The 56834-nt window shown below is 56.0% G+C and carries 54 protein-coding genes (1 of these 54 running past the window's edge); 26 read left to right on the plus strand and 28 right to left on the minus strand.

Going from position 1 to position 56834, the window contains the following annotated elements:
- The first annotated feature begins 516 nt into the window (after positions 1–516).
- The 7 genes from NI000_RS30780 (at position 517) to NI000_RS30810 (ending at position 8816) form a co-directional block, all read left to right on the plus strand.
- A complete protein-coding gene (locus NI000_RS30780) occupies positions 517–1782 on the plus strand; it encodes an APC family permease (protein ID WP_253415180.1) in 1266 nt (421 codons plus the stop codon).
- Positions 1783–2043: 261 nt separating this feature from the next.
- A complete protein-coding gene (gene nirB, locus NI000_RS30785) occupies positions 2044–4476 on the plus strand; it encodes a nitrite reductase large subunit NirB (protein WP_253415181.1) in 2433 nt (810 codons plus the stop codon).
- Between the two features lie 33 nt (positions 4477–4509).
- Positions 4510–4848: a nitrite reductase small subunit NirD gene (gene nirD / locus NI000_RS30790; RefSeq protein ID WP_253415182.1), complete on the plus strand. Its 339-nt coding sequence runs from the start codon at positions 4510–4512 to the stop codon at positions 4846–4848.
- A 60-nt stretch (positions 4849–4908) separates the two neighbouring features.
- Positions 4909–5691: a formate/nitrite transporter family protein gene (locus NI000_RS30795; RefSeq protein WP_253415183.1), complete on the plus strand. Its 783-nt coding sequence runs from the start codon at positions 4909–4911 to the stop codon at positions 5689–5691.
- An 86-nt stretch (positions 5692–5777) separates the two neighbouring features.
- Positions 5778–6524, plus strand: a complete 747-nt coding sequence (locus tag NI000_RS30800; protein ID WP_253415184.1) for an ABC transporter ATP-binding protein — start codon at positions 5778–5780, stop codon at positions 6522–6524.
- Complete coding sequence (locus NI000_RS30805) at positions 6524–7768, plus strand: ABC transporter permease (RefSeq protein WP_253415248.1); 1245 nt, start codon at positions 6524–6526, stop codon at positions 7766–7768. The genes NI000_RS30800 and NI000_RS30805 overlap by 1 nt, the downstream gene beginning before the upstream one ends.
- A 133-nt stretch (positions 7769–7901) precedes the next feature.
- Complete coding sequence (locus NI000_RS30810; RefSeq protein ID WP_253415185.1) at positions 7902–8816, plus strand: alpha/beta hydrolase; 915 nt, start codon at positions 7902–7904, stop codon at positions 8814–8816.
- Positions 8817–8874: 58 nt separating this feature from the next.
- On the opposite strand, the gene NI000_RS30815 is transcribed toward NI000_RS30810, so the two are convergent.
- Positions 8875–9897 carry a Gfo/Idh/MocA family protein gene (locus tag NI000_RS30815; RefSeq protein WP_253415186.1) on the minus strand — a complete coding sequence of 341 codons (1023 nt, stop codon included), beginning with the start codon at positions 9895–9897 and terminating at the stop codon, positions 8875–8877.
- Positions 9898–10022: 125 nt separating this feature from the next.
- Between NI000_RS30815 and NI000_RS30820 the strand changes: the two genes are divergently transcribed.
- On the plus strand, positions 10023–10856 hold the full coding sequence (locus NI000_RS30820; RefSeq protein ID WP_253415187.1) for a helix-turn-helix domain-containing protein: 834 nt from the start codon (positions 10023–10025) through the stop codon (positions 10854–10856).
- 26 nt (positions 10857–10882) lie between these two features.
- On the opposite strand, the gene NI000_RS30825 is transcribed toward NI000_RS30820, so the two are convergent.
- The 3 genes from NI000_RS30825 to NI000_RS30835 form a co-directional block, all read right to left on the minus strand.
- Positions 10883–11317, minus strand: coding sequence for a thiol-disulfide oxidoreductase DCC family protein (locus NI000_RS30825; protein WP_253415188.1), 435 nt, complete (start codon positions 11315–11317; stop codon positions 10883–10885).
- A 143-nt stretch (positions 11318–11460) separates the two neighbouring features.
- Complete coding sequence (locus NI000_RS30830) at positions 11461–12684, minus strand: FAD-dependent monooxygenase (RefSeq protein ID WP_253415189.1); 1224 nt, start codon at positions 12682–12684, stop codon at positions 11461–11463.
- Positions 12685–12800: 116 nt separating this feature from the next.
- Positions 12801–13583 (minus strand): helix-turn-helix transcriptional regulator, encoded by a 783-nt coding sequence (locus NI000_RS30835; protein WP_253415190.1) that lies wholly within the window; start codon positions 13581–13583, stop codon positions 12801–12803.
- A 179-nt stretch (positions 13584–13762) separates the two neighbouring features.
- On the opposite strand from NI000_RS30835, the gene pyk reads away from it, so the two are divergent.
- Entirely contained in the window at positions 13763–15190 is a 1428-nt protein-coding gene (gene pyk / locus NI000_RS30840) for a pyruvate kinase (RefSeq protein WP_253415191.1), read from the plus strand.
- Between the two features lie 82 nt (positions 15191–15272).
- Here pyk and NI000_RS30845 read toward each other — a convergent pair whose 3' ends face one another.
- Complete coding sequence (locus NI000_RS30845; RefSeq protein WP_253415192.1) at positions 15273–16064, minus strand: alpha/beta fold hydrolase; 792 nt, start codon at positions 16062–16064, stop codon at positions 15273–15275.
- 194 nt (positions 16065–16258) lie between these two features.
- Positions 16259–17203 (minus strand): protease complex subunit PrcB family protein, encoded by a 945-nt coding sequence (locus tag NI000_RS30850; RefSeq protein WP_253415193.1) that lies wholly within the window; start codon positions 17201–17203, stop codon positions 16259–16261.
- A gap of 165 nt (positions 17204–17368) precedes the next feature.
- Between NI000_RS30850 and NI000_RS30855 the strand changes: the two genes are divergently transcribed.
- The 4 genes from NI000_RS30855 to NI000_RS30870 all read left to right on the plus strand — a co-directional run bounded on the left by NI000_RS30855 (position 17369) and on the right by NI000_RS30870 (position 21532).
- Complete coding sequence (locus NI000_RS30855; protein WP_253415194.1) at positions 17369–17524, plus strand: hypothetical protein; 156 nt, start codon at positions 17369–17371, stop codon at positions 17522–17524.
- A gap of 342 nt (positions 17525–17866) precedes the next feature.
- Complete coding sequence (locus NI000_RS30860; protein WP_253415195.1) at positions 17867–18961, plus strand: sugar ABC transporter substrate-binding protein; 1095 nt, start codon at positions 17867–17869, stop codon at positions 18959–18961.
- A 74-nt stretch (positions 18962–19035) separates the two neighbouring features.
- Positions 19036–20541: a sugar ABC transporter ATP-binding protein gene (locus tag NI000_RS30865; protein ID WP_253415249.1), complete on the plus strand. Its 1506-nt coding sequence runs from the start codon at positions 19036–19038 to the stop codon at positions 20539–20541.
- A 4-nt stretch (positions 20542–20545) separates the two neighbouring features.
- The gene (locus NI000_RS30870) at positions 20546–21532 is read left to right on the plus strand and encodes an ABC transporter permease (protein ID WP_054976036.1); all 987 of its coding nucleotides are present in this window, start codon (positions 20546–20548) and stop codon (positions 21530–21532) included.
- A gap of 130 nt (positions 21533–21662) precedes the next feature.
- Here NI000_RS30870 and NI000_RS30875 read toward each other — a convergent pair whose 3' ends face one another.
- On the minus strand, positions 21663–22073 hold the full coding sequence (locus NI000_RS30875; RefSeq protein ID WP_253415196.1) for a hypothetical protein: 411 nt from the start codon (positions 22071–22073) through the stop codon (positions 21663–21665).
- Between the two features lie 178 nt (positions 22074–22251).
- On the opposite strand from NI000_RS30875, the gene NI000_RS30880 reads away from it, so the two are divergent.
- Genes NI000_RS30880 through NI000_RS30895 form a run of 4 tightly spaced genes read left to right on the plus strand, consistent with a single transcriptional unit; the run spans position 22252 to position 24518 of the window.
- Positions 22252–22809 carry a helix-turn-helix domain-containing protein gene (locus NI000_RS30880; protein ID WP_253415197.1) on the plus strand — a complete coding sequence of 186 codons (558 nt, stop codon included), beginning with the start codon at positions 22252–22254 and terminating at the stop codon, positions 22807–22809.
- 5 nt (positions 22810–22814) lie between these two features.
- Positions 22815–23519, plus strand: coding sequence for a YhfC family glutamic-type intramembrane protease (locus tag NI000_RS30885; RefSeq protein ID WP_253415198.1), 705 nt, complete (start codon positions 22815–22817; stop codon positions 23517–23519).
- Positions 23520–23546: 27 nt separating this feature from the next.
- The gene (locus NI000_RS30890; protein WP_253415199.1) at positions 23547–24323 is read left to right on the plus strand and encodes a YhfC family intramembrane metalloprotease; all 777 of its coding nucleotides are present in this window, start codon (positions 23547–23549) and stop codon (positions 24321–24323) included.
- A gap of 57 nt (positions 24324–24380) precedes the next feature.
- On the plus strand, positions 24381–24518 hold the full coding sequence (locus NI000_RS30895) for a hypothetical protein (RefSeq protein ID WP_010495774.1): 138 nt from the start codon (positions 24381–24383) through the stop codon (positions 24516–24518).
- A 99-nt stretch (positions 24519–24617) separates the two neighbouring features.
- Here NI000_RS30895 and NI000_RS30900 read toward each other — a convergent pair whose 3' ends face one another.
- The 4 genes from NI000_RS30900 to NI000_RS30915 are packed head-to-tail and all read right to left on the minus strand — an operon-like array spanning position 24618 to position 27635.
- Positions 24618–25274 (minus strand): amino acid ABC transporter permease, encoded by a 657-nt coding sequence (locus NI000_RS30900; RefSeq protein ID WP_054976027.1) that lies wholly within the window; start codon positions 25272–25274, stop codon positions 24618–24620.
- Positions 25275–25301: 27 nt separating this feature from the next.
- Positions 25302–25961, minus strand: a complete 660-nt coding sequence (locus NI000_RS30905) for an amino acid ABC transporter permease (RefSeq protein ID WP_253415200.1) — start codon at positions 25959–25961, stop codon at positions 25302–25304.
- A 47-nt stretch (positions 25962–26008) separates the two neighbouring features.
- Complete coding sequence (locus NI000_RS30910; protein ID WP_253415250.1) at positions 26009–26860, minus strand: glutamate ABC transporter substrate-binding protein; 852 nt, start codon at positions 26858–26860, stop codon at positions 26009–26011.
- 46 nt (positions 26861–26906) lie between these two features.
- Positions 26907–27635, minus strand: coding sequence for an amino acid ABC transporter ATP-binding protein (locus tag NI000_RS30915; RefSeq protein WP_253415201.1), 729 nt, complete (start codon positions 27633–27635; stop codon positions 26907–26909).
- 271 nt (positions 27636–27906) lie between these two features.
- Here NI000_RS30915 and NI000_RS30920 point away from each other — a divergent pair, with 271 nt between their 5' ends.
- Positions 27907–29379 carry a CAP-associated domain-containing protein gene (locus NI000_RS30920; RefSeq protein ID WP_253415202.1) on the plus strand — a complete coding sequence of 491 codons (1473 nt, stop codon included), beginning with the start codon at positions 27907–27909 and terminating at the stop codon, positions 29377–29379.
- A gap of 78 nt (positions 29380–29457) precedes the next feature.
- On the opposite strand, the gene NI000_RS30925 is transcribed toward NI000_RS30920, so the two are convergent.
- The 6 genes from NI000_RS30925 to NI000_RS36860 form a co-directional block, all read right to left on the minus strand.
- Complete coding sequence (locus tag NI000_RS30925; RefSeq protein WP_253415203.1) at positions 29458–30342, minus strand: metal-dependent hydrolase; 885 nt, start codon at positions 30340–30342, stop codon at positions 29458–29460.
- A 39-nt stretch (positions 30343–30381) separates the two neighbouring features.
- Entirely contained in the window at positions 30382–31614 is a 1233-nt protein-coding gene (locus tag NI000_RS30930) for an MFS transporter (RefSeq protein ID WP_253415204.1), read from the minus strand.
- 139 nt (positions 31615–31753) lie between these two features.
- Entirely contained in the window at positions 31754–33640 is a 1887-nt protein-coding gene (locus NI000_RS30935; RefSeq protein WP_253415205.1) for an MHYT domain-containing protein, read from the minus strand.
- 106 nt (positions 33641–33746) lie between these two features.
- Positions 33747–34448, minus strand: coding sequence for an AIM24 family protein (locus NI000_RS30940; protein ID WP_253415206.1), 702 nt, complete (start codon positions 34446–34448; stop codon positions 33747–33749).
- On the minus strand, positions 34445–34954 hold the full coding sequence (locus NI000_RS30945) for a hypothetical protein (protein ID WP_253415207.1): 510 nt from the start codon (positions 34952–34954) through the stop codon (positions 34445–34447). The genes NI000_RS30940 and NI000_RS30945 overlap by 4 nt, the downstream gene beginning before the upstream one ends.
- Before the next feature lie 229 nt (positions 34955–35183).
- Positions 35184–35315, minus strand: coding sequence for a hypothetical protein (locus tag NI000_RS36860; protein ID WP_281940989.1), 132 nt, complete (start codon positions 35313–35315; stop codon positions 35184–35186).
- Positions 35316–35744: 429 nt separating this feature from the next.
- Here NI000_RS36860 and NI000_RS30950 point away from each other — a divergent pair, with 429 nt between their 5' ends.
- Positions 35745–36218 (plus strand): ribonuclease H-like YkuK family protein, encoded by a 474-nt coding sequence (locus NI000_RS30950; protein ID WP_054976035.1) that lies wholly within the window; start codon positions 35745–35747, stop codon positions 36216–36218.
- 274 nt (positions 36219–36492) lie between these two features.
- Here the strand turns inward: NI000_RS30950 and NI000_RS30955 are convergent, their stop codons facing one another.
- The 8 genes from NI000_RS30955 to NI000_RS30990 form a co-directional block, all read right to left on the minus strand.
- A complete protein-coding gene (locus tag NI000_RS30955; RefSeq protein ID WP_253415208.1) occupies positions 36493–37338 on the minus strand; it encodes a sugar phosphate isomerase/epimerase family protein in 846 nt (281 codons plus the stop codon).
- A 50-nt stretch (positions 37339–37388) separates the two neighbouring features.
- Positions 37389–38264, minus strand: a complete 876-nt coding sequence (locus tag NI000_RS30960; RefSeq protein ID WP_253415209.1) for a sugar phosphate isomerase/epimerase family protein — start codon at positions 38262–38264, stop codon at positions 37389–37391.
- A gap of 94 nt (positions 38265–38358) precedes the next feature.
- Positions 38359–39417 carry a Gfo/Idh/MocA family protein gene (locus NI000_RS30965; RefSeq protein WP_253415210.1) on the minus strand — a complete coding sequence of 353 codons (1059 nt, stop codon included), beginning with the start codon at positions 39415–39417 and terminating at the stop codon, positions 38359–38361.
- Positions 39418–39501: 84 nt separating this feature from the next.
- Positions 39502–40371, minus strand: a complete 870-nt coding sequence (locus tag NI000_RS30970; protein ID WP_253415211.1) for a carbohydrate ABC transporter permease — start codon at positions 40369–40371, stop codon at positions 39502–39504.
- 19 nt (positions 40372–40390) lie between these two features.
- Positions 40391–41266 (minus strand): carbohydrate ABC transporter permease, encoded by an 876-nt coding sequence (locus NI000_RS30975; protein WP_253415212.1) that lies wholly within the window; start codon positions 41264–41266, stop codon positions 40391–40393.
- Between the two features lie 69 nt (positions 41267–41335).
- The gene (locus tag NI000_RS30980) at positions 41336–42676 is read right to left on the minus strand and encodes an extracellular solute-binding protein (protein ID WP_253415213.1); all 1341 of its coding nucleotides are present in this window, start codon (positions 42674–42676) and stop codon (positions 41336–41338) included.
- A gap of 99 nt (positions 42677–42775) precedes the next feature.
- On the minus strand, positions 42776–44320 hold the full coding sequence (locus NI000_RS30985) for a helix-turn-helix domain-containing protein (RefSeq protein WP_253415214.1): 1545 nt from the start codon (positions 44318–44320) through the stop codon (positions 42776–42778).
- Positions 44317–46077 (minus strand): cache domain-containing sensor histidine kinase, encoded by a 1761-nt coding sequence (locus NI000_RS30990; protein ID WP_253415215.1) that lies wholly within the window; start codon positions 46075–46077, stop codon positions 44317–44319. The genes NI000_RS30985 and NI000_RS30990 overlap by 4 nt, the downstream gene beginning before the upstream one ends.
- A gap of 276 nt (positions 46078–46353) precedes the next feature.
- On the opposite strand from NI000_RS30990, the gene NI000_RS30995 reads away from it, so the two are divergent.
- Genes NI000_RS30995 through NI000_RS31005 form a run of 3 tightly spaced genes read left to right on the plus strand, consistent with a single transcriptional unit; the run spans position 46354 to position 49578 of the window.
- Positions 46354–47460: an alanine racemase gene (locus NI000_RS30995; RefSeq protein WP_253415216.1), complete on the plus strand. Its 1107-nt coding sequence runs from the start codon at positions 46354–46356 to the stop codon at positions 47458–47460.
- A gap of 18 nt (positions 47461–47478) precedes the next feature.
- Complete coding sequence (locus NI000_RS31000; protein ID WP_253415217.1) at positions 47479–49083, plus strand: N-acyl-D-amino-acid deacylase family protein; 1605 nt, start codon at positions 47479–47481, stop codon at positions 49081–49083.
- Positions 49084–49113: 30 nt separating this feature from the next.
- Positions 49114–49578, plus strand: coding sequence for a RidA family protein (locus tag NI000_RS31005; protein ID WP_054973153.1), 465 nt, complete (start codon positions 49114–49116; stop codon positions 49576–49578).
- An 87-nt stretch (positions 49579–49665) separates the two neighbouring features.
- Here the strand turns inward: NI000_RS31005 and NI000_RS31010 are convergent, their stop codons facing one another.
- Complete coding sequence (locus NI000_RS31010) at positions 49666–50466, minus strand: phosphotransferase family protein (RefSeq protein WP_253415218.1); 801 nt, start codon at positions 50464–50466, stop codon at positions 49666–49668.
- A 141-nt stretch (positions 50467–50607) separates the two neighbouring features.
- Here NI000_RS31010 and NI000_RS31015 point away from each other — a divergent pair, with 141 nt between their 5' ends.
- Complete coding sequence (locus tag NI000_RS31015) at positions 50608–51471, plus strand: polysaccharide deacetylase family protein (protein ID WP_253415219.1); 864 nt, start codon at positions 50608–50610, stop codon at positions 51469–51471.
- A gap of 69 nt (positions 51472–51540) precedes the next feature.
- Here NI000_RS31015 and NI000_RS31020 read toward each other — a convergent pair whose 3' ends face one another.
- Positions 51541–52551, minus strand: coding sequence for an LLM class flavin-dependent oxidoreductase (locus tag NI000_RS31020; protein ID WP_253415220.1), 1011 nt, complete (start codon positions 52549–52551; stop codon positions 51541–51543).
- Between the two features lie 335 nt (positions 52552–52886).
- Here NI000_RS31020 and NI000_RS31025 point away from each other — a divergent pair, with 335 nt between their 5' ends.
- The gene (locus tag NI000_RS31025) at positions 52887–53753 is read left to right on the plus strand and encodes an ABC transporter ATP-binding protein (RefSeq protein WP_253415221.1); all 867 of its coding nucleotides are present in this window, start codon (positions 52887–52889) and stop codon (positions 53751–53753) included.
- A gap of 178 nt (positions 53754–53931) precedes the next feature.
- Positions 53932–54582 (plus strand): hypothetical protein, encoded by a 651-nt coding sequence (locus tag NI000_RS31030; RefSeq protein WP_253415222.1) that lies wholly within the window; start codon positions 53932–53934, stop codon positions 54580–54582.
- A 144-nt stretch (positions 54583–54726) separates the two neighbouring features.
- On the opposite strand, the gene queF is transcribed toward NI000_RS31030, so the two are convergent.
- Positions 54727–55221, minus strand: coding sequence for a preQ(1) synthase (gene queF / locus NI000_RS31035; protein ID WP_025847467.1), 495 nt, complete (start codon positions 55219–55221; stop codon positions 54727–54729).
- A 535-nt stretch (positions 55222–55756) separates the two neighbouring features.
- Here queF and NI000_RS31040 point away from each other — a divergent pair.
- A protein-coding gene (locus NI000_RS31040; protein ID WP_253415223.1) for an S-layer homology domain-containing protein crosses the window boundary here: on the plus strand, positions 55757–56834 show its 5' portion. It continues 41 nt past the right edge of the window; 1078 of the gene's 1119 nt are visible here — the first part of the coding sequence; its start codon is at positions 55757–55759; the stop codon falls past the right edge of the window.

Consider the following 56834-nt stretch of genomic DNA (forward strand, 5'->3'; position numbering starts at 1 on the left):
AAATTTACTACTGACGAGAATTTTCATTCTCTTTATGACACTCACTCGATGTTCAGTTTTCAAAGGGCAATTTGGTTTTAGTATGTCACCGAACCGTTTGTTCCAAACAGCCGGAAGACTAACTTACCACATCGTTTGTCCGATTGCAACTGTTAATTTCAGGCCATTCAGCCGTTTCAATTAAGCGAGGCTTTCAAGACAACGATCATTACTCTATCACATTTGTCGTCTGTTTGGCAAGCACTTTATTTTTCCATTCTAGGGGACGAACCCGCAAGCGCAGAAGTTGTAATCAAGTGCTGCATGAGACAGCGAAAGTAACTTTACCACATTTCACGGAGAAGATGCAAGTCCAAATTTTTTCAGCCTTTGCACTAATCTTGCGTGAAAAATTGTGACCGGCTCAAACGGCCGGAATGACACTATAACATACTTGCTGTCTTATGCGCAAGAGTTCTCAAAAATATCCTTTTTCATGTTAATCTATTAAGAAAGATAAGAAGCGGGGGGGCGCGGATGACGAAACGAACAATTACGATGACGCAAGGCGTGGCTCTATACATGGGGGCGGTTCTGGGATCGGGCATTCTGATTTTGCCGGGATATACTGCGGATGCTGCCGGGCCAGCGGCGGTTATCTCTTGGTTTCTGCTTTCCTTATTAAGCATTCCGATTGCCTACACTTTTGCCAGACTTGCGCTGAAATACGAAAACTACGGCGGAATCGCAACAATCGTGCAGCAGGCGTTCGGAGAAAGGTCCGGCGCTGTCGTCGGTTGGTTCTTTTTTGCTTGGGTCGCGACGGGACAAGCCGTGGTCGGATTAACGGGCGCTTCTTATATTGTTACGGTTTTCGGACTGGCGGGGGAATGGCTCTATGGCTTCGCCTTTCTGTTTCTCGTAGCGGCGCTTGCGGCCAATCTGCTTGGAATGCGCATCAGCGGGCTCGTGTCGCTGGGCTTAAGCGGGATTGTGCTCGTCCTGCTGGTGCTAACGATCGGCTTCAGCCTACCGGCCATGGAGGCGGTCCACTTCCGCCCTTTCGCTCCTCACGGATTGACCGGGATCGGGCAAGCGTGCGTGCTTATTTTTTGGGCGTTTTTCGGTTGGGAAAGCATTACCCATCTCGTACCGGAGTTCCGTAACCCGCAACGGGACGTGATGCGCTGCACATGGGCCAGCGTCTTTATTATCGGCGCCGTATATACGCTGTTATCCGCGGTGACGATTGGAACGCATACGTACGGAGACATTGGGACCGAAGCGCCGCTGGCTGCACTGATGAATCGGGCACTCGGATTGAACGCGGGGCTGGCAACTGTGGTTGTAGCCTGTATCGTCTGTCTCGGCACGCTGAACGTATACCTCGCCAGCTCCTCCCGCCTCGGCTATGCGTTGGCCGACGAAGGAAAGCTGCCGCGATGGTTTGCGAAAACGAGCAAAAGCGGGACGCCCTACCGTTCGGTATTTTTTCTGTTTGTAACCAATACGTTGACGCTTGCTTTCAGCTATGCGGCTTCGTTTTCGGTAGACCGCTTAATTCTGGTGCCCACCACGCTCGGGATTCTCGTATATATTGTAGCTTCGTTTGCCTGCGTTAAGCTGCTGTGGAACGACAAAGCCGGCCGCTTGGCCGCATTGACTGCGTCAGCGCTTTGTCTGGCGATTGCGCCCTTTTCGATGCAGTACTTGGCTGTGCCGGCCTTCGTAGCCGCAGGCTGCTTGCTGTATTTGCGTTATCGCCGTAAAGCTTCAGCCGCAAGTTCCCTTAATAAAACATGAGCTACTAACCTAAGATTATTTGAAACTTGTGAAAAGATCGCCCTCCCCGGCTTGGCCAGCCAGGAATTCGGCGGTCTTTTTCGCGTTTTGGCAACGAATAACATGAGGCACAGCTTGCAGTCGTACTAAATTTGTCACATTTGACGCTCCTCTGTGATAAATATCGCATAGTTGTGAAAAAAATCACTAATTTTTCGTTAGCTTCCCTGTATACTTTCCTTATACACAAGAAAAATTCAAAGCTTTCGAGGAGGCCGAACAATGACCCTCAATAAAGAGAAACTTGTCGTTATCGGAAACGGAATGGCTGGCATCAGCACCGTGGAACAAATTTTGAAATTGACAACGCGCTTCGATATTACCGTTTTTGGCAGTGAACCGCATCCCAACTATAATCGTATTCTGCTCTCCTATGTGCTGGAAGGCAGCAAAACATTCGACGATATTGTATTAAATGGATGGGATTGGTATAAAGAAAACGGCATTACGCTTCATACCGGAACGGCGGTTTCGCATATCGATCAAGCGGCTCATGAGGTCGTAACGGAAAATGGAGAGCGTGTGCCGTACGATAAAGTCATTATCGCGACGGGCTCGAATCCGTTTATTCTGCCTATTCCCGGCACCGACAAGCAAGGCGTGATCGGCTTCCGGGATATCTCGGATTGCCAGCAGATGCTGGAGGCAGCCAAGTCTTACAAGAAGGCGGCCGTCATCGGCGGAGGGCTGCTTGGGCTGGAAGCGGCCAAAGGTCTTGTTCATCTCGGCATGGACGTAACCGTCGTTCATCTAATGGACGATTTGATGGAGCGCCAGCTGGATCACCAAGCAGCATCGATGCTGAAGGCAGAGCTTGAGCGTCAAGGCATCAAATTTGCGATGGGCGCAAAGACCGTAGAACTGTTCGGGGACGAACGTGTCGCCGGGCTGCGGTTTGCCGACAATACGGTGCTGGAGGCAGAGTTCGTCGTCATGGCCGTAGGCATCAAGCCGAATGTATCCGTGGCGCAAGCAAGCGGAATCTGGACGAAGCGCGGGATCGTGGTAGACGACTATATGCAAACTTCCATGCCGGACGTTTATGCGGTTGGCGAATGCAACGAACACCGCGGTGTCTGCTACGGACTGGTTGCTCCGCTTTTTGAACAAGGCATGGTGCTTGCCAAGCATCTGTGCGGCGTAGATACGCTCCCTTATGAAGGCTCCGTCGTATCGACGAAGCTGAAAATCTCGGGTGTAGACGTGTTCTCCACCGGCGAGTTTATCGAAGATCCGGAGCATGTCGTCATTGCCCATAAGGACGAATGGAAGCAAACGTACAAAAAAATATTGCTGAAACAAAATGTGATGGTGGGCGCGGTGCTCTTCGGCGATATTACGGAATCGGCCAATCTGCAAAAGCTGATCAAGCAAAAAACCGTGATGACCGACGAAATTTACGACTCTCTCATGGGTACCGGTTGCTGCGGCGGCGGAGCGAAAAGCGCGGCTTCCGTGGAAGCCATGGCCGACGAGGAAATCGTGTGCGGCTGCAACGGCGTAACTAAGAAAACGATTGTCGACGTCATCACGGAAAAAGGATTGACAACGATCGACGAAATTAAAGCCTGCACGGGCGCAACGCGGTCCTGCGGCGGCTGTAAGCCGGTCGTCGAGCAAATTCTGCAGCATGTTCTTGGCGACGGCTTCAAGGCTTCCGTCAAGCAGGGCATCTGTGGATGCACAACTCTCGGCCGCGATGAAATTGTCGCAGAGATTCGAGCTAAAGGATTGACCTCAACGAAAGAAATTATGCATGTGCTGGACTGGAACCAGCCGGAAGGCTGCTCCAAGTGCCGCCCAGCGTTGAACTATTATTTGGGCATGATTTATCCCGATACGTATGAAGACGAGAAGGAATCGCGTTTCGTCAATGAACGAATGAGCGCTAACATTCAGAAAGACGGCACCTTTACCGTCGTTCCGCGGATGTACGGCGGCGTCACGACGCCGGAGGATTTGAAGAAAATCGCCGACGTTTCGCTGAAATACGATGTGAAGGTCGTCAAAGTAACCGGCGGTCAGCGGCTGGATCTGATCGGCGTGAAAAAAGAGGATGTACCCAAAGTTTGGGAAGAGCTGGGGATGCCTTCGGGCTATGCCTACGCGAAATCGCTGCGGACCGTTAAAACCTGCGTCGGCTCGCAATTTTGCCGCTTCGGCACTCAGGATTCGATGAGCATGGGCGCATTTATTGAACGCAAATTCGAGCGCCTGGACCTGCCGGCCAAATTCAAAATAGCCGTTAACGGATGTCCTCGAAACTGTGCCGAAGCGTGCACCAAGGATATCGGCATTGTCGGTAATGACGGCGGATGGGAGCTGTTCATCGGCGGGAACGGCGGAATTAAAGCGCGTTTGGCGGATTCGCTCTGCAAAGTAAAAACGGATCAAGAGCTGATTGAGCTATGTGCGGCCATCATCCAATATTACCGGGAGACCGGAAAATATCTGGAGCGAACTTCGGAATGGGTGGAACGCATGGGCCTGGAAACGATCCGCAAGGCGGTCGTTGACGATATGGAGAACCGCAAAGCGCTGGTGGAACGGATCGAATTCGCATTGGCGCAGGTTAAAGATCCATGGACCAAAATGCTTAACGACACGGATACGCGCACGGCCTTGTTCCAAAACCTGGAACCGGCAGCCCAATAAACTAAACTATATACCGGAAGGAGTATGGAATATATGAAAGAGCAGGAAACTTTTTATCCGATCGGAACGCTCGATCAGTTTTTGCCGCAAATCGGACGCAACGTGAAATGGCGCGAATGGGAAATCGCCGTTTTCCGAACTTCGGACGGAGGAGTCTATGCACTGGAAAATCGCAGTCCGCATCCGAAAGGCGGACCGCTCGCAGAAGGGATCGTATCGGGACATTACCTGTACGACCCGCTTCATGACTGGAAAATCGATTTGACTACAGGGCTCGTACAGCTTCCCGATCAAGGACAGGTGCTGACGTTTCCGGCAAAAATAGAAGACGGTCAGGTTTACCTCGCTGCGCCCGCAGTCCAAACCGCTTGAAGCGGAAAAGCTTGTCCGACTTTTATACAACGCAGAAGAGTAACCGGGGAGGACCGCCGTATGTTTACATCAAGCGTAGAAGCGATCATAGAAGCGGCTGTAAAAAAGAAAGAAAAAATGAACGAGAATATCGCCCGCTATGTGGTATCGGCTTTGCTAGCCGGAGCGTACGTCGGGCTGGGCATTATATTGATCTTCTCCGTCGGAGCGCCGGTCGCGGCTGCAAAGTCCCCTTTCCAGCCCATGGTGATGGGGATGTCCTTCGGTTTGGCGCTCACGCTTGTCGTCTTCGCAGGCTCGGAGCTGTTTACCGGGAATAACATGTTTTTTACAATGAGCACGCTTGCCCGCCGAACGACGGTAACCGATACGCTGAAAAACTGGGTCATCGTGTTCCTTGGGAACTTGGCCGGAGCCGTAATCCTTTCCTTGCTGATCGTAGGTACCGGTCTTTTCAAAACGGCAGCGCCGGAGCATCTGATCTTCGCCGCTACGGCCAAAAAAATGGCGCTTCCGTTCTGGGAATCGTTCTTCCGCGGCATTCTGTGTAACTGGCTCGTTTGCTTGGCTTTATGGATGGCCGGAAGGGCCAAGGAAGACATCGCCAAGCTGGTGCTCATCTGGTGGTGCCTGTACGCCTTTATCGCCAGCGGCTACGAGCATAGCGTAGCCAATATGACACTCCTTAGTTTGGCCTATTTGCTGCCGCAGCATCCCGAAACGATCTCGCTTGGCGGCTGGCTTAACAATATGATTCCCGTCACGCTCGGCAACATCGTCGGCGGCGGCATTTTCGTAGGGATGGCTTACTGGTTCATCTCACCCGTGCGAAGCAAACTTTAATTGAAGACGAGAAAACTTTGCCGCGACTGCGGCATTTTTTTCTTTTCCGGGGAAAACAAGGTACAATAGCGATGAGGTGAATGGACATGCAGCCTTTATTGAAGGTAGAGAAGCTGACCGGCGGATACAGCCGCAAAAAGCCGGTGCTGCACGAGCTGTCGTTCTCGGTTCGTCCGGGAGAGATGGTCGGCCTGATCGGATTGAACGGGGCCGGCAAAAGCACGACGATCAAGCATATCCTCGGCCTGATGCAGCCGCACAGCGGTCAAATACTGCTCAACGGCAGGTCTGTGGAGCAAGACCCGACAGCCTATCGGCAGACGTATGCTTACGTACCGGAAAACCCGCTTTTGTACGAAGAATTGACGGTGAAAGAGCATCTCGAAATGGCCGCGATGGCTTACGGCATCCCTAAAGACGCCTTCGAAGAGCGGGCCGCCGCCCTGCTGGACGAATTCCAAATGACTACCAACTGGAACCGTTTGTCGGCTCATTTATCCAAAGGGATGAAGCAGAAGGTCATGATCATGAGCGCTTTTCTCGTACGGCCTGCCTTATATATTATCGACGAGCCTTTTCTCGGCCTGGACCCGCTCGGCATTCGGGCGCTGTTGGAGCTGATGGTCCGTGTCAAAGAAAGCGGCGGCGCCATTCTGATCAGCTCGCATATTCTGTCCACGATCGAACGGTACGGGGACCGTTTTCTTCTTCTCCATCAAGGCCGGCTGACGGCTGAGGGGGACGTGGAGGCGCTGCGGAAGCAGGCGGATATGCCGGGCGCTTCGCTCGACGATTTGTTCTGCAGCCTGGTTACCCGGGACGTGACGCTGTGATGAACAAACACGAGCTGCCTTCCGATATTTCGGGATTGTGGAGCAAACGAACTTCGGAGTTTTGGCGGGAAGTACGTCCCTATGCCGGGTATGCGTTGCAAAGCTTCTCTTACGCGGCTATTTTGATTATGCTGGCCGGAGGATACTTTTATACCCGATTGCTAAGCGAGGCTCCGCCGGATTTTCCGTTTCGCGAGACCGCAGCGCTCGTGCTCCTGCCCTTCTTGGCTTTATGCCCGGTTCGGACCTACATCAGAAACGCGGACTTCATCTATTTGCTTCCGATGGAAACGAAGCTGTCGGTTTATATGCATCGGGCGGTGATGCGGTCATTTTGGATACAGTCGTTCCTAGTGCTTGCCGTGTGGATGGCAGCTTGGCCGATGTATGCCATGGCGGCCGGCGGAAGCCTCGTTCAATTCGCTCACGTGCTGATCATGGCGATTCTCGCGAAACGCGTGCTGATCCACGGCGCATGGCTGGAACTCAAGCTGACGGACCGTCTGCCGATCGCTCTATGGTCGGTGCTTCGTTGGATCGTTGCCGCCGCAGCGGCGCTGCTTCTGCTCCGCCTGCCGCTGTGGACGGGGACGTTGGCCGTCTCCGCCGTGCTGCTGGTTTACCTCGGGGCGCTGCGGCTCATGGGCGCCAAACGAATCTTGAACTGGCTAAGGCTCGCCGAGACTGAGCAAAGACAACGGGCGCGGATTTTCAGGCTTCTGAATTATTTTATCGATGTGGCGGATATCCCGAACCGTCCCACGCCGATTCGCGCGCCGATGAACCTTCTCCGGGGGCTGGGAGGCTTCGGGTACGATACGGTTCATACTTACCGTTACTTGTTCACATTGGTTTGGCTTCGCTCCGAGCTCGGCGGAATTACGATGCGGTTGACGGCGCTCGGCTTCTTGTTGATTGCCTGGACCCGCAGCGATGCGCTTGCCGTTTTCTTGTTCGCCCTGTTTGGGGGATTAACGATGCTCCAGCTTAAAGAGCTGCAAAAAGCGTACCGTCACTCCGATTGGTCGTACATCTACCCGCTTCCGCCGGAATTGCGCATGCGTTCGGCCGCAGCCGTCCGTTTCCGCATTCATGCCGCTTGCCTTCTTCTGCTTGGCGTGCCTCTGCTGTGGGCGATGTCCCATCCCGGATACGCCGTTGTGACGCTTTGCGCCGGGTTGGTGCTGTCTTACGGGTACGCCAGATGGACCATGCGCGCGAAGAAAGCCGCGAAAAAGAAATAGACCCTGTCCCCTTATCCGATCCTGTCGTATAATGGGGATTGCTTTTAGAATCAGACCGTTTTGGATATAGAAAGGAACGCGACCTATGAAACCAACCCCTGCGATATCGAGAGTGTCACGAAGGCGAAGAAGCATGTCGAGGAGCCCGTTATGGCTGCGGATCGTCGTCGGATTGCTGGCCGTAGCGGTGATCGCTTGTATAGGAATCTCGATCTATGTGGGGTGGAAGCTATCCCACCCTGTGCCGAAGGCTCTGGATGATTCGCCGGAACGCCTTGGGCTCGCCTACGAAAACGTGCAATTCCCAAGCCGCGAAGGCGGGCTGACCCTGAAAGGCTGGTACTTGCCGGGCAAAGTGACGGAAGGAGAAGGCGCTGCCACCAAACCGAACATCATTATGGCCCACGGGTACAAGAACAACCGATTGCAAAAAAGCGCCGAAGCGTTGTCATTAGCCAAAGAGCTGACGGATCGGGGCTACAGCGTGCTGATGTTCGATTTTCGCAACGCCGGGGAATCCGAAGGCAGCGTGACTTCGATCGGCTACTATGAAAAGCACGACCTGCTCGGCGCCATCGATTGGATGAACAGAAACCATCCGGGCAAGCTGGCGCTGCTCGGCTTCTCGATGGGAGCCAGCACTTCGCTGCTTGCCGCGGCGGAAGAGCCGTCCGTTCTTGGTGTGGTAGCGGACAGTCCGTTTAATCATTTGACCCGCTATTTGAAGGACAATTTGCCCGTTTGGTCGAATTTGCCCAACTTCCCTTTTACGCCGCTGATCTTGAGCATCTTGCCTCCAATGATCGGGGTCGATACGGATCAGGTGAACGGGCTCGCGGCGGTCGACCGCATTTACCCGCGGCCGGTGCTGTTCATTCACAGCACGAACGACCCTTCGATTCCTTACAGCAACAGCGAGTCGATGTGGGAGAAGCACAAGGATAAATTCGAGCTGTGGACGACGACAGCCGAAGGGCATGCCCGAAACTATCCGCCGCTCAAAGCGGAGTATGTCCAGAAAGTGGCGGCGTTCTTGGAAAAACTGTAAAATGCAAAAAAACGAGCCACGGTGCTTTTATGCGCCGGAGGCTCGTTTTTTCATTTTGTTAGGAAGAAGTATAACGAATCCGCTGCCCGCTGCGGGACGATTCGTAAATGTCCGTCACGAGCCGGAGCGCTTTGTAGCCCTCGGTCCCGTTCAGCGGGTAAGGCGTTCCCTCCAGCACATGCTCGTAAAAATCGCGGATTTGGTAGCCGTGGCTGACGCCCCAGTACGATTTTTCCCCCAGATCGTTCGGTACAGGCTCACTCAGAACCGCCGATGTGCCGTTCCAATGCAAATACAAAGTATCGCCCAGCAAATGCAGCCGTCCCTGCTCGAACACCAGTTCCACCTCTACCGGGGAGTTGACGCCGTACGCATTCGTCGCATAAAATACCGCCGTCGCACCGCTGGCAAATACCAAATGGGCATGCGCCGAATCTTCGACTTCAATGACGCCTTCGAGCGCATCGGTCGAAATCGAGCCCTTGATGCTCTCCACCTCGCCGCCGAACCACTGCAGCAAATCGAGTGTATGAATCGCTTGGTTGATGAGCACGCCGCCGCCCTCCGTCGCCCAGCTCCCCTTCCACTCGGTCTCGTAATACTGCGGACTGCGGTACCAGGTCACGATGCCTTTCATGCAGAGCAGCTTGCCGAGCTCCCCCGAATCGATCGCTTGCTTCATACGGACCGAAGCGGGATTGTACCGGTTCTGGAAAATGACGCCGAGCTGCACGTTCGTATGCTTCGCCGCCGCCTCCAGCATCGTGTGCGCCGACGCCTTGTTCTCGGCCATCGGCTTCTCCGTCATCACATGCTTGCCTGCCGCCAGAGCGTCGACCGTCATGGGAGCATGCAGATAATGGCCCGTGCATACGTGGATGACGTCGATATCGCTGCGCTTCAGCATTTCGCGGTAATCCGCATAATAATCGCAGCCGTACCGCTGCGCCGTTTGCCGCCCAACCGTTTCGTCCGTATCGACAACCGCCTTCAAATCGGCCAAGCCGAGCTTGGCTATCGCTTGCAAATGAACGCCGGCAATCGCGCCGCAGCCGATCAGAGCCGTACCTAAACGTTTCACAGGGTTCACCTAGTTTCTTCAGTGGTAGAATAACTCCATCATGACGTATAATAAAAACAACTTCTTTGCATTGATTGCTAAATTTATTGCTTTTTTTGACTTTTACCTGACAGAGGAAAACGACCATGCACATCCATGGAAAAAACAAGTATTTCGACTTTACCCACCGCCGGATGGAAACGCCTCCAAAAATCGATTTTCATCTTCACGACCGGTTCGAGATTTACTTTTTTATCGCCGGGGACGTCCACTATCTGATCGATAAAAACGTTTACCCGCTCAGTTACGGCGATATGCTCATTTTAAATAACCGGGAACTGCACAAGCCGACCTTTCGTTCGAATGCGCCGTACGAAAATGTCGTCATCCATTTCGATCCTTCCATCGCCGCAAGTCTGGCGTTAGTCTCGGACTTCCCTTTGCTCGATTGCTTCGTCAACCGGCCGCAAGGAGAAGCCAACCGGATTGCGCTCAGCCGCCCCCAATTGGATGCCGCGCTCGCTTTGTTCAAGAAGGCCGAGCTTCTGCTTTCCGAGCCCCAGGATGGAGCCGATCTGCTGCTGACCGCCTGCATGATCGAACTGCTCGTGCTGGTCAATCAGGCGTTCCGCGACCATCGCTCGGGCACCGGCTACAGTCCGGCCGTTACGCACGAAAAGCTGGGGCCGCTGCTCGAATATATCGACGGGCATCTGGAGCACGATTTGACGCTGGAAGCACTGGAGCGGCAATTTTATATGAACCGCTATTATCTCAGCCGTCTCTTCCGCAAGCATACGGGGAGCACGATTCACGAATATATTTTGCTCAAACGGATTGCCCTCGCCAAAAAACTGCTTCAGGAGGGGCATAATGTCACCGCCGCCTGCGAAGGCTCGGGCTTCAACGATTATTCGCACTTTATCCGCATGTTCAAGCGGCTTGTCGGGGTTCCCCCCGGGCAGTACCGCAACCGATAAACGAGACGGGAAACGCAGCATGCCCCTTACGTATCAAGAAACCGCTCACGCACTTCAGGGGGCGGCAGCATGCAGGAGTCGCTTTTGCCGAAAAAGCGGTACCGGTTCGCGGCGATCCAGCGATAAACCAAATCCCGCAGCGGCCGCGGGACGACGATACATGCGTAAAGCAGCGGCCATGCTCCATCCAGCCTGCGAAGCACCCGGAGTCCCGCGGTCGAGCGCGTGTACACCTGGCCCTGCTCAAGGAGCACGAACGTATTCAGCTCGGCGGGATCGAGCCCGTGCCGCCGCAGCAGGCGGCTTCCGGTCTCGGATTGGATGGCGACGAACCGAAAAACGGCGCTTCGATCGCGGGGAATAATGAACTGCACGACCCGTTGGCAAAATCCGCACACCCCGTCATAAAACACAAGCGGATACCGCTCCGCTTCCGTATCCTCGCGCGAGCTTTTCTCCATCGCCGTTCCGCCTCCTTCTGCAAGCTTTCTTTATTCTATTGTACACCATACGCCCTCTTTTGGCGCTTCTCACAAAAAAACCGGTCCCGGGAGACGACTTATGCGTTCCGGGACCAGTGGCGGGTGTAACTCTATCCAGCATATTAGTCTTGAAAAGTAAATCGTTCATGAATCGGCACCTTGCCGGACAGGCTCAGCACCCTGCGCTGAACTGCCGCCAGCAGCTTGGTACGCGTAACCAGGGAGATAACCACCGGCGCGAGCGTTCGAATGAATGGGGTCGAGGTGAAAAACATCCTCGCCGCACGCGCTTGCATTTTGTGTACCGAGCGAATTTCGCCGTCCCGCAGCGCCTGAACACGCCCGAGACGATCCGCGGACACATCGCCGTCCTGGAGCGCATCGTAAATGACATCCGCCGCAATCACGGCCGTGGTGACGGATAAAGATACGCCGACCGCGCCGACGGGAGAAGCGCAGTGCGCCGCGTCTCCGATGAGCAGGCAGCCGTCCTTGGCCCACTCTTTGACGTAAAAGTCCTTGACCTGCAGAAGCACAAACGGCTTGAAATCGGTCAGCGCTTCGGCAAATTCGCGAAATGCCGGATGCGCGGCCAGCAGCTCTTGGCGGAACGGCTCGATGCCGTGCTCCCGGATCGCCTTCCATTCGCCCAACGGCACGGCGACGCCGACCTGAAGACAGTTCGGGTATTTCGGCAAAATGATGTAGCCGTAGCCGTCGGTTATTTTAAGCCGCAGCTCATCACCCCAATCGTCAGGCTTCGGGATCGTGAACCAGATCAGATCGCCCGCGAGGTGCTCATATTCCATCTCAAACCCGCCCAGCCGGCTGACCGACGAGAAGCGGCCGTCCGCTCCGACCGTGACGCGGGCACGTACCTCCAGCGTCCCTTCGGGCGTCTGGGCAACAACTCCGGTTACTCGCTCTCCCTCATAGCGCAGCTCCTTCACCGCGGCGTGAAACAACAGCTGGAAGGAAGGCAGGGACTTCGCTTTGTCGTAAAGCGCTTCCAGCAAAATAGGCTGCGGCATCCATAGCGCGTACGGGATCTCCTCGGAAATGTTGTCGAAGCTGAACTCGCCGAGCCGCTTGTCTTTGTAATAAAGCGCGCCCTTACGCACTTTCGACGAAGGGAACGATTCGATATAGCTTCGCAAATTCACCTGTTCCAGCAGCTGCAGAAAGCGCGGCTGAAGCACCTCCCCGCGATATTCGCGGTCAAAGTTGTCATGACTTTCCAGCACAACGACGTCGACACCAGCTTTGGCCAGCAGCATGCCGAGAATGAGTCCGGCCGGGCCGCCTCCCGCAATACAAACGTCTTTTTCCATCACGCGATGAATCATCGTTATCGCCTCCGTTTGTGCGAAGATCGTGACATCAATTGAAATGAGTGAGCACTCACTTTTTATATTTTCAGTATACTCCGCCCTCTCACCTTGCGTCAATGGAGAGCTGTCGCCTACCGTTTCTTTTCCCGATCGCTCATGTAGAGAGAAGGCTTCTCGCCCGTGATCCGTTTGAAGGTGCGCTGAAAATACGACTGGTCGCAGTAGCCCAGGTGGTCGGCGATATCGCCGATCGTCAGCTCCGAATGCCGGAGCAAATATTTGGACGCTTCGATCCGCAGCGCATGGACGTATTCCCCGATCGTTTGCCCGGTCGTTTCCTTGAAGATCGTCGCCGCATAAGCGGGACTTTTGCCGATAAACCGGCCGAGCTCTTCCTTCGTCACTTTTTCCCGGTAATGCTCTTGAACATACTTTTTCATCTGGGCGGTCTGCGCGCTCTTGACATCCGGCCTGCGAAAGGCGTCATAGTCCCGATTGAACTCGGCAAGCAGATCAAGCAGAAGGCTTAGACACTTCACCTGGTAATAATCTGGCCGGTCCGTCCATTGCGCATGCAGCTTCTTCATCAGCCGCAGCAGCAGGTCCATATTTCTCGGCTTGAACACAACCGGTCCGGCTTCGTCCAGCACCGGCAGCCAGCCCGCTTCCGGCTCTGCGGTGAACTCGACGCGGTATTTCTCGTGAGCGACGGTCGGAATGCTCTTGGCGTAAAAAGGCACGTCGCGCGGCACAAACAGCACGTCGCCTTTTTCCATCACGATCTTCTCTTGGCGGACCCAGTAGCAGCATTTCCCATAGGCCACGGCATGAAGCGAATAGGTTTGGGGGCTGTCCTCGGAGGCGATGTTCCACCCGTGCCCCAAATCGTGGGCCGAAGCGATGAGCCGAATCATTCCCGAACCTCCTTCACAAGATGATCAAACTATTTTACAAAAAGTGTACTATATTTCATAGTGCAACGGCAATTTTTTCGTTACAATACGTTCATTACAGACATCTTGCACCTTGCCCGGAAAATTCGGAGATGACGGAGTCCCGGATGTCCGGACAACGCCGAAGGAGAATGAGACCCATGCGAAAAACGAAAATAGTATGTACGATCGGCCCGTCCTGCGAGACGGTAGAGCAGTTAAAAAAGCTGATAGAGGCGGGAATGAACGTCGCCCGGCTGAACTTTGCCCACGGCGAGCCGGCCGAACACAGCAGCCGCATTGCGAATATTCGGCAAGCCGGGAAAGAGCTGAACCGGCCCATTGCCATTATGATCGATATCAAAGGCCCAGAAATCCGCACCGGCAAGCTGATTGATGCCTCGTACACATTGAAGCAAAACGAGCAGGTGGTGCTGACGACCGAGCCGATTCTCGGGGACGGACAGCGCATTCCCGTATCGTATCCGGACCTCCCGAAGGATGTGTCCGTCGGTACGTCCATCCTGATCGACGACGGGCTGATCGAGCTGAAGGTGGAGGAACTCGCAGACACGGAAATCCGCTGCCGGATCTTGAACGGCGGTGTCCTGAAAGCGCGCAAAGGCGTCAACCTTCCCGGCGTGAGCACCTCGCTGCCCGGCGTGACGGAGCGGGATATCGAGCATATCCGTTTCGGGGTACGGGAAGGCATCGATATGATCGCCATGTCGTTTGTACGCAAAGCGGCAGACGTGCTGGAAGTGCGGCATCTTCTGGAGCAGTACGGGGCGCCGGACATTCAAATCATTTCGAAAATCGAAAACCTGGAAGGCGTCGACAATCTGGATGAAATTCTGGAAGCTTCGGACGGCTTGATGGTGGCGCGCGGGGATTTGGGCGTGGAAATTCCGGTCGAAGACGTGCCTATTATTCAAAAGCAGATGATCCAAAAATGCAACCGGGCCGGCAAGCCGGTCATTACGGCAACGCATATGCTTGACTCGATGCAGAACAACCCGCGTCCGACCCGCGCGGAAGCGAGCGACGTCGCCAACGCCGTATTTGACGGCTCCGACGCCGTGATGCTTTCCGGGGAGACAGCCTCGGGCAAATACCCGGTCGAGTCGGTTGCCACGATGGCGCGCATTGCCGAGCAGACCGAATCGTCGCCGGAATACGGCAAGCGCAAGCTGGGCCACGTGCTGGTCCGCAGCAGCGTGACCGAGGCGATCAGCCAGGCTGTCGTCGGCTCGGCCGACGATCTGAACGCCAAGGCGATTCTGACCTCCACCGCGACCGGCTTCACCGCCCGCATGGTGTCCAAATATCGTCCCGACGCTCCGATCATAGCGATCACGCCGAACGAAACCGTCATGCGGAATTTGAATTTGGTATGGGGCGTCGTCCCGATCCTGGGCGAGCAGGTCGGCTCGACGGACGAGCTGTTCTCCTCCGTCGTCAGCCGCGGAATAAAAGAAGGCTTGCTGGAAGCCGACGATCTGGTCGTTATAACGGCCGGGGTGCCTCTGGGAAGCACAGGCACGACCAACCTCATCAAAATCCAGCATGTGTCCGATTTGATGCATTAAAATAAACGCAAAGGGATGACAAGCGTCCGCGTGTCGAGGCTCAGCCTGCCGACGGTCGCTGTCATCCCTTTTTTTAGTTCGACTAAAGCTTCGCTATAAACGCAAGGATCGCCTGCGCCAGCTCGCCCGGTGCTTCCATCATGCTCATGTGGCCGGCTCTGTCGATCTGGCTGCGCTGAAAAGCGTCCTTGTCGACGGAGAACGTACGCTGCGGCGGAATGATCTGATCGCCCGTCCCGGCGACGAGCAGCACCAGCACCTGCGCTGCGGACAATACGGCATTGCGGTCCGGCCGCTGCCGCATCCCTTCCAGCGTACGGACCGCGCCTTCCGCGCTGGTGCCCAGCCCGATCTCCTTCGCTTTGCGCACCGCCTCCGGCAGCGTCTCCAGATGGGCCGGAGCAAACAGCTTCGGGATTAATCCTTCTATAAATGCCGGCAGCCCCTGCTCCCGGATCGTCTCCATCGCCTTCAGCCGGCCTTCCTTGCCCTTCTCGTCGTCCGGAAACGCGGTCGAATGAAGCAAGCCGAACGCGAGCAGCTTGTCCTCGTGCTTTTCAGCCAGCGCGAGCGTCACGTACCCGCCCAGCGAATGGCCGAGCACGACCGGACGGCCGATATTCAGCCGGTCGATTAACGCGGCGATATCGTCGGCCATCGCCTCCATCGTATACGTCCCTTCGGGGGCGTCGGATGCGCCGTGCCCGCGCAGATCCGGTATAATCAACCGGCAGCGGCCTTCGAGCAGCGGCGCGACTTCGTCATAATAAGCCGAGCTCCCGCAAAATCCGTGAAGCAAAATGACAGGGGTTCCTTGCCCCCGGTCGATGTAGGCCAGCCTCGTACCGTTTACATCCGCATACTGCTTGTCCATGGTGATCCACTCCTCTTTTTCGCACGCCATCGATAGATAGCCTTTTAGGGTATTATACCCGTTTTACCCGGGAATTTCCGCCTTGAATCCGGAGCGGGACCAAAATAAACCGCAAGCACGAAAAAGAACCGGCTGTCTGCCCCTTGAAAGGGGTCGACAGACATCCGGTTCTTTCCTTGCGGCGCTCAAGCCGGTTAAGACTGCGGATTGGCCGGGCTGACGCTCGTCGTTGCAGCAGCAGGCTCGGCTACCGCTTTATATTTGGACGACACGTAAGTTTCCGCTGTCGGCTCGGTAATCGCCTGGGTGTTCATGCTGTCCGGCTTCGGATCGGTCAAGGTGTACGTAATCACCGCCCGGCCGTCGGCTTCGAACCGGATTCCGCTAATCGCGATACCGTAGCCGCCGGTCGGCTTCTCGCCGCGGGACAGCACGACTTTGTTCACGTCGTCGTTCACTTTTTCGACCGTCACTTTAACGTCTTCCTGCGGCGCCGGCTTTTGCGCATTCGCATGCGATTCGACGAACTTGATCGCGCTGTGCAGCCAGACGGCCGCTTCGCCGCGGGTCAGCTCCCGCTTCGGATAAAACTTCGCATCCGCTCCCAATTTGATCAGCTTGTGCAGCACCATCCGCTGCACGCTGTTGCTCACCTTCGGATCGATGTCGTCCTGATCGGCGAAAGCGACGAACATTTCGATCACAGGGTACGTCCCTTTCGTATCGATCGCGTGGATCAGCAGATCCGCGTACTGTTGGCGGGTAATCGTGCCGTTCGGGTCGACATCCTTCGGAATCGGCAGCCCGTTCAATTGGGCGATTACGAAAGATTCGGCGTACCACGCGTTATTCGGCACGTTCGTATAATAATCGGATGCTTCGGGCTTCTTGATGAAGCGCATCGTGTCCATATTCAAATTCAGCCCTTTGACCAGCATATGAACGGTTTGCGCATAGCTGGCTTTTCCCGTCGGGACGAAATGCTCGCCGTCCACTCCACTGACGATTCCGCGCTGCTTCAATGCCATGATCGGCTCCTTCTGATCGGCGCTCAAATCGTTGAATGCCGAAGCTGAACTGGCTACCATACTGCCGAACAGCGCTGCCACCGACAGAAGTGCCACTGTTTTTTTCATCATAATTAAGAACCACCTTTCGCTGTTTACTCCGGAGTTATCTACTAGACGGACGGGGCCTGCCAAATGTTGCAGGAAAGCCGATGCGGCATCGCCCATCCGAGGCATGTTCCGAAAAACGGCGCATAAGCTGTGATAGATACCATTATGAACCGGGAGGGAGCCGGCATGCCCATAGCGCTGGTGCAAATCGCCTTGTTTCTGATCGTCATCCGTTCCGCGCACATGACGTTCCAGCTTTTGCGGCGTCCGAAGAAGCCGTGGCTCGATCTGCTGCATTACGTCTCGGTTGCGATCGTGGCCGTGTCGTTTTTACTTCATTAAGAGCAGCCGCGTTCCCTGTCCGCCCCTGGCACGAATCCGTACAATAACCGCTAACCTCCTCCGTTTCATCATCCGATGACGGAGTTTTTTTATGTTTTTCCTTATGTTGACGTATAAATATTCGGAAAACGCCCATTTTCCCCGTTCCCAACCGGAGAGGTCTGTGCTACTATGAGGGGTATGCTAGGTAATTGTCGTATTTTGTAGTTTTTTGAAGGATCGTTTCTAAAAATATTCCCCTACATATTGACCGTTTATGAATAAGAATGGTAAAGTATTTATCACCTACTAATTCCATTGGAATTATATAATTATAGCCATTCGGGGGAGGAACTCATCGTCATGTCACATTGGAGAAAAAGCGTCCTGCTGGTACTCATCTTCGTGCTTTCGATCGGCATGGTCGCTTGCGGCGCGAAACCGCAGGCTTCGGAACAAGGCGGCACGAACGCCCAAGCGGGAAGCAGCGCAGATAACCCGCTCGCGAATAAAAAGATCGCGCTTATTATGCAAATCAACCTCGGCACCTTCTCCGCGCAGTATATCGAAGGCGTGAAGGAGCAGGTCGAGAAGCTCGGCGGCAAAGTAACCGTCACTCCGGCGGACGGCGACCTTGCCAAAATGGCCTCGAACCTCGACGCTGCCATCAACCAGAAGGTCGACGGCATCCTGATCGACCACGGAACGGCGGAGGCCCTCGAAGCGGGCGTGAAGCGGGCACTGGAGAAGAAAATCCCGGTCGTCGCCTTCGACGCCGATCTGAAGGTTCCGGGCGTGACCGTGCTGGAGCAGGGCGACGCCAAGATGGCTGAAATGACGCTGGACAAGCTGGCGAAAGACATCGGCGGCAAAGGCAACATCGTGAAAATCTGGGTTGCGGGGTTCGCCCCGATGGAACGCCGTCAAGTCGCTTATAAAGAATTCCAGGACAAAAACAAGGACATTAAGGAAATCGCCGCTTTCGGCGCTGCTTCGCAGAACACCGCTCTGGACACGCAAGCGCAAATGGAAGCGATCCTGAAGAAATACCCGAACAAAGGCGATATCGCAGCCGTATGGGCCGCATGGGACGAGTTCGCCAAAGGCGCCTCGCGTGCCATTCAGCAAGCGGGCCGCACGGAAATCAAAGTATACGGTATCGATATGAGCGACGAAGACCTGCAAATGATCCAGGATCAAAAGAGCCCGTGGGTCGCTTCCGCCGCCGTCGATCCGAAGGATATCGGCCGCATCCAGGTTCGCTACCTGTACCAAAAGCTTCACGGCGACAAAACGCCGGACAAAGTCGTTCTCGACCCGGCATTCGTCTCCCGCGAGCAGCTGCCGCAGCAGCAGATCTCGACCGCTCAGCTGAGCGAGCACGTGAAAGGCTGGGGCAACAGCCAGCAAGGCTACACCGACTGGCTGAAGAAAGCCGAGAAACCGGCGGCCAAGTAACCATCTGAATAACCCAATCCCACCCGCTGCGGAGCCGGTGGGATTTTCCGTTGAAGGAGCGTGAGACTGTCCCGATGACCATTTCCGCAGCTCGACTAGAAATGAAAGGCATATCCAAATCGTTCCCCGGCGTCCGAGCGCTGCATCAAGTCGATTTCGAGGTTCGCGGCGGCGAAATTCATGCGCTGCTCGGCGCGAACGGAGCCGGAAAAAGCACGCTGATGAAGGTGCTGTCCGGCGCCTACCGTCCCGATGAGGGCAGCATCCTGATCGACGGGGCCGCGCTGTCCATCGGCGGTCCGCTCGACGCCATCCGCAGCGGCATCCAATGCGTGTATCAAGAGGTCGATACGGCGCTTGTTCCGAGGCTGACCGTCGCGGAAAACATCATGCTGGACCGGCTCACCGCCGGGCGCGGCTGGATCGATTGGAGCAGTCTGCAGCAGGAAGCTTCCCGCGTGCTGACCGACATCGGCTTGACCGGCCTGGATGTCCGGCAGCAGGCCGGAGAGCTCTCCATCGCACAAAAGCAGCTGGTGCTGATCGGCCGGGCGCTGGCGCAAAAGGCGAAATTTATTATCTTTGATGAGCCGACCGCCCCGCTCTCCGGTGAAGAGGCCGAGCAGCTCTTCCGCATCATGAACCGACTGAAGGCCGACGGCGTCGGCTGCATCTTCATCTCGCACCGGCTCGGCGAAGTGTTCCGCATCAGCGACCGGGTCACCGTCATGCGGGACGGGCAGCGCATCTCGACGAAAGCGGCGGCGAGCACGGACGCGCAAGCCGTCGTCGAAGAGATGCTCGGCAAGCCGTTCGAGGAGGAGTTCCCGAAGGCGGAGGTCGCCATCGGCGAGCCGCTCCTCGAAGCGCGAGGTCTGACCAGCGGCACCAAGGTGCGCGGCGTCGACCTGACGGTGCGCCGCGGCGAGATCGTCGGCGTCGTCGGACTCGTCGGCGCAGGCAAAACGGAGCTGTCGCGCCTTCTGTTCGGAGCCGACCCGCTGGACGCGGGCCAGCTGCGGCTGCACGGCCGCGGGCTGAAGCTCCGCGCCCCGGTTGACGCCGTCCGCGCGGGACTCGCGCTCATCCCGGAGGAGCGGCGCAAGCAAGGCGTGCTCGTCGAGCTATCGGTCAAGGCGAATCTCGCGTTGACGCTCCTTGAACGGCTCAGCCGGCTCGGCTTCGTCAACCGCCGCAAGGAGACGGAGAATGCGGACGCCCGCATCTCCGAGCTTGGGATTCAGCCGCCGAACCGGGAGCAGCAGGTCAAATATTTAAGCGGCGGCAACCAGCAGAAGGTGGCGGTCGGCAAATGGCTGCCTACGGATGCCGAGGTATATTTGTTCGACGAACCGACCAAAGGCGTCGACGTCGGCGCCAAAAGCGATATTTTCCGCTTGATCGGACGACTCGCCCAGGAAGGGAAAGGCATCGTGTACTTATCGTGCGAAATCGCGGAAATTCTCGGCATTGCCGACCGGATTCTCGTCATGAGCTACGGACGGATCGTGAAAGAGCTATCCCGCGACGAAGCGACGCAGGAGAAAATATTGTACTATGCAAGCAGCGGGGAGGCATAAGCAAGTGAAAGGCAAATGGCTGGATGTTTCTTATAAATACGGGGCCCTGTTCATCATCGCCGCCGTCATTGCAATTTTTTCTATCCTCAACGAAAATTTCTTGTCCTACGACAACATGGCGGACATTCTCCGCTCCATCTCGATTGTTACGTTCATCGCGATCGGCGTGACCTTCTCGCAGATCGTCGACGGGTTCGACCTCTCGGTCGGCTCTACCGTCTCGCTGACGACGGTCGTCACGGCGACGATGATGGTCTGGTTCCAATTTCCGCTTATCGTCGTACTCATTGTCCCGCTGCTGATCGGTATCGTCATCGGACTGCTGAATGCGCTCTTGATCGTCAAAGTCCGCATCCCGGACCTGCTGGCGACGTTAGCCGTGATGTACATCATCGGCGGCGTGCACAAAACGTATACCCAAGGCTTCTCGATCTATAACAACATGCAGATGACCGACGGAACGAAAGCGCCCGGCAAATTCACCGAGTCGTTCCTCTGGATCGGCCAAGGCAAGCTGCTCGGCATCCCGGTGCCGGTCGTGCTGATGATTATCGCCGTCGTCCTCGTCCACGTCTTTCTGACGTACACCCGCTGGGGCCGCCAAATGTACGTGACCGGCGGCAACCAAGAGGCCGCGCGCCTGTCCGGCATCGCCGTCAACCGCGTGCGCACGTTCGCTTACGTGCTGTCCGGCATCTTTGCCGCCATCGGCGGCATTCTGTTCGCCGCCCGCGTGGGCTCCGGGCAGATCGATGCCGGAGCGCCGCTGCTGATGGAATCGGTCGCCGCCGTGTTCGTCGGATTCTCGGTGCTTGGCGCAGGGAAGCCGAATGTGATCGGAACGTTTTTCGGCGCAGTCCTCATCGGTGTGCTGCTGAACGGGCTGACGATGCTCAACCTGCCGTACTACGCCTTTGACATCATCAAAGGATCGGTGCTTGTCTTGGCGCTTGCCATTACGTTCATTCATTTGACGCGGCGCCGCGCTTAACGTTATCGGGGCTGTCCGGCTGTAGAGAACCATTACATGCCAGCCCGTCTACTATGCCCGCTGCCGGCCGGAACGCTTCCGTGCCGCGAGCGGGCATTTTTTTCCGCAAGCAGCGAACAGCGAGCAGCCTTCAGTAGAGCTTGGCCACGTGCCCCTGGTGGCGGCGGATCAGATCGACGATCTCGTCATACTGCTCCTCGGCCACCTTCGCGCTAAGCACGTAGTGGAGCTCCCGGTCGTCCACGCCGTCGCCGTCTTTGTCGTGTCCGGCTTCGTCCAATGTACGGAAGCCGAGATAAGCACCGGCCGCCGCTGCGCCGGTTGCGGCGATCGGTCCGGCTTCGCTGCCCGCATAACCGACGCCGGCCGGAACCGTCCCCGTGCCTACGACAGCAATCGGAAACAGCAGCGGCGTATCGCGGTCCGGCGCCTCATCCAATTCCCCGATTTCGACCTGCTCCACCCGGTACGTTTGCAGCTTGATCCGAACGTCCTTGGCGTCGTTTTCCGTATGAAAATAAGCTTGAATCGGTCTGCTCATCCTCCATCGCTCCTTTGTATGGAAATGGCTTTCTCTTTTTCCTTACCCTATGTTGCCCGTTTTTACTCAAGCATGTCCGCTCTTTTCCTATGTAACCCCCCGCTGCCCTCCTAGACAAACGGAGCACACTCCATTATAATCATTATTGATAATGATAATGTAAGAGGTGAAGGGCTGTATGAAAGACTCCAAAGCCGACCTGATTCTGCACCCGGTCCGCTTCCGCATTCTTGGGCTGCTGGTCGGCGGACGCCGCATGTCCGCGCTCGAAATGGTCGAAGCGCTGCCCGATATTCCCCAAGCGACGCTGTACCGGCATTTGAATAAACTGTACAAGGGCGGCGTTCTGACCGTTGCCGACGAACGCCAGGTGCGTGGAACGGTCGAGAAAATTTATGCGCTCCCGGAAAAACAAGCTGTCCTGTCCGCTGCAGATTTGGCCCACGCCGATCGGGACGATAACCTGCGCTACTTCATGACGTTTGTCGCCTCGCTGGTGGACGATTACGGACGCTATTTACAGCAGCCCTCCTTCGACTTGGAGGCAGACGGCGTCGGTTACCGGCAGGTACCGCTATACTTGACGGACGAAGAGTTTGCCGAATTCGCTCAGGCCCTTCGCCCTCTGATTCGGGAAGCCATGACGAAGTCTCCCGAACCCGGACGACGGCGGCGCTTATTCACCACCATCATCATCCCGGAGCCGCAAGCATCCGATTCAAAAGGAAAAGAGTGACGCTCATGAACCCAACCCGAACAACATCTAACGAACCGACCGACAACTACGAGCTTATCGGACGCCGCTTTTATATGGCGATCCCGCTTTATTTGGCCGTTCCCGCCGCCTTCTGGCTCGCTTTCCGCTATGCCGGGTTTCCGGCGGATTGGGCCGCCTTCTGGATCGGTGCCGCCGGTTGGTGGGCCGCGCTCCTGCTTCGCGGTCCGATTGCGCTGCTTGTCCGCAAGCAGCCGAAAGAGCGCGCCGGCCTGCTCGTCGCAGCCGCCTCCGGGCCGCTGGAAGAAGGCGTCCGGCTGCTGGCGCTCTGGATCACCGGCGTCTCGCTCGACTCCGCCCTTTCCCTTGGTCAAGGATGGGCCGCCATTGAGGTCGTGTTCGCCGTCGTCAACGGAATCGTCCTCGCCTCCATCATCAAGCGGACGGACGAAAAAGCGATGCAAGCCAAGGCATTCCTTGAATCGACCGGCCAAATGAACAGCTCTCCGCTGTGGGGTGTACTGGAACGCCTTTTCGCCAGCATGTTCCACATCGGCAGCACACTGCTGATCGCCCGTATGCCATGGCTGCTTCTTCTGATGATCCCGGCGCATACCGCGTTCAACCTGGTCTCCGTCCGGCTGGCCAAACGGTCGCTGCCACTGACAGAGCTGTTCGTAGCCGCAGTCGGAATCGTCACCTTAACCGCAGGTTTGCTGGTATGGCAATAAGACCCCAAGAAAGGAAGTGAAACACCCATGATTAGCTCATGGTCCATTATATTCATGATCACGACCGCCATATTATCTGTTGGCGTACCGGCAGCTTTATTTATCGTCTACTACCGCAAGGAAAGGTTTTCGCTCAAAGCATTCGGCATCGGCATTCTGGTGTTTATCCTGTTCAGCCAGGTGCTAGAGAAGCTGCTCCATGTCTACGTTCTGCAGGGCAATCCGTACACTGCAAGCCTCATGAATCGAAATCCGCTGGCCTTGGCAACGTATGGCGCATTGGCGGCTGGTATCTTCGAGGAAGTAGGACGTTACATTGCCTTCCGCTTCTGCCTTAAACGCAACCGGGAGCGGAAGGACGGCATCGCGCTCGGGCTCGGCCACGGCGGAATCGAAGCCGTACTCATCGGCGTGCTGGGCAGCGTACAATCGCTCTATATGTCGCTTCTCATCAACGCCGGACAATTCGATAAGCTGCTGGCTTCGGGCGCTCCGAGCGAGCCGCTGCTCGCCGTGAAGTCGCTGCTGCTCACGACGCCCGCCTCGCATTTTGCTTTAGGCGGAATCGAACGGATCGCCGCGCTGCTGATTCAGATCGCCATGTCGCTGATTGTGCTTTACGCTGTGCGCAGCCGCAAGCTGTTGTATTTGGCGTATGCGATCGGGCTTCATGCCGTGATCGACTTTTTGCCGGGACTCAGTCAAGGAATGAAATTGAACATCTGGCTGCTGGAAGCCGTCGTGGCGGCATTCGGGCTCGCTTCGCTTGCCTTCATCCTCAAATCGAAGGCTTGGCTAAAATGATGAAATAATTCGCCCGTCCTCTTGGTACGCTAACCAATAGAATGGAGGTGAGCAGCCATGACAGGAAGAAACAACAAGCCGGACAACGACGGACCGGCCAGCCAGCCGGGACGCCTCGACCAATTCGGCGACAAGCTGGCGGAGGAAACGGTATCCCGCGAGGCGGGCGCTTGCGATACCGGCAAGAAGAAGTAGCCTGGAGATCCGCGAAAAGAATAGAACCGACTCGCCTGATCCTCTCAGAGACTCGAGCGAGCGGTTCTTTTTTTTGCCCAGTAACCATTTTATTCTAGTCTATGCCTGCCGGACTTCCAGCCGCTTGGCCAGCAGCGACAACGCGTAGTTGACCACAAAATAGATCAGCGCCCCTGCGATAAAAACCGGGATGACCCAGTTCGGGTTTTTCGCGGCTACGATCTGCATATTATGCATGAGCTCGGCGAGCACGATGACCGTCGCCAGCGACGTATCCTTAAGCAGCGAGATGAACTGGCTGACGAGCGGCGGCACCATCCGGCGCAACGCCTGCGGCAAAATCACATGCCACAAAGCCTGAACGTAGGTGAGCCCCGACGAGCGGGCCGCTTCCATCTGCCCCTTCTCGATCGATAGCAGACCGCTGCGGACAATCTCGGCAATCATCGCCGCTTCGAACACGGTAAGCGCTGCGATCGCGGAGTATTCGGCATTTTGGAACATTTTCAGCCCGACCTCAGGCAGCGCAAAGCGCGTGAAAAAGATAATGAGCAGGAGCGGCAAATTGCGGATCGTCTCCACGGCCACCGCGAGAACCTGAGAAAGCACGGGAACGCGCGCATATCTGAGCGTGCCGACGAGAGCGCCGAGGATAAAGCTGAAAATGATCGAGAAAAAAGCCACTTTTAATGTCACATAAAGCCCCTGCATCAGAAACTTGAGATTTTCCGGGGCATAGGCTCCGGCGAAGTCCATGTCGCTTCCCCCTTCCTCTGCCGGGCGTTAGAACGCCATTCGCTTCTCCAAATACCGTACGCCGAAGCTTAATGGAATCGTCAGCGCGAGATAGAACAGCGCGACAAAAATATAAACGCTGAACGTGACGAACGTCTGCGTCGAGACGATGTCGCCGAAGTACATCAGGTCGAGACCTGCGACGACCCCAAGCACGGACGTATTTTTGACCAGATTCAAAAATTGGTTACCGAGCGGCGGAACGACGATCTTGATCGCTTGGGGAAGCACCACGTGACGCATGGTTTGCAAGTACGTCAGTCCGGATGACCTGGCTGCCTCTGTCTGCCCCTGCGGAACGGCCAGGATGCCCGCCCGGATCGCCTCCGCAATGAAGGCCGCCGTGTAGATCGACAGCGCGATCGTCCCCGACGTAAAGCCATCGAACGGCAGACCGAGCGTCGGAGCCGCCAAATAAATCAACAGCACGATCAGCAGCAAAGGAATGTTGCGGATAAATTCCACGTATGCCGTGCCCAGCCAGTTAAGCGGCCTCAGCGGAGCGATCCGAAATATGGCGATGACCGTCCCCAAAATAAAGCTTGCCAGCAGCGCGATCACGCTCGCTTTGACCGTATTGCCGAAGCCGAGCATGTAGGTATCCCAATGCTTGATCAAAATATCGAACCGCAAGAGCTGGTCGTTCATGTCCGGTTGAGCCTCCCTTCGGGCAACAAGGATGTAAGCTTAGCTTGTTATTTCGCCGGCTTTTCTCCGAACCACTGCTCATACAGCTTGTCGTATTCGCCGCTCGCGTTCATATCCTTCAGGAACTTGTTGACGTAACCGACAAATTCGCTGTCGCCCTTCTTGATCGCCATCCCGTACGGCTCGTCGGTGAAATTACCCCCGGCCAACTGGAAATTCGAATCCTGCTTCACCATCCCGAGCAAAATCGCATTGTCCGTCGTCAGCGCATCTCCTTGACCGGCTTTAAGCGCGGTGAACGCGTCCTGGTAATTGTCGAACTCCAGCACGGTCGCCTCCGGTGCTTTAGCCCGAATGTTGACCGCCGACGTGGAGCCTTTGACTGCCATCACCTTCGTGCCTTTCTTCAGATCGGCAATCGATTGAATCGCGCTGCCTTTCTTCACGAGCAGCGACTGGCCCGCTTTGAAATAAACGTCCGTGAAGTCGACCTGCTGCTTGCGCTCTTCGTTGATCGTCATCGTGGCAATGATGATATCGATCTCGCCGTTTTGCAGCATAGGAATGCGCGTTTTGGAGGTAACCTCCTTCAGCTCGACTTTCGTTTCGTCGCCCAAAATGCTCTTTGCCAGCCGCTTGGCCATATCGATGTCGAAGCCTTCGACTTTACCGGTGCCCGGATCTTTCAGCCCGAACAGCTTCGTATCGTATTTGACCCCGGCTACGAGCTTGCCGCGTTTCTTAATGGCTTCAATCGTGGAAGCTGCCGCTTCCGGCTTCGCGGGCGTTCCGCCTCCGGCTCCCGTTTGCTCTGCCGGTTTGGTGCCGCAGCCCGCCATCATTGTCAGCATGAGCATCGACGCGAGCGTTAAGGAAAAAAGCTTCTTCATTTTGAGCATTTTCACAATCCAGTCTCCTCTCCAAATTGGGAATACAAAAATCAGATCAGTGATTTAATACCCGGCTGAGGAACGTTCTCGCCCGCTCCTCGCGCGGACTCTCGAAAAATTCGGCCGGAGGCGTCGTCTCGAGAATTTGCCCTTGATCCATAAAGACGATCCGGTCGGCCACTTCGCGGGCAAAGCCCATCTCGTGGGTGACGACGACCATCGTCATGCCTTCTTCGGCCAAGTCGCGCATGACGTCGAGCACTTCTCCGATCATTTCCGGATCGAGCGCCGACGTAGGCTCGTCGAACAGCATGATCTTCGGCTTCATGGCGAGCCCGCGCGCTATCGCCACGCGCTGCTGCTGCCCGCCCGACAGCTGCGACGGATAGGACTTCGCTTTTTCGGGAATGCCGACTTTGTTCAAATAAATCATGGCCGTTTCCTCGGCCTCCTGACGCGAGAGACCGAGCACCTTCATCGGGGCCAGCGTGATGTTCTCCAGCACTGTGCGGTGCGGGTATAAGTTAAAATGCTGGAATACCATGCCGATATTGCGCCTCAGGCTGTTAATGTCGGTTTTCTTGTCGTGAACCTTGATATGGTCTACCGTCAGCTCCCCTCCGGATATCGTCTCCAGCCGGTTGATGCAGCGGAGCAGTGTGCTTTTTCCCGAACCGGACGGTCCGATCACGACGACGACCTCGCCCGGTTCAATGGTCAAATTGATGTTTTTCAATACGTGAAAATAACCATAGTGCTTGTTCACATCCCGGAATTGAATCAAGACGCAACCCCCCTTGTGCATGTCGGCTTTGAAGGATGATGCTTTTTTGTCCTACGGTCTCAGATTAAGTATGCGGGCTCGCCGCCAATTATGACTCGGCAGTGGAAGTTTCACTCAAACAGCAAGCGCTTTCATTGAAATTTCTATTTTGTTTGCCTGGCTGCCGCCCCCTTTGTGCCGCCCTTGCTGGTTAAGATTAACATAGACAAGGAAAGAACCGGCTTATATAGTTAATGGAAACGATATCATTAGGAAAGAGGAGGAAGTCGCTTTGAACAAACGTTGGTTAACTTATGCTCTGCCCATTGCCCTGAGCTTCGCTTCCGTCTTTTCCGCTTCCATCCCTTCGCATGCCGCCGACGCTTCCGCGTTTACCGATACAAGCCGTCACTGGGGTGCCGAAACGATCTCTTGGGCGCTGCAAAACGGCATCGTTAACGGTTACGAGGACGGTACGTTTCGTCCGAATGCCGTCGTATCCGAGCCGGAATTTCTGGCGATGCTGCTGCGCGCTTATCCGGACAATGCCGTCCCCGCGACCGAATCCGGAACCCCGTGGTACGAGCCTTATTATTCCTATGCCGCCGCCCGCCATTGGCCGCTGCTTCAAAATACGGACCGGAATTCCTACAATCGCGGCCATGTCGCCCGGCTGATCGCAGCAACGCAGCAGCAAGCATTGAATTTGAACGATTCCATCCGCTACTTGCTCGATAAAGGGCTGTCCCGGGGGAAAACGGCTGCGACCGTCGAAGGCTACAAAGCGGCGGATCGCCTGTCGCGGGCGGAAGCGGTTCAGTTCATCCGCAATCTGAAGCAAAACGTTTCCGCGCTGCGTCCCGCCCCCGCTCCTTCCAAGGAAGCATCGGACGTTCCGGCGGCCTCCCAAACTCAAGGAGCCGTCTCGGTCAAAGGCGTGGCCATCGGCGATTCGGCCGATGCGGTGGTGCAGAAGCTGGGGCAGCCGGCGCGCAAAGACGCAAGCGAATACGGTTTCCAATGGTATGTTTACAACCAGGACTATAAAGACTACGCCCAAATCGGCGTCAGCGGCGGCAAAGTCGTTGCCTTGTATTCGCCGTCAGCCAATTGGCGGACAGACCGCGGGATAGCCGACGGCTCGGGCAAAGCCGAAGTCGAGAAGCAGTACGGCCGTCCGGTCTCCTATATTATGAAGGGAAATACCCGCTTCATGATCAATTACGGCCAAGGCGAATACGGCACGTACGAAATCCCCGGAGCTTATGTCACCTTTTTCTACGATATTTATCGCGACAGCACGGTTACGGGCTTGCAGGTCATCGAGAAACCGATGGAGCAGGCGTTTGCTTCCTTTTATCCGGAAGGTAGCGACACGCTCGCACGCTCGTTCGAGCTTCAGAGCTTCGATCTTGCCAACGCCACCCGGGTGAAGCTCGGTTTGCAGCCGTTCGTCTGGGACGACAAAGCGGCAGAAACGGCCCGTAAGCACAGTCAGGATATGGGAGCCCAAGGATACTTCGACCATACCGATCCGAGCGGACACAGCCCGTTCGACCGGATGAAGCAGGACGGCATTACTTATCGTGCTGCAGCCGAGAATATCGCCGCCGGACAAGCCAGCGCCATCTTCGCGCACCACGGCTGGATGAACTCGGAGGGCCACCGCAAAAACCTGCTGAACGACATCAAGCGTCTTGGCGTAGGCGTCAGCTTTGGCGGCTCGATGCACATTTATTACACACAAAACTTTTACACTCCGTAACCTCGTTTGAAACAGCAAACGCCCCGTTCCCGGCGATTTATCGCCGGAAAACGAGGCGTTTTTTGCATGGATGCGTGGCTAAAGTCCTTGCTTCTCTATAAATTCGAATAAAAACGATTGTCCGCCCCGGTAAAAACGCGGGTCGTACAGGCCCAGCCTGGTCTCGTCATCGACGATCACGACGAATGGAGACCATTCGTACAGCGTCTTCGCTTTCGGGTTGGCGGCAAACAAACGATCCAGATCCGCGTTCTCTTGGGATTGAAGCTTCGCTGCCGGCTTGACGCCGGTCCAGACCGAGCCCTTCAGCAAGTCGACCGTGCCGCCCTGCTTGCCGATCACCGTAAACACTCCCGGCACAAAATCGGCGGAAAGCGCCACCTGCTCGTACTGCGCGGACGCCTGCTTGTACAGCGTGTAGCCTTGGGCGGACTGCGCCCCGACGTAAAGCGCCATCAACAGCCATACGAGGCGGTACACGCGATGCGGCGAACGATCCCGGTCCGTCCTCCGGAAGCGGGCCCAGAGCCATCCGGCGAGCATAAGCGCCCAGAAGACGAGATCGACGATCGGAATGGTTCCGAACGTAATGCGCATCGTCGAGATCGGCTCGAAATAACCGGTTCCCCAGGCGTTGAACAGATCGCTCGTATCGTGGATGAAGACGGCTAGGCAGCCGATCAGAAACAAGCTCCAACCGCGGGTTTTCCACAGAAGCCGCGAGAGGCCTGCAAGCAGTGCCGCCCAGACTGGCACCAAAAAGACCGAATGGGTCAGCCCGCGATGCCACATCTGGTAGCGCCCCGCCGTATCCCACCACGCGGAGATGACATCGATATCGGGAATTTGCGAACCTGCGACGGTCGTAAACAGCAGCGCCCGCTTTTCCGCCCGGTTCATGCCGCGTTTGTCGACGGCTCCGTATAACGTAAGGCCAAACAATGTATGCGTAATGGTATCCACGGTCTGCTCCTCTTCCCTGCTGCTTTACTGACTGCCCGTTTAACCTTCGGGCATTCCGGCCTTCGCCGGCATACGCATGACCGGAAGCATGACTAGTACTCCCAATGCGAACAGAACAGCCGACGCTTCATACATCCCCACGATCGAAAACAGCTCCTTCAGCTTGCCGGCCAAGCTCATCGTTATGACCATCGAGCCCATAAAAATCGGGTTCAAAATGCCGTTCACCCGTCCGACAAACGCCGCGTCCGTATTTTGCAATATAAGCGTGTTAATGCCGATCTGAATACAGGGCAGTACCAGGCCTGCGAGGAACTGGGCGAACAGCGTAAACCACAGCACCGTCGAAAAGCCCGTAAGAGCAACGCTTACGGCACTGACCGCCATACCGATCATGAGCAGCACTTGCGGCGCGAACTTCTTCGACAGCCCCATCGCAAGACCGCCGCCCACTATCATCGCTACGCCGCTCGCGGTCATCAGCCACTGCAAATTTTCTTTATGCAGCCCGAGTCTTTCCGTGACCAGGAAGACGCCGAGCGGCTGAATGAGACCGATCGCGAAACCGGCGATCATGAAGCAAAGACCGAGCGTGGTCAGCAGCTTGCGGGACAGCACATAACGGAAGCCAGCGACCATCTCCTCGCGAATCGAAGTGCGCTCCTTGGCCGTCTCCTCTTCGGTATCCGGAGGCAGCATGACGAGCACCAAGGCGGACAGCAGAAAAGCGACGCCCATGATCGCGATGGCTACCACAATGCCGTAACGCTGATAGACGAATGTCCCGAGAATCGGGCCCAGCACCATAAACAGCGCGAACATCGTCTGGTAAATCGACATGCCCGCTTGAATGAGCGCCTCGGGCACATGCAGCTTGAACAGCCGCATCCCCGAAGGCTGCGAGAACTGAGAGAGGATGGCCGAGACGAGTGTGGCGAAAAATACGACCTTCCAGGTGCCGTATACCAGGGTCAGCAGCACGGCAAAAACGGATACCGCACTGAGAATATCGCACCAGACCATCGTCCGCTTCGGCCTCCAGCGGTCCGCGAACGTACCTCCGATAAACGAGAAAATAAAGATCGGCGCGAATTCGGCCACCGAGATCATCGAAACGGCGAACGCATCTCCGTTCGTCTTATCTACGACAAACAGCAAAACAGCAAAGTTGCGCACCCAAATGCCGATTTGCAGCAGCAAACCCGACAGCAGGATGACTTGTACGAACCGGTTGCGAAATAAATTGCCCATTCCCGGTGCAGAAGTGGTCATAGGTTTTCATCCTTTCTCTTGACGAAGCTGTTGTTACAGGATTTGAAAAAAACAATCCGCACGAAACCATAATTAATACGCAGTTAATCAAAAAAAGGTTGCTTTTCCGAGCCGAGCGGACAAAAATAAGGCCGGACAGCTAAAGCCGTACGGCCATCTTATCTTCGGCGCAGCGGACTTGGATCGTAAACACGAAGACGGCTCCATTTCCGGGGAAAGATTCCGCCCGTATGCTGCCGCCCATCAGCTCCACCAGTTTTTTGCTTATCGCCAGACCGAGACCGGTGCCTCCATGCTTGCGCGCTGTGGAATCCAATTGATAGAATGGCTGGAATAAATACGGAATTGCTTTTGTCGGGATGCCGATGCCGGTATCCCGAACCGTGAACTCAAGCTCCAATTGCGCTCCCCTGCGGCAGACTTGCCGAACGCGAACCTCAATTCCCCCCTGTTCCGTGAATTTGACGGCATTTCCGATCAGATTTATCAAAACTTGCTTGAGCCGGACCTCGTCTCCGATCAGAAACTCGGGGACCGCGGAATCGGAGTACACTTGCAGTTCAAGCGCGCGGTGCTGGATTTGCGGCGTGAACAGCCGAAGCGTCTCCTGCAGGCATTCCGCCAGATGGAAAGGCTCGTTTTTTATATTCATTTTACCCGATTCGATTTTGGAAAAATCAAGCACATCGTTGATGACGGACAGCAGCGTCTTGCCGCTTTTGCCGATAATCTTCACGTACTCGCGCTGCTCCTCGTTCAGCTCGGATTCAAGCAGGAGCTCGCTCATCCCGATCACCCCATTCAAGGGGGTGCGGACTTCGTGACTCATGACGGCGAGAAATTCGCTTTTGACCCGGGCCGCGCGTTCGGCCTCCAGCTTCGCTTCGATCAGCTGCCGCTCCGTTTTTTTCTGCACGGTGATGTCCTTTGAGATCGTGTAGATATCGACGATCTTTCCGTCCTCCATCATCGGCACGATCGTCGTGCTCAAATGCACAATCCGGCCGTCCCGGTGACGAATAGAGCATTCGACCGTCTGCGGCGTCCCCTCCAGCACTTGGACGAAGCAGGCGCGGATCTTCATGCTGTCCCGGCGGTTCATAAAGCGGGTGAAGGGCTGGCTGATAAAATGCTCCCGGGAATACCCGCTAATGCGCTCGGCGGCGGGATTGGCCCGAAGAAGCCGCCCGCTCAAATCGAACAGACAAACCATGTCGGGATTATGCTCGAAGACGGAGTCGTATCTTTGCTTGTTCCCATCCGCAAGCCGCTGCGCGAATCTTCGCTCCAGAAATTGGCTGAAAGCAAAGAGCAGCAGCACAATGAGCGCCGCCGCCCCGATCCACGAAGCCAGCAGCATATCGTCCAAGCCTTGAAGCTCCTCTCCTGAACCATACATCAAGGACCCGTTCACTTGGAAATTGGCCGCCTGCATGCCGCTATAGTGCATCCCTGCTATGGCGAAGCCAAGCAGAGTGGCCGTGATGCATTTTGCCGAAAATGACGACGGTCTCCCTTCGTGTGTTGTTCGGTAAACGAACGACCAGCGAAAAGCGACGAACGAAGCGCCGAAAGCGATGAGCAGCGACACGCCGACCCAATATACGTTATACGTAATCATTCCGGGAATTTGCATCGCGGCCATTCCGGTATAATGCATCCCTGCAATCGCAAGACCCATCCATAGAAAGCCGGCAAGCGACTGTCGCCAGGTCGGCGCATCCCCGGAGATGGCAGAAAGCGGGGCCCAAGCAGCGCCTATCGGCAAAAGGATGGACAAAATCAAATAAAGAGAATGATAGCGAACGTCGACGGGGAGATGTAAGGCCAGCATGCCGATAAAATGCATCGACCAAATGCCGAGGCCCATGATGACGGACCCGAGTACCATCCACAGCGATTTGGAACGGCCGCAAAGCTTCGGCATCCTTTCACTTAAATCCAGTGCGCAATACGAGGAACAGATGGAAATAAAGACGGACAACAAGACAAGAGGGATACTGTAGGTTCCGTGCAGGTGCTCCATTCACACACTCCCATCCCTTTGCAATTTTCGTCAAATTTCATCTTCTAGTTAACCATTTCTACCGGAGGACAAGGAATTCCTGCTTTTTCACGTTTTTTCATAAATTTTACTTTATAATGACTCCGCCGAACGGTAGCGCCTCTCTCAAAATCCGTTTGAACAAGGAATCGCCCTGCAAAGGATCGGCCAGCCCGAATCTCGGTCTGGAAGGCTGCAAAAGCACCTTGCCCGAGCCGGTAATTTCCCAATGGTAGTTCATGCGCTGGCTTGCAAGCGGGTTGCCGTAGACGCACAGCTGCAGCTTGGCTTCCTCTGGATAAGCGACGAGACAGCCGATATCGACATAAACCGGTTCCGACGGATCGATCGTGAGCTCGCATAAAGGGCCGCAGCTAAGCAGACCGAGGGTGCCCCCGCCGGAAAATTTCATCCGAATCCAATCCTGCGTCACGACAGCTTGCTTGATTTTTTGGAACCGGCTCTGCAGCTTCATTCCCTCGCTGTACAGCAGCACATACCGGATGTCGAACAGCAGGCTGCTATCCTCGGGCAGCTCCAGCGCCCGGAGGCTGTAGCCTGCCGGAACGCCCAGCACAAAGCGCGCAGGGCCGGTCAAACGCGATTCGATCCAACGCTTCTTCCGGTAAACTCCGGCCACATTCAATAGACGATCTTCCCGGCTCCCGGAACTTCCCTGAAAGGCGATGATCTGCTTTGGATGCAGCACCAAGGCGGCTTCGCCGGCGGCAAGCTCCACAGCTGCCGCTTGTCCGTCGCTTCCGGCTCCTTCTTCTACATGAATCTTCATCCGTTCCCTCCCCGGTGGCTTGCGCTGCGGTTCCGGCGCCATACGACCAGCCGAATCACGCGCATCAGAACAAAATAGAGCACAACAAGCAGCACTCCCGTAAGCGCCGTCCGAACGATTTGTCTCGTGCGCTGCGCACTTGCCTGCTCCGCCTCTTCCAAGCGCCGGATCAGCTGCTCCAACTGCTCGTTGCGGCTGCGGAGCTCGCGATTTTCCTCCATCAGCCGCTGCTCCGTCGCTTTGTACTGCTCCGTGGCTTCCTCCGAGCGCTTGAGCGTCGTCTCAAGCTGCTCCCGGTTCCGCTCCAGCTCCTGCTTCGTCTCGTTATATTGATTCTGGAGCTGTCCGATCTGCTCCGGCATGTCGTAAATGTCTTTTACCCGGTCCAAAAAGCCTGCTTGCGCAACAGGCCAGGGAAGCGTCAGCAGCAGAAAAAGGCAGGCCGTCCCCGCTTTGACCTTGATTCCCCGTTCCGGCTTTTCGAGCGGACGCAGCATCGTTTTCATACGTGCTCTCCCCTTCCTAATCGTACGAAATAACAGGCGTATTTCCTTTATTTTACCTGTTTTTTCGACAAAAAGGAACATGCTCCCCCTATGCGAAGGACAAAGAAAAGACCGCGTTCTTCCGGAAGCATTCGCCTGCGGAAAGTGCGGTCTTATGACGTAGGCAAACGGAAGAGCGAGACGTCCGGGACGGATCTCCGGGCCATCTTCGCAGCACTCTGCCCGATCATTAGATGATATGATGACGGAATAAATATTCTACAGCGGAACCTGCGAGCCTCATCCACCCGATAGCGGAAACCCACAGCGGTATACTGAGCATCGTTCCTATTACGAGTCCGACGGAAAATCTTCCCTCCATGGCGCCAAGCCTCCTTTTACAGCGATGCCGCTGACAGGTTAATTCCATTATATGATGAAAGCGCTCTATTTTGAATTATTTTTCAGAATTTTATTAAAATTTTCCGATGTTCAACGATTTGAATTTGCTCTCACGTTACTTTACAATAAAAGAGGATGTTTTTTTCATTCGCCTGAGCCGTAAGGCTTAGGCTCTTTTTTAAAGGGGCCCGGCTCCTTTATGCAAACGCCTTACGTTTAACACACTCTACTTTCTTACGTCGATCCTCTTTTTGAACCTCGTTTGCTCCTTTGCTTTTCTGTTGATTACCCGTTGAATTCCAAGTTCCGATTCCAGTTGATCCGCTGTAAATTTAAACTATTTTAACGATTTTTGGCGTAAACTATAGCTATGGGGTCATTTTCAATCTTGGAGGGAGTTGGATAACAGATGATGTTCCTTAGCCCGACTAGAGGTTCCGTTACATTGGAGGAAATGGTTAAAATCCTGCACGACTTTGTCCAAGAAGATCAGGAAGCAAGCTATAAATTGGTTATCGGAACGGATTCCCATACGACCCGGCGCAGCACGACGCTCGTCACGGCCGTCATCATTCACCGGATTGGCAAGGGAGCCCGCTTTTTTTACCGTAAACGGAGCAGCCGCCCGCTCTTCGACCTGCGCACGCGCATATACCGCGAAACCGAGCTCAGCCTGGAGCTGGTCGAGCTGCTGAACCGCAGCGGAATGAGCGACCTGACTTCCCAGTGGCCGCTGGAAATTCACATCGATATCGGCCAGCAGGGCGAGACGAAGGTGCTGATTCAGGAAATTTGCGGCTGGGTCACCTCCGTCGGCTACGAAGCGCGGATTAAGCCGATGTCGTTCGGCGCCAGTTCGGTGGCGGACCGATTTGCGGAGTGAGGAACGCAAAAAAGAGGGCTTGGAGTCCTTCGGAGTGTTGAGAAAGTGGTCAGGTGAGATAATAGAGGTGTACGAGGGGTGGGGTATCTACTTCCGGTCACTGTTGTCTGCAGGAAATTTTATTGGAAGCCGCTTAACAGCGGACATTTCCCGCAGACAAAGGTGATCGCTATCGCTCCTCCAGTAGATACCCCACCTCCGTATGTATCTCTATTCTTAGTTAAAAACCACATTCTCGGCACCCGTGGGGGCTTGTCAGCCCTCTTTTTTGCGTTTATATATATATAGTAGATAAAATTCGGTCCAGGTTTGCGACCGAACGGGTTGCGCCGGATTTTTGCTCGTCGTCGCCTTCGTACTCGACCGTCAGCCAGCCGTTGTAGCCCGCGTGACGCAGCCTTGTCATTAGACTGTTCAGATCGATGCTGCCTTCTCCGGCGATGCGCCCGGCAAACCGGTCGCCGGACAACGATGGATACGCCCGGCCTTCGTAATGCTCGTCCACGCGAACGAAGTCCTTGAAATGCACATGGGCGACTTGCGCATGCAGCGTTTCCAGCGCTTCTCCCGGGTGCTCGTTCACGAGCAGCAAGTTGCCCGTATCGAACGTGCTGCGCAGGAACGGCGAGTTCACTTCCTGCAAGATGCCCAGCACCTGATCGGCCTTTCCGGCGAATACGCCGTGGTTTTCGAGGCACAGCAGAACGTCCTTCTCTGCAGCGTAGGCAGCGGCTTCCCGCAGCCCTTCGACGATCCAGCCCTTGACCTCGTCATAGGAGCTGCCGTCCGGCGGAACGTCGCCGGCGAATACCCGAACGATGCGGGTGCCTAGCGTCCGGGCCAAATCGACCGCGCCCGTAATCTCGCGAACCTGCTCCGTTCGTTTGGCCGGATCGCTGAAGGAGAAGTTGTTGGACGCCCCGACCGCGGCTACTTCCAAGTGATGGCGGTCAAGCGCAGCGCGGAAGCTTTCCAGTTCCTCCGGCTTCCAATACCGCGTCAGCACCTCGATGCCGGTCGCTTTCGTCTCATTGGCCACAAATTCAGCCAAATCCGCATGCGACCACTCGCCGCTGTTGAAATAAGAATGAACGCTCCATACGCTCAGCGCAATTTTCATGCATGTCACTCCTCCGCTGTTATTCACCGGGTTTCCAATGTCCGCGTTCGTTATTTATATCGGCGAATAAAATCGACCGCGAGCCGAATATCCACTTCCGGCTGCACGCCGACTTCGCGCTCGATCGTCAGATATCCTTGATAGCCGATCTCCTGAAGCGCGGCAAAATAAGCGTCGAACGGCACGCGCCCTTCGCCTAGCGGCACTTCCTTGAAAATCTCGCCGGACGTGACCATCTGCGCAATTTTGCCATGATCCATCGGCTCGAAGCCGAGTGCCCCGTATACCTCGCGCGGGTCTACCTCGCGGAACCGGATGCCGTCCTTCACATGCGTATGGACGATATAATCCTTAAGCAGCCGCACGCCCTCCACCGGGTCGTCTCCCGTGACCATGACCATGTTCGCCGGATCGAAGTTCACCGAAACGCCGTTCGTACTGAGCGTATCCAAGAAGCTTTTCAAATGAGCGGACCGCTCCGGGCCGGTCTCGATGGCGAAATAAGCGCCGCAGCCCTTGGCATACTGTCCCAGCTCCTCGCAGGCCTTCTGCATGTTGTGGTATACTTCGCCGTTCGTCTCCTCGGGTACAATACCGATATGGGTCGTTACGATGTTGGTGCCGAGATCGAGCGCCAGATCGAGAATGCGCTTCGACTTCTCGACCTTCGCCGGGTTGGCCGTGCCGTCCTGAAAGCCGTGCCCGCCCAGATCGCCGCAGAGCGCGGAAATTTCAAGCCCCAGCGAAGCGATGTACGCTTTCAGCTCACGTCTTGCCTCCGCCGTCAGGGCGGCCGGGTCCATCTCGCCGCTAACCGCGTAAATCTGCACGCCGTCGGCGCCGACCTCCTTCGCCTTGCGCAGTCCTTCGCGAACCCCGACACCGAAACTGTCAACGATCACGCCGATTTTGTTCGTTAATTTCATCTCCGCTCTCCTCCATATTCAGAAGTCCGGTGAACGAAGCAGAGCAGGCGGACCTTCTTCCATCCGCGCAGCGCGCCATTCACCGGACTTGGTTTTAGAATTGAATTTCGATGCCTTTTTCGCTCGACTCGTAGATGCCGGAGATGATCTTGGTCAGCTCTACGCCGTCTTCGACCGGACTGACCAGTTCAGCCCGTCCGAGACAGCAGTCGACGAAGGTATTGATTTCGTTCTGGAAGCCTGCCATAAAATCAAAGGTCGAATTGTCGATCTGCGGCGTCACGTTCAAAATCGTATCGTGCTTTTCCGTGACGATCGTAAAGTCGGGCTCGACCTCCGCGCCGCCCCGCTCGCCGAATATTTTCACGGCCACCTCGTTGCTCTTCGCATGCAGCGTAAAGCTGACGTCCACCATCAGCGAAGCACCGTTCTCGAAGCGGATCAAAGCGTTCGCCATATCTTCAACGTTGTTTTTGGAAGCGTCGAAGTCCGCCGCCTGGTAATAACTCAAATTTTGTACGTTCGAGCGGTTGCCGAGCTTCTTGTACGTATTGCCCGTCACCGATTTCACTTTCGGACGCCCCATCAAGTACCAGCACAGATCGATCACATGCACGCCGATGTCGAGCAGCGGTCCGCCGCCCGAACGCTCGATGTCCGAGAACCAGCCGCCCGGATTGCCGAGGCGACGCAGGTAGGACGCTTTCGCATAATAGATCTCGCCGAGCTCGCCTGCGTCGATGAACTTTTTCAGCACCTTGGTGTTCGTCCCGTACCGGCGCACGAAGCCGACCTGCAGCAGCTTGCCGCTCCGGCGAACCGCCGCTTCCACCTCGAGCGCCTTATCGACGGTCGTGCACAGCGGCTTTTCACACAGTACATGCTTGCCCGCTTCGAGCGCCGCGATGCTGATCTCGCCATGAGAGTTGTTCCAGGTGCAGATGCTGACCGCTTCCACTTCCGGGTCCGCCAGAAGCTCGCGGTAATCGGTGTACACCTTTTTCGCGCCGAACTTGTCGGCGGCCTGCCGCGCCCGTTCTTCCACCAGGTCGCAGACGGCGACGAGCTCCACCTCGGGATGATTTTGATACGAAGTTAAATGCATTTCCGAAATCGAGCCTGCGCCAATCACAGCTACTTTTAAACCAGCCATGCTGATCCCCCTCTCTCCACCCGGATACTACCACATTTGTCCAAGTCTGTGAATTGCAAATATTTCTCCCCGCATGAGATCAATTTATCCCTTGACCGCTCCGGCCGTCATCCCTTTCATAATCTGCTCCTGGAACAGCAGGTAGACGATAATGGTCGGTAGTACCGCGATCGACATCGCAGCCATCGTCAGCTTGTAGTCGGTCGCATACCCAGTGGCAAAAACGGACAAGCTGAGCGGAATCGTTTTTAAAGCGGGCTTGCTGATAAAGACGAGCGCGAACGCGAAGTCGTTCCAAAACCGCAAAAAGCCAAGAATCGCTATGGTCGACAAGGCCGGCAGGCTGAGCGGCAGCATCATGCGGAAGAAGATGCCCCAATACCCTGTGCCGTCGATCAGCGCTGCTTCTTCGATCTCTTTCGGAATCGCAGTCAAGTACGCCGCGACGACGAAGATTGCGAGCGGCAGCTCAAACGCCGTATAAGGAAACACGAGCGCTGCGTACGTATCGAGCAGCCCGACTTTTTTCATCAGGACAAAGAGCGGCACGAGCGTGCTGTGAATCGGAATGAGCATGCCGAGCAAGAACAAGCCCATGAACAAAGGCTTCAATTTAAAATCAAAGCGTGCCAGCACGTAAGCCGCCAGCGCGCCAAGCACCAGCGTCAGAATCAACGACAAGACGGTAACGATGGTCGAATTGACAAGCGACGTTCCCATCGCCGATACTTCCCAAGCCCGCACGAAGTTGTCCCACTGCCATACCTCCGGCAAGGAGAACGGCTTGGAATGAAATTCTTCGTTCGTTTTAAAAGAGCTGACGAACAGCCAGAACAGAGGATAAAGCGTAACGAGGGCGTAAAGCGTGAGCAGGACGTTAATGATCCCGCGGTTCCATTTTGCCCCGGCTTTGCCCGCGGCGCTTCCCGTTTTTACTGACAAAGCTTGTTCCATGACGGGTCCCTCCTTTCGGTTATCGGTAATTGCGTTTCATGAGGTATTGGCTTCCCAAGATCAGCAGCAGGCTGAGAATAATGATCGCGGTCGAGACAGCGCTGCCGTAACCGAAGCGGAAGACGTTGAACGTGTTGTTGTACATATACGAAGCGAGCAGCTCGGTCGAGTGCGCCGGTCCGCCGTTTGTCATGACGTAGATCAGGTCGAATGCCTTCAAGCTGCCCGAGATGCAGAGCACGACGGCAACCTTGATCGTGTCCCAAATCATCGGCAGGGTGATCGAGAACAATTTCCGTACCGGCCCGACACCGTCGATTCGCGAAGCGTCGTCAATTTCCGGGGAAATATTTTGCAGCGCGGCGATAAACATAATCATGTACGGCCCGATGTAGTTCCAGATAATCGGGATCATGAGCATATACATGGATATTTTCGGATCGGATAACCACTGCATCTTCCAGGATTCGAGGCCGAGGCCGTCGAGCAGGAAGTTCAAAATGCCGATTTGCGGGTGGTAAATGTAGCTCCAAATGATCCCCACGACAACCGAGGAAAGCACCATCGGCATAAATACCGAAGCGCGGATCATCCGTTGAAAGAGCGAGCTGCTTGTGAGTAAAAGCGCCAGAATAAGCGCGATCGGAATTTGACCGAACACCGAAGCGGCGACGATCAGCATGTTGTTCTTAAACGAAAGCCAGAAAATCGGGTCGCGAATCACTTCCACGTAGTTGTCGAAGCCGATGAACTTCGCAGCCCCGATGCCTTTCCAATCGAAAAAGCCGTAATACGCAGACCAGAAAATCGGTATAATCGCGAAAAAGACGAAAATCAGCGTGGCCGGGAGAAGACCTATCGCAATAAACCCTCGAATACGTGCCGTTGCCGTCATGGAATCCCCTCCTTCTTCCGGAACTGGCGATTCCAGCCCCGGTGAAGAGCTGGAATCGCGCGGCCCATCTTATTTTGCGCCGACCGACTTGGCTTGCGCGTCTTGAATTTTCTTCGCTATGTCTTCGGGCTTGGCGCCCATGAGCAGCTCCTGCAGGCCGTTGTTCACGACATCGGCTGCGGCCGAGCTCAGGCGTCCGTCATAAACCGGCGTCCGTTTCACGGTCCCTACCATGTTATGAACCTTGGCGAACAGTGAGGAAACTTTGGTTGTATCGAGATCGACCTTGTAGCTAACGAGCTGATTGCTTTCCAGCGTCGCCTTCTGTGCCGCCGGGCCGGACATAGCGTAAATCAGCTCATACGCCGCTTCTTTGCTTGCGCCGGACGTTTTCTTGCTCATGCCGAGACCGGTTCCGACGACGCCGGCAAGGGAGTTCGGGTCGCCTTTGCCGTTCGGAACGGAAGGCAGCACCGTCACGTCCATGCCGTTCAGCACTTCTTTGGACGCATTGGCCGCAAGGTTCGTCAGCGCCCAGCCGCCGTCGATCATCATCGCCGCTTTGCCTTGCGCGAACATTTGCTCCATCTGCGTATTGTCGATGCTGTTGAAGCCGTCCTGGAACGCGCCGGCTTTGCCGAGCTGCTGCAGGTATGTCAGTGCCTGCACGAATTCCGGATCGGTGAACTTCGCGCCTTTTTGCTCGGCCGCGTTCAGGAACCATTCCGTTCCCGTCACACGGTCGGCCAAGGAACTCAAAATACTGGATTGCGCTAGCCAGGCCGCTTTGTTCCCGAGAGCGATCGGTGTTATTTTTTCTTTCTTGAACGTTTCGACCAGACTCATCATGTCATCCCACGTTTTCGGCGGCTTGACATTGTGTTTATCGAACATGGCTTTGTTGTAGTATAAAATCGATGTCGGAGACAGCCCCATCGGAGCAGCATAAATGTTGCCGTTCAGCGTGAAGTCGTCGAAGGAGCCCGGCAGGAAGCCGTTTTTCCAATCCGCTTTGCTGTCCAGCAGCGGATTGATCGGCTGAAGCAGATCGCCTCCGGCGAATTCCTTGGTCATAACGCCGGGCCACATCACAAACAAGTCGGGCATTTCGTTCGCCGCCGCAACCGTTTTCAAACGGGCTCTGTAACCATCTGGCGGAATGCCCTGAATATCCAACTCCACGTTCGGGTGATCCTTCTTGTACTGCTCCATGATTCCACGCATCGTTTTGGCGCGCAGATCGTCCCCGGTGAAGTTATGCCATAGCGAAAGCTTTACTTTATCGGACGCTTTTCCTTTGTCTCCGCCCGCGCTGCCGCCTGTGCCCGCTTGATCCCCACCCGAGCCGCAGCCGGCGAGAAGCGAAAGCGAGAGGGTCAACAGGACTCCCGTTGTAGCCGCTTTGTTCATCTTACGAACCCTCCTTGTATATGTGTGTACTGCTTCAGTATAGAGGACAACCCCCGGGATACGTAACGGGAGAGATTTCGGCCCTAGGGTGGAAAGAATTCAGTCTTTGACCGACTGCCTGAATTCCGACGGCGTCTGTCCGGTATGCTTTTTGAACTGCTGGCTGAAATATTTGATGTCCTCGTAGCCGACCCGGTTCGCCACTTCGCTGATTTTCGCCTGCGACTCCTGCAAAATTTCCGCGGCCCGCCGCATCCGCTCCCGCGTGACGAATTCGATATAGTTCAGCCCCGTCTCCCGCTTGAACACTTCGCTGAAGTGGTTCGGGTTCAAGTGAACGAATTTGGCCACCTGCTGCAGCGATAAGTTTTGGTCCAGATGCTCCTTGATGTAGGCGATCGATTTTTGAATATACGCATAGGGCTTGTCGGCAATCGCTTCGTGAAACGCCGCCATCACCGAGGACAGCAGCTTGAACACCTCGTCCTCGGCGCGCGAATCGACTTCGAACGTATGGAGGGCGGCCGGTGCCGCCTCCGGCTTCCCGCCGCCCTGCGACCGCTCCAGCCAGCGGTGGCCGGCAATGACCATCGATTGCAGATACGCCTGCACTGAAGACGGAATGGCCGCCGGATCTTCGAGCTGCTCCCGTACCTTCCGGTTCACCCAATGCCGCAGGTCGGCCCCGTTGTTGCTCATCAGAATGGCCGCCAGCTCCGACTCCTCCTTCTGGGAGCAGACGGTCCGGCCGCCGCAGCGGTCCGCGATGTCCCCGGACGTGTACAGCCCCTCGGCCCCGAGCAGTCCGCGGTACGCAAATACCGTCCCGGCTTCCCGATAAGAGGCCTGCAGCTCGCCGTACGAAGCCACGGAACGGCCAAGCGCCGCGAACACCGTACATTTCAACGTCCGCCGCACCCGGTCGATGGCCCGTTCCAAGCCGCTGCAGTCGGATACGCGGGCTTCCTCCCGCACGACAAGCACGATTCGGTCCGCCTTCAGCATCGTTACCGCCGGAAGCAGCTCATAGAGCATATTTTCGGCAGCTCCGAGCAAAAGACCGGCGAGCGCTCCGTCCCCCCAGCCCGTTGCCGCGAGCAGCAGCACCCGCATCGGCGCCAGAGACGATTCGTCCGGCTGCACGCCGTTTTTGCGGAACCAGGCCTGCACCGGTGCCAGGGACGATTCGTCGCCCTGGATCAGCAGCCGATCCAGCAGCTGGCTGCGCAGTGCCGCCGTTTGCATCGTTTCCTGCTTGGCGTTCTCCCATTTATCCATGATGCGCTGCTTCGCCTTCATCGCCGCTTTAATAATTTCCTCGGGCCGGCTTGTCTTGAGCAGGTAATCGGTCACTCCTTCGCGCAGCGCCTGCTGGGCGTATGCAAAATCGTCGTAGCCCGTCAGAATGACGGTTTCCGTGTCCGGGAGCAGCCGCTTCACCTCGTGCGCGAGCTGAATGCCGTCCATCCCCTGCATGCGGATGTCCGTGAGCAAAATATTCGGCTTCTCCACCGGGATGCGCGCTAGCGCTTCCTCGGCGGACGAAGCCGGGGGAAGCAGCGTCAAGCCGAGCTCCTTCCAGTCGATGACGGTACACAGACCGTTCCTTATGATCACTTCGTCGTCTACGATTAAAATTTTCATGCGTGCTCCTCCAATACCGGAATGCTAAAAGAAACGCGGGTGCCTTTGCCCGGCTCGCTGTCGATCGTCAGCCCCGCTTCGCTGCCGTAATGCAGCATCAGGCGCTGGTGCACGTTGCGTAAGCCATAGCTGGTCTTGGCCGCAGGCGCGCCGTTCCCCGTCCAAGCGAGCTGCCGGCGAATTTCGCGCAGCTTGTCCGCCTCGATGCCGATCCCCGTATCCTCGACGACAAATTTCATCCGCGCGCCGCTCAGCTCGCCGTGAACATAGACGAAGCCGGGCTGCTGTTTTTTCTGAATGCCGTGAATCAGGCTGTTCTCGATCAGCGGCTGAAGCAGCAGCTTAAGCATCGGCTGCTGGAGCATGGCCGGGTCGATGTACACCTCCATCTCGAATTGGCCGGGAAAGCGGATCGATTGCACGTAAGCATAGTTCTGCGCATGCGCGATCTCCTGCTGCACGGGGCAAAACTCCTCGCCCTTGTTCAGGCTGAACCGGAGAAAATCGCTGAGCGCCCCGACCATCTCGGCGATCTGCCGGTCCTGGTTCATCAAGGCCATCCAATGGATCGAGGATAGCGTATTGTACAAAAAGTGCGGGTTGATCTGCGCCTGAAGAGCGAGGATGTCGGCTTCCTTTTTCTTCGCCTCGTTCAGCTGCACCTGCTCCTTCAGCCGCTGAATCCGGTCGCTGAGCTTGTTGTAGCTGTGCAGCAGCAGGCCGACCTCGTCGCTGCTTTTCACCTCGTACGTCGGGATCGGCTCGTCCGGGTTGATGTCCTTCATCGTCTGCGTCATCCGGGTCAGCGGCCGCGTCACCCACTGGATGAAATAAAGCACCAGTCCGGCGGCCAGCAGCAGCGAGATGCCGACCGCTACCGCGGTAACCGTCAGCACATAGACGTTCTGCGCCGTATAGATTTCGGTCGGGATGAAGCCGACCAGCTTCCAGTTGAGGCTCGGGAGCGTATAGTACAAAATCGTTTTCTGCCCGTCCCCTTGGCCGTAATTGAGCACGCCGCTCGGCTCCGCCATCGGCCCGATATCCGGGAACGGCTCGCTGACGGGACGGTTCAGCCACCCGGACTCGCCGCCGGACAAAATCCGGTTGTTCGCGTCCAGCAGCAGCACGAAGCCTTTGGCTTCCCAGCCGGATTCCTTCAAATAGCGGGCAATCTCGGCTTCGTCCAAGCTGATGGACAGCTCGCCGAGCGGCTTGAAGTTATTCACGTTGCGGATCGGACGGACAAGGGAGACGACTTTCTTCAGCCCTTCCGTCGTCCGATTCTCGTACAGCGGCGTCCACCATTTGGTGCTGCTGCGGTAAATTTCCTCGTTCTTGCGGAGCACTTCCGGTAGCCCCGAATAAAGCACCGTCGAGTTGGACAGCGGCGGATAGCCGTTCGCCGATTTGATGGTGATGTTGGAAATATATTTTTTGGAAAAAGCCAGATTGGTCAAAAAGCCGACGTTGAGCGTATAGCGGGCCACGTCCTCCCGGTCGTTGTCCAGATACGCCTGAACCTCCCGCTGGCCGATAATAAACAGGGACATGTTCTCGACGTCCTGTATAACGAACTCCAGCTTATCCGCTATTTGACGCAGCGTGTTCATGCCCGATTGCTTCGCCTTCTCCTCCGTGGCGGAGGTCGCTATATTGTACGAAACCGCTCCCGTGGCGAGCAGCGGCAGGACAATCGCAAGCAGGAGCAGCAGGGACAGCTTGTGTTTGAGCGACTTCGACAGCCACCGTTTCATTGTGTCGTTCCCCCGTTTAGCTTGGAAATGGAATTGTAAGCGTTGCGATGCCTTAATACTAGCACATTTTCAGGGGGAAGCTAACATACTTTTTTTCAACCAAAAAAACTTTTTGTTTGATTTCACGCTGGATTATGTTAGTATCTTTCTCAGAATGACCCGGGGACCATGCAGCCCCCGGAAACGACCGGTCTGAAGAGGGAAATTCGGCTCGAATCAGGGCGGTGCTCTTACACTTATCAGAATATTCGAAATATTATGGGAGTGAGTGAGACGATGAACGACCGACTGGATACCCCCAGCGTGATCATCGACACGGACATCATGGAGCGCAACATCCGTTCCATGGCCGACTCGGCCAAAAAACTCGGCATCGCGCTGCGGCCCCATGCCAAAACGCACAAAATGCCATGGGTCGCGCAGAAGCAGCTGGACGCCGGCGCGGTAGGCATTACCGTCGCGAAAGTATCCGAGGCGGAAGTGATGGCAGAGCACGGCATCAAGAACATTTTTATTGCTTACCCACTTGTCACCCCGGCCAAAATCGCACGTGCGGTACGGCTCAGTGGGCAAATCGAGCTGATCGTCGGCGTCGACAGTCTGGACGGGGCCAAGCTGCTGTCCCAAGCCGCCGTTGAGGCGGGACGCGAGCTGCAGGTCCGCCTCGAGATCGATACCGGTCTGCGCCGGACAGGCGTGCCGTACGACCAAGCGGAAGCGCTGGCATCCGCCATCCATGCGATGGAAGGACTGCGCCTGACGGGCATCTACACGTTCCGCGGCGCGCTGCTCGGCGGCAAGCCGACGCTCGACCTGCAAGCGGCCGGCGCTGAGGAAGGCCGGCTGATGGCCGAGCTCGCAGACCGCATTCGCGCCCAGGGCGTGCCGATCGCGGACGTCAGCGTCGGCTCCACGCCTACAGGCCTTCAGGCCGCGGTGGCCAAAGGCGTGACCGAAATCCGGCCGGGTACTTACGTGTTCCAAGACCGGATGCAGGCCCGCCTCGGCGTCTGCTCGCTCGGCGATTGCGCCGGTAGCGTCCGCGTCACGGTCGTCAGCAGGCCGGCTGACGATCTGGCCGTAGTAGACGGAGGAAGCAAGACATTCGCCACCGACGTACAGCCGAACACGGACCCGATGCAGCTCAAAGGCTTCGGGCACGTCGTCGAGCTGGAGGACGCGGTGCTGGAGCGGATGTCGGAGGAGCACGGCATGCTGCGGCTCGGTCCAGCGGCCCAAGCTTCCGGCCTGAAAGCCGGCGATGTGCTGCACATCATCCCGAATCATATTTGCAGCACCGTCAATCTGCATGACAAAGTGTATTTCAAGAGCGGCGACAACTATGAGGAGCGGGCCGTTCTGGCGCGCGGCAAGCTGCAGTAAGCGGGGAGGCTCGAAATCATGCTGGATCTTATCATTCGTAACGGACGTATTGCGGACGGCACCGGAAATCCTTGGTTTTTCGGCGACGTTGGTGTCAAAGACGGGCGGATCGCCGCCGTCGGCCGGGTGGAGCAGGAAGCGAGAAGCGTCATCGATGCGCACCGCCAAGTCATCGCTCCCGGTTTTATCGACGGCCATTGCCACTCCGACCTGATGATTTTCGATCATCCGCACAGCGAGATCAAAATCCGGCAGGGCGTGACGACGGAAGTCGTCGGCAACTGCGGACTCGCGCCGGCTCCCTTCGTAAAGGAGCGCGCCGAGCTGCTGCAGAGCTACGTCCAGCCGGTGCTGGGCAAGACGGACTGGGCATGGCCCTGGGAAACCGTCGAGCAGTACATGGAGCATCTGGCCCGCTCCGGCCCATCGGAGAACGTCGCCACCTACGTCGCGCACGGCGCGCTGCGCATCGCCGTCATGGGCTTTGCGAACCGCCCGGCTGCGCCGCACGAGCTGGAGCGCATGAAGCTGATGCTGGAGGAAGGGCTGCGGGCCGGCGCCATCGGGCTGTCCATCGGCCTGTTGTACGCCCCCGGCAGCTATACGGCCAAGGAAGAAATCGCAGAGCTGTGCTCCATCCTGCCGAAGTACGACGGGCTGTTCTCCACGCACATCCGCGGTGAAGGCAACAATCTGATTCCTTCCGTCAAGGAAGTGATCTGGATTGCGGAGAAAGCCGGCGTGCCGCTGCACATCAGCCACTTGAAGGCTGCCGGCAAGCGGAACTGGGGCAAGGTGCTGGAGGCGCTGGAGTTGATCGAGGACGCCCGGGCCCGCGGCATGGACGTGACCTGCGACGTGTACCCTTACCACGCAGGCTCCACGACGCTGACGACCGTCCTTCCGCCATGGGTGCTCGAAGGCGGGATCGAAGGCACGCTGGAAGCGTTCCGCGATCCTTCGCTGCGCGCCCGCATCCGCGAGGAGCTTGGCCGCGAGCAGGACGATTGGGACAACCTCGTCTGCTCCACCGGCTGGCAGAGCGTCGTCATCTCGGCGGTGCATACCGAGAAGAACCGGCATCTGGAAGGCAAGCATATCGCGGAAATCAGCGAGGAGCGCGGCCAGCATCCGGCGGATTGCATGATGGATCTGCTGCTGGAAGAGGAAGGACGCATCTCGATCGTGTACTTCCACATGTCGGACGACGACGTCTCGCAGGTGGTCCGGTATGAAAAGTCGCTGATCGCTTCCGACAGCCTAACCTGCGAAACCGGCAAGCCGCATCCCCGGCTGTACGGCACGTTCCCTCGCGTCTTCGCCAAATACGTGCGCGACCAGCGCGTGCTGTCGCTGGAGGAGGCGGTCCGCAAGCTGACGTCGTTCCCGGCGCAGCGCTTCAAGCTGGGCAAACGCGGATTGATCGTTCCCGGTTATGCCGCGGATCTGACCGTCTTCAATCCGGATACGATCCAGGATCTTGCCACGTTCGAAGAGCCGAGACAGTATCCGAACGGCATCTCGCACGTCATTGTGGCGGGCAAAACAACGCTCACCGGCGACCAACACACGCATGCCCGCGAAGGCGGACTTATTCGTGCAGCGTCGTGTTGCGCCCATTAATTTAACGAAACTATCGGAGGTATCCTATTTATGTCCCAAATCGAACAACGTTTACAAGAACTCGGCATTACTTTGCCCCCGTCCCCGGAGCCGCGCTTTACGTACATTCCGTGCAACCGGACGGGCAACCTGCTCTATTTGTCCGGACAAGATTGCCGCATTAACGGCGAATTGATGTACGAAGGCAAGCTGGGCAAAGAAGTTACGATCGAGCAAGGCCAAGAAGCGGCCCGTCAAACGATCATCAACTGCCTGGCCGTGCTGAAAGGCTACCTGGGCGACCTCGACCGCGTGGTCAAAATCGTCAAGCTGCTCGGCTTCGTCAACAGCACACCAGGCTTCGGCGATCAGCCGTATGTTATGAACGGCGCATCTAACTTGCTTGTCGATGTCTTCGGCGAGAACGGCAAGCACGCCCGCTCCGCGATCGGCACGAGCGACCTTCCGTTCCACACGCCGGTGGAAATCGAGCTGATTGTGGAAATCCGCGATTAGGCGAATCGAAGACGGTCGGCTTAATGTAGAAGCACCTCCGGCATCGGAATCCCCGAGTGCTAGAGGTGCTTTTTATATGGCTGCGCCTTAGCTGTTAAGCTGCCGGTTCACCAACTCCAGGAGCTTGCCCCGCTCCTCCTCCGTGATGCTCTCCACAAGCCGGGCGGCCGCAAGCGGCAGCATCCACGCCTCCATTGACTCCATCGTGCTGCCGGTAAGCCGTATGTATTCTTTCAAGTACGTCCTGCACAACTGCCGGCGCAGCGCGGTAAACAGCAGCTTCATCGGCTTCGGCATTCCCGGCGGAAGCGACGCATAGTCCAAAACGAGCCGCGTTCGGGCCGCATCACCATCCGGATGGCCGCTCATGCCGGTCATCCAGTCGATAATGACCGGACCTTGAGCGGTCATCATCATATTTTCGGGATGCAGGTCCCCGTGACACAGCCTGACCTCTTCGGGCAGCCGACTCAACCGCTCGATCACCCGCGCCTTGGTCTCCTCGGACAGCAAGGACGTTTCGCGGATGCGGCGTTCGAGGATCTCCTTCTGCTTCGGAAGCCCCGGAGCCTCACGGCGGTGCATTTCCGCGTGCAGCGCAGCGAGCTGCCCCGCAGCTTGAGCGATGCGCCAAGGCTTCGCCGCGATCACCTGCGTCAAGGTCGGACCCGCCACCCGTTCATATACGATTCCCCGTTTGCCCTCGGCCTCCTCGATTCCGTAAACCGCGGGCACCGGCAGTCCGAGCCCGGCCACCTGGCGGCTGATCTGCCATTCATATTCCATCAAGTCTCCGGTATGGGGCCGGAACACTTTGATGATTTTATCGCTGCCCCATTCAAATACTTCCGCCGTATATCCTTGTCCGATGCGCTTCCCCAGCTTCATGACGACGACTTCCCCTTCTCTTGGCCCGGTTGTGCCGGGGCAATGTAACTAAACTTGAAATTCGCTCCCGGAACCGATATAACTGACTATAGACGTTTTTATCCGGAAGCTGCTTCAGCTTTACCCGAGGGAGACCCTGCTATGATCAAAAAAGTTTTGGCTGCTCTGCTGCTTGCCGCGATCTTGATCGGCGCGCTTGACGCCTGGTCGTATAAAGACGCGCTGCGCTACCGCGATCAAGTGGCCGTCCTGATGTACCATCATGTCCACGATACGGATCAAAGCTCGAGCACCGTCTCCACCGCTTTGTTTCGCGATCAGCTCAATTATTTGAAATCGAAAGGCTATCATTTCATTTCGCTCGACGAATTCAAGCAATTTTACGATGGCGGTTCCGTGCCTGACAAAGCGGTGCTCGTTACCTTTGACGACGGCTACAAAAGCTTCTACGATTACGCGTATCCGATCTTGAAAGAGCTTGACGTGCCGGCCGTCAATTTCGTCGTAACTAAAGATTTGGACGACCCGCTGGCCCCGTCGATTCCGGCGCTGTCCCGCGACCAGATCCGGCAAATGCTGAGCGAGCGGCCCGGACGCTACGATTTTCAATGCCACTCGAACAATTTGCATTTCAAGCAAGGCAAGACCGCGGCGCTTACCGGACAGCTTACTCGGGACGACGGAGCGCTGGAAACGTCCGAGCAGGCCGTCGCCCGGGTGGCGGCGGACACCAAAGCCTGCGCGCAGCGGCTAAACGAGCTGTACGGCAGCGATCATGCGGCAGACAGCTACGCTTACCCGTTCGGCATCCATTCCAAGACGGCGCAAGATCTTCTTACGCAAGCGGGCTTTCGTTACGCTTTTACCATTGTGAACGAGATGGCTACCCGCGCCAATCCGAAGCTGGAAATTCCGCGAGTCAACGCAGGCAATCCGGCCATCCGGCCCGAGCTGTTGGACAAGCAGATCATGCTGCGCGTCCAAAGCGTCAAGCCTTTTCCCTAAAAGCTCGCTAGTACGCGATACGGGACTCCTTGAAGACCTGTCAGGTCCGAACGGAGTCCCGTTTTCGTGTTATCGGCCGAGTCCGAACAAATCTGCGAGCAGCTCATACGAGCGCAGCCGGGCTTGGAAGTCGTACGTATAGGTCAGCACGATCAGCTCTTCCACCCCATAGCCCTTGCTGAACTCAAGCATCTGCGTCCTCACCTTCTCCGGTCCTCCGACGATCATCCGCTTCCGGTTCGCCTGGATACGCATGCGATCCCAGTCGGTGTACGGGTAACATGCCGCTTCCTCCGGTGTCGGGAAGGGCCGTCGGAACTGCCCCTGCTCCAGAAACAAGAGGCGCAAATCGGTCGAGGCCGCCAGCCGTTCCGCTTCTTCGTCCGTGTCGGCGCAGATGACGATCACGCATACGTTCGCCTGTGGAGACGCGCCGAGCGGGCCGGGCCTGTAATTGGCAAAATACCGCCGAACCGCTTCATGTCCGCCGTCCCCGTTAATGAAATGCGCGAACGAGAACGCTCCACCCAGCTCCGAGGCCCGATCCGCGCTGAAGCCGCTGGAGCCGAGCAGCCAAAGCTCCGGCGCCGTATCGACGAGCGGCGTAGCCCGCACGCCTTCGAAGCGGTGTCCCGGCTCCATCCAGTCGGATAGAAAGCCTCCGAGATCGCGGAGCATTACCGCGAAATGCTCTTCCCGCTCCTTCGGCCGGCCGTACCGCAGCGCCTCCGAAGCAATCGGCATGCCGCCGGGCGCCCTTCCGATGCCAAGATCGATCCGTCCCGGATACAGGGCTTCCAGCACCCGGAAATTTTCCGCGACTTTATACGGGCTGTAGTGAGGCAGCAGCACGCCGGCAGAACCGACCCGAATCCACGACGTTTGCGCGGCAATGGCTGCGATCAGAATCTCCGGAGAAGAACCGGCAAGACCCGGCGTGTCATGATGCTCCGACACCCAGTATCGCGTATAACCGAGCCGTTCAACCGTTCTGGCCAGCTCTAACGTGCGCGCCATCGCGTCTGCCGCCGTTTCTCCCGGAATGATCGGCGATTGATCCAATACGCCCAGCTTTAACATTCGAATCCTCCATTCCCCTCCTCTTATGACGTTCGGACGCGTTCATGAAGCCGGAGGATGCCACTTATTTTCTCCATTCATTATACGCCTAGAAGTCCGGTTGCGCACTTTTACCGTTCCGCTTCGCCATCTTTCGATCCGGGATTCACAACTTGTTGGAAAACGGACAAGGAAAATTCCCAAAAAGGGTTGAAATTCCAACGTATTCTGTTATACAATTCAATTGATAAAGATTCTCATTATCATCGTTCTTGTCATTGTTGTGCTCTCGCCGGCACTTGTTGAATAGGATCTCCTGCCTCGGAGTTCAGCTAAATTTTAAGGGAGTGATTGGGTTGGAACGGTTATATACGGAACGGTTGGATATTGCCTACGGGGAACGGTCTATTGTACAAAATTTGAATATCAGTATCCCTTCGGGACAAATTACGGCGCTGGTCGGCGCGAACGGATCAGGTAAATCAACGATCCTGAAAGCGATGGCCCGCATGATGAAGCCGAAACAAGGCAGCGTCTTCCTGGACGGCAAGTCGATCCATCAGCAATCGACCAAGGAAGTGGCCAAGCAGCTCGCCATTTTGCCGCAAAACCCGACGGCCCCGGACGGATTGACCGTCTCCGAACTCGTCACCTACGGCCGCTTCCCCCATCAGAAAGGATTCGGCTCCCTGACCAAGGAAGATCGAGAGATTGTACGCTGGTCGATTGCCATGACCGGAATGGAGGAATTTCACGACCGTCCTGTCGACCAATTGTCCGGCGGGCAGCGTCAGCGCGCATGGATTGCCATGGCGCTCGCGCAAGGAACCGACATTCTGTTCCTTGACGAGCCTACTACGTTCCTCGATATGGCTCACCAGCTTGAAGTGCTCAAGCTGCTGGAAAAGCTGAACCTCGAAGAGCGTCGCACCATCGTGATGGTCGTTCACGATTTGAACCATGCGACCCGCTATGCGCACCATATGGTGGCGATTAAACGCGGAACGGTAGCGGCGGTAGGCAGCCCGGTGGAAGTCATGACTCCAGAGATGCTGCAGAACGTCTTCGGCATCGAAGCGGACATTGTGCCCGACCCCCGCACCGGTGTTCCGTTGTGCATTCCGTACGAGCTCGCGGGCCACAGCCGGCCGGTTCAGGTGGCTGCTGTCTCCCCTGTCGCCAGGCGCTCCGAAGCGCGGGAGCTTGTTGCGGCTGTCAAGTAGAACGGGAACCGATGTTTGCTGCGTATAAGGTTTTTCAGGACTCCTCCGTTTTTGAGGGGTCCTTTTTTGTTGCGGCAAATGGTTTGCGGGAAGAAACTTTTTCCGTAGATTTTTCGTTTAATTTAATATCACAAGCGTTCGGAACAATGGTATTCCTGAGCGAAGGAGGGAACGCGAAATGAGCAGGCGCCAACGGCTTGCTGTCGCTTTATTGCTCATCACGAGCACCATTATTTTGAATTGGTCCTATCCGGATGCCAAAGCGCTCGGAGAGCGGCTTTTTCAATGGGTCGGGCTGCCCGTATGGTCGCGAGGCGCCAGCGGCTTGAACTACGTCGGCATCACCTCGATGCTGCTGCTGTTCGCCGGCCTGTTCACGCTTAGAACCGCGCTGCAGCGCCACGCAAGAAAGATTACCCTGCTCGCTTTAATTTTGTCCTTCTGGCTGCCCTCCCAACTGGTTGTAGCTTATCAAAGTGTATGGGCCAAAGGCATCTATGCCTTGGAATACGTCAAGGACGAAAGCAACTGCAACTACAAAAAAGAAGACGACCAGGTCACCGGTACTTGTTCGCTGACCTTCGTTAACCATAGCGGTCAAGACATCTTGTTCACCGCTTCTATCCGCAATCAGCGGTATCTCGTCGGCTCGTTCTTGGAATCGCTTGACATCCTTGGGGATCACACCTTGACCATGCCACCCAGGCAGAAAAAAACGATCAACGTAGCTTTCACCAAAATAGTTGCCGATGCCCGCACTCCTGCCAGTGGTACGTTCTCCGGAATGGATTTAGCGGTGAAAAGCGACGAAGAGGAAAGAGATTTATAAATAAACGTTTCGGCGCCTTCGATGCCAAAAAGCCGCATCGCCCCTACTGCCAGAGGATGCGGCTTTGTTATTGCTTTTAGATGATGCCGGGTTTTAAGGCAGTCCTGTAATCCGGCCTACGGTTTGTGCGACCGCCGTTACGGCTTAGCGATTGTCGACCTTCTCCGGGTACAGATCATGATTCAGCAGCCGGTGCTCGGCCATCTGTTCGTATTTCGTCCCCGGACGTCCGTAGTTGCAGTAAGGATCGATGGAAATGCCTCCGCGCGGGGTAAATTTTCCCCACACTTCAATGTACTTGGGGTCCATTAACTTTATCAAATCGTTCATGATGATGTTCATGCAGTCCTCGTGGAAATCGCCATGATTGCGGAAGCTGAACAAATACAGCTTAAGCGACTTGCTCTCGACCATTTTGAGGTCCGGGATGTAGCTGATATAAATTGTGGCGAAGTCCGGCTGGCCGGTAATCGGGCACAGGCTGGTAAATTCCGGGCAATTGAATTTGACAAAATAATCGCGGTACGGATGCTTGTTATCAAACGATTCGAGCATCTCCGGCGCATAATTCGTCGGATACTTCGTTTGCTGGTTACCGAGCAGCGTCAAGTCGAGCTCGCCTTCTTTTCTTCCTGCCATGGTGTGCTTGGCTCCTTTCTCTTCTTAAACCTTTATTATAGCCGATCTATGAGCTAAAGGTAAGATTTTGCAAGAAAAAGGAAGCACCCCAAAACTCCTCCGCCAAAGGCCGGACGGTAGCCGTAACCGTGCCGTCGTTCATTTGAGCCCGCGCTTTCGTTCCCAGCAGCGATTAATCACCCTTCACTTGGATGGTACCTTCGGCCAGTGCGGCAGGCTGAACGCACAGCAACGCTAGCACCGTTACTACTAGCCCTATTTTCTTCATGCTAAACACTTTACGACAAAAATTGCAAAACCTCTTGAAGGTTTCGGAATAAGATGGTAATATAACAACGAATGATGAGCGGAAGAACCGCCTTATCCATGCTTTAGTGGGTAGGGCGGTTTTTGTGTTTTGGTGCAAGAAAAATCTGTAAATTAAGCGCGGTCATGGTACAATAGACCTAGTCCTTTTGGATCTGGAAATACATAACTTTGAATTCACTTGAAAGGAAGATTTTTGATGAAGCGAGTTGTCCCTTTAGTCGTATCCATGATGTTAATGAGCGCCTGCAGCCCCAATGCCAATACGCTGGTTGCCGCAGAGCAGCCGAAAACCGCTGCGGAGTCAAAAGCAGGTGTGTCTTTAAGCGATATTTCCGGGCATTGGGCGGAATCCGATATTAAGGCTATTGTAGCAGCCGGTTACGTCGACGGTTACCCGGACGGTTCGTTCAAGCCGGACCACACCGTTACGCGGGCGGAATTTATCACCATGACGGCAAAAGCAGCCGGCTTGAAGCCGGTACCGGGTGGCGATAACAAGGAGTGGTATGCTCCTTACGTCGATGCGCTTGTGCAAGCTGGAATCCACCAATACAAGGACTTTTCTTCCGGTGACTGGAATACGCCTATTACCCGGATGGAAATGGCCCGGCTCGCCATCCGTGCATCGGATAAATCGCTGCAGTCGCCTGAGGATAGCACCGATGCGAAGAAGTTTATGTTTTTGGCGACGCAGAAGGGATTGATTACGGGCATGGCCGACGGCCAGCTCGGTAAAGAAGAATCGGCCACAAGGGCGCAGTCCGTGAAGATCATTCAGCGGATTTTAGATGTGAGCCAAGGCAAGAAGCTTGAAGTGGACAAGCGTGCAGCGAGTTATGCGGAAGTGGAATTGACGGGGAGTAACGTGCAGACGATGTGGGGTAGTCATGTGGTTGAGCTTCCGTATAAGATGCCGTTCCGGAATACGAAAGCGACCATAAAGGTGCATCAAATCTTGATCATGGATTTAAACGAAAAAGATGGCGCCTTTCGCTCAATGTTTGACGGTAAACTAGAGAAAGTTAACGGTAAGCCGATCGATGATGAATACTTGATTGCATTGAAAGTGGACATTACAAATGAAACAGGATCTCCTCTTAATTACGGATTATTTGGACAGATGGCTCCAAATTTAGGTACAGAAGTGGTTGTCATGGACATCGATAAAGTTGACAGAAGATTCCTGCTTCCTCGAATCAGTACGAAGACTAATCATTCAGAAGGATGGTATCTTTTCGCAATTCCTAAAGAAGAAGTACATTCACAAAAAGAACGAATCGGGTATACGAATATTAGACTAAATG

It is taken from the genome of Paenibacillus tyrphae (genome assembly GCF_024158745.1).
In the GTDB taxonomy this organism is placed as follows: domain Bacteria; phylum Bacillota; class Bacilli; order Paenibacillales; family NBRC-103111; genus Paenibacillus_G; species Paenibacillus_G tyrfis_A.

What these genes read in the sequence shown, in the direction of transcription:
- NI000_RS30780 (WP_253415180.1), top strand. Translation starts at nt 517, where the DNA reads ATGACGAAACGAACAATTACGATGACGCAAGGCGTGGCTCTATACATG.
- nirB (WP_253415181.1), top strand. Translation starts at nt 2,044, where the DNA reads ATGACCCTCAATAAAGAGAAACTTGTCGTTATCGGAAACGGAATGGCT.
- nirD (WP_253415182.1), top strand. Translation starts at nt 4,510, where the DNA reads ATGAAAGAGCAGGAAACTTTTTATCCGATCGGAACGCTCGATCAGTTT.
- NI000_RS30795 (WP_253415183.1), top strand. Translation starts at nt 4,909, where the DNA reads ATGTTTACATCAAGCGTAGAAGCGATCATAGAAGCGGCTGTAAAAAAG.
- NI000_RS30800 (WP_253415184.1), top strand. Translation starts at nt 5,778, where the DNA reads ATGCAGCCTTTATTGAAGGTAGAGAAGCTGACCGGCGGATACAGCCGC.
- NI000_RS30805 (WP_253415248.1), top strand. Translation starts at nt 6,524, where the DNA reads ATGAACAAACACGAGCTGCCTTCCGATATTTCGGGATTGTGGAGCAAA.
- NI000_RS30810 (WP_253415185.1), top strand. Translation starts at nt 7,902, where the DNA reads ATGTCGAGGAGCCCGTTATGGCTGCGGATCGTCGTCGGATTGCTGGCC.
- NI000_RS30820 (WP_253415187.1), top strand. Translation starts at nt 10,023, where the DNA reads ATGCACATCCATGGAAAAAACAAGTATTTCGACTTTACCCACCGCCGG.
- NI000_RS30825 (WP_253415188.1), bottom strand. Translation starts at nt 11,317, where the DNA reads ATGGAGAAAAGCTCGCGCGAGGATACGGAAGCGGAGCGGTATCCGCTT.
- NI000_RS30830 (WP_253415189.1), bottom strand. Translation starts at nt 12,684, where the DNA reads ATGATTCATCGCGTGATGGAAAAAGACGTTTGTATTGCGGGAGGCGGC.
- NI000_RS30835 (WP_253415190.1), bottom strand. Translation starts at nt 13,583, where the DNA reads ATGATTCGGCTCATCGCTTCGGCCCACGATTTGGGGCACGGGTGGAAC.
- pyk (WP_253415191.1), top strand. Translation starts at nt 13,763, where the DNA reads ATGCGAAAAACGAAAATAGTATGTACGATCGGCCCGTCCTGCGAGACG.
- NI000_RS30845 (WP_253415192.1), bottom strand. Translation starts at nt 16,064, where the DNA reads ATGGACAAGCAGTATGCGGATGTAAACGGTACGAGGCTGGCCTACATC.
- NI000_RS30850 (WP_253415193.1), bottom strand. Translation starts at nt 17,203, where the DNA reads ATGATGAAAAAAACAGTGGCACTTCTGTCGGTGGCAGCGCTGTTCGGC.
- NI000_RS30855 (WP_253415194.1), top strand. Translation starts at nt 17,369, where the DNA reads ATGCCCATAGCGCTGGTGCAAATCGCCTTGTTTCTGATCGTCATCCGT.
- NI000_RS30860 (WP_253415195.1), top strand. Translation starts at nt 17,867, where the DNA reads ATGTCACATTGGAGAAAAAGCGTCCTGCTGGTACTCATCTTCGTGCTT.
- NI000_RS30865 (WP_253415249.1), top strand. Translation starts at nt 19,036, where the DNA reads ATGACCATTTCCGCAGCTCGACTAGAAATGAAAGGCATATCCAAATCG.
- NI000_RS30875 (WP_253415196.1), bottom strand. Translation starts at nt 22,073, where the DNA reads ATGAGCAGACCGATTCAAGCTTATTTTCATACGGAAAACGACGCCAAG.
- NI000_RS30880 (WP_253415197.1), top strand. Translation starts at nt 22,252, where the DNA reads ATGAAAGACTCCAAAGCCGACCTGATTCTGCACCCGGTCCGCTTCCGC.
- NI000_RS30885 (WP_253415198.1), top strand. Translation starts at nt 22,815, where the DNA reads ATGAACCCAACCCGAACAACATCTAACGAACCGACCGACAACTACGAG.
- NI000_RS30890 (WP_253415199.1), top strand. Translation starts at nt 23,547, where the DNA reads ATGATTAGCTCATGGTCCATTATATTCATGATCACGACCGCCATATTA.
- NI000_RS30895 (WP_010495774.1), top strand. Translation starts at nt 24,381, where the DNA reads ATGACAGGAAGAAACAACAAGCCGGACAACGACGGACCGGCCAGCCAG.
- NI000_RS30900 (WP_054976027.1), bottom strand. Translation starts at nt 25,274, where the DNA reads ATGGACTTCGCCGGAGCCTATGCCCCGGAAAATCTCAAGTTTCTGATG.
- NI000_RS30905 (WP_253415200.1), bottom strand. Translation starts at nt 25,961, where the DNA reads ATGAACGACCAGCTCTTGCGGTTCGATATTTTGATCAAGCATTGGGAT.
- NI000_RS30910 (WP_253415250.1), bottom strand. Translation starts at nt 26,860, where the DNA reads ATGCTCAAAATGAAGAAGCTTTTTTCCTTAACGCTCGCGTCGATGCTC.
- NI000_RS30930 (WP_253415204.1), bottom strand. Translation starts at nt 31,614, where the DNA reads ATGACCACTTCTGCACCGGGAATGGGCAATTTATTTCGCAACCGGTTC.
- NI000_RS30935 (WP_253415205.1), bottom strand. Translation starts at nt 33,640, where the DNA reads ATGGAGCACCTGCACGGAACCTACAGTATCCCTCTTGTCTTGTTGTCC.
- NI000_RS30940 (WP_253415206.1), bottom strand. Translation starts at nt 34,448, where the DNA reads ATGAAGATTCATGTAGAAGAAGGAGCCGGAAGCGACGGACAAGCGGCA.
- NI000_RS30945 (WP_253415207.1), bottom strand. Translation starts at nt 34,954, where the DNA reads ATGAAAACGATGCTGCGTCCGCTCGAAAAGCCGGAACGGGGAATCAAG.
- NI000_RS36860 (WP_281940989.1), bottom strand. Translation starts at nt 35,315, where the DNA reads ATGGAGGGAAGATTTTCCGTCGGACTCGTAATAGGAACGATGCTCAGT.
- NI000_RS30950 (WP_054976035.1), top strand. Translation starts at nt 35,745, where the DNA reads ATGATGTTCCTTAGCCCGACTAGAGGTTCCGTTACATTGGAGGAAATG.
- NI000_RS30955 (WP_253415208.1), bottom strand. Translation starts at nt 37,338, where the DNA reads ATGAAAATTGCGCTGAGCGTATGGAGCGTTCATTCTTATTTCAACAGC.
- NI000_RS30960 (WP_253415209.1), bottom strand. Translation starts at nt 38,264, where the DNA reads ATGAAATTAACGAACAAAATCGGCGTGATCGTTGACAGTTTCGGTGTC.
- NI000_RS30965 (WP_253415210.1), bottom strand. Translation starts at nt 39,417, where the DNA reads ATGGCTGGTTTAAAAGTAGCTGTGATTGGCGCAGGCTCGATTTCGGAA.
- NI000_RS30970 (WP_253415211.1), bottom strand. Translation starts at nt 40,371, where the DNA reads ATGGAACAAGCTTTGTCAGTAAAAACGGGAAGCGCCGCGGGCAAAGCC.
- NI000_RS30975 (WP_253415212.1), bottom strand. Translation starts at nt 41,266, where the DNA reads ATGACGGCAACGGCACGTATTCGAGGGTTTATTGCGATAGGTCTTCTC.
- NI000_RS30980 (WP_253415213.1), bottom strand. Translation starts at nt 42,676, where the DNA reads ATGAACAAAGCGGCTACAACGGGAGTCCTGTTGACCCTCTCGCTTTCG.
- NI000_RS30985 (WP_253415214.1), bottom strand. Translation starts at nt 44,320, where the DNA reads ATGAAAATTTTAATCGTAGACGACGAAGTGATCATAAGGAACGGTCTG.
- NI000_RS30990 (WP_253415215.1), bottom strand. Translation starts at nt 46,077, where the DNA reads ATGAAACGGTGGCTGTCGAAGTCGCTCAAACACAAGCTGTCCCTGCTG.
- NI000_RS30995 (WP_253415216.1), top strand. Translation starts at nt 46,354, where the DNA reads ATGAACGACCGACTGGATACCCCCAGCGTGATCATCGACACGGACATC.
- NI000_RS31000 (WP_253415217.1), top strand. Translation starts at nt 47,479, where the DNA reads ATGCTGGATCTTATCATTCGTAACGGACGTATTGCGGACGGCACCGGA.
- NI000_RS31005 (WP_054973153.1), top strand. Translation starts at nt 49,114, where the DNA reads ATGTCCCAAATCGAACAACGTTTACAAGAACTCGGCATTACTTTGCCC.
- NI000_RS31010 (WP_253415218.1), bottom strand. Translation starts at nt 50,466, where the DNA reads ATGAAGCTGGGGAAGCGCATCGGACAAGGATATACGGCGGAAGTATTT.
- NI000_RS31015 (WP_253415219.1), top strand. Translation starts at nt 50,608, where the DNA reads ATGATCAAAAAAGTTTTGGCTGCTCTGCTGCTTGCCGCGATCTTGATC.
- NI000_RS31020 (WP_253415220.1), bottom strand. Translation starts at nt 52,551, where the DNA reads ATGTTAAAGCTGGGCGTATTGGATCAATCGCCGATCATTCCGGGAGAA.
- NI000_RS31030 (WP_253415222.1), top strand. Translation starts at nt 53,932, where the DNA reads ATGAGCAGGCGCCAACGGCTTGCTGTCGCTTTATTGCTCATCACGAGC.
- queF (WP_025847467.1), bottom strand. Translation starts at nt 55,221, where the DNA reads ATGGCAGGAAGAAAAGAAGGCGAGCTCGACTTGACGCTGCTCGGTAAC.